42 protein-coding genes and 5 pseudogenes are annotated in these 55079 nt (G+C 66.8%); 25 read left to right on the top strand and 22 right to left on the bottom strand.

Annotated features, from left to right (window positions below; genetic code table 11):
- Positions 1-482: 482 nt before the first annotated feature.
- The 3 genes from IZR01_RS16120 to IZR01_RS16110 all read right to left on the bottom strand — a co-directional run bounded on the left by IZR01_RS16120 (position 483) and on the right by IZR01_RS16110 (position 5081).
- The gene (locus tag IZR01_RS16120; RefSeq protein WP_194924333.1) at positions 483-1040 is read right to left on the bottom strand and encodes an N-acetyltransferase; all 558 of its coding nucleotides are present in this window, start codon (positions 1038-1040) and stop codon (positions 483-485) included.
- A 225-nt stretch (positions 1041-1265) separates the two neighbouring features.
- The gene (otsB, locus tag IZR01_RS16115) at positions 1266-3809 is read right to left on the bottom strand and encodes a trehalose-phosphatase (RefSeq protein ID WP_194924332.1); all 2544 of its coding nucleotides are present in this window, start codon (positions 3807-3809) and stop codon (positions 1266-1268) included.
- Between the two features lie 282 nt (positions 3810-4091).
- Positions 4092-5081, bottom strand: a complete 990-nt coding sequence (locus IZR01_RS16110) for an amidohydrolase family protein (protein WP_194891145.1) — start codon at positions 5079-5081, stop codon at positions 4092-4094.
- A 74-nt stretch (positions 5082-5155) separates the two neighbouring features.
- On the opposite strand from IZR01_RS16110, the gene IZR01_RS16105 reads away from it, so the two are divergent.
- On the top strand, positions 5156-5623 hold the full coding sequence (locus IZR01_RS16105) for a MarR family winged helix-turn-helix transcriptional regulator (protein WP_194924331.1): 468 nt from the start codon (positions 5156-5158) through the stop codon (positions 5621-5623).
- A gap of 363 nt (positions 5624-5986) precedes the next feature.
- Here the strand turns inward: IZR01_RS16105 and IZR01_RS16100 are convergent, their stop codons facing one another.
- Both IZR01_RS16100 and IZR01_RS16095 read right to left on the bottom strand, forming a co-directional pair.
- Positions 5987-6277 (bottom strand): hypothetical protein, encoded by a 291-nt coding sequence (locus IZR01_RS16100; protein ID WP_194924330.1) that lies wholly within the window; start codon positions 6275-6277, stop codon positions 5987-5989.
- A gap of 604 nt (positions 6278-6881) precedes the next feature.
- Complete coding sequence (locus tag IZR01_RS16095; RefSeq protein WP_323747020.1) at positions 6882-9425, bottom strand: BsuBI/PstI family type II restriction endonuclease; 2544 nt, start codon at positions 9423-9425, stop codon at positions 6882-6884.
- 530 nt (positions 9426-9955) lie between these two features.
- On the opposite strand from IZR01_RS16095, the gene IZR01_RS16090 reads away from it, so the two are divergent.
- Positions 9956-11050 (top strand): BsuBI/PstI family type II restriction endonuclease, encoded by a 1095-nt coding sequence (locus tag IZR01_RS16090; protein ID WP_194924329.1) that lies wholly within the window; start codon positions 9956-9958, stop codon positions 11048-11050.
- A gap of 177 nt (positions 11051-11227) precedes the next feature.
- Here IZR01_RS16090 and IZR01_RS50595 read toward each other — a convergent pair.
- Positions 11228-11651: pseudogene (locus tag IZR01_RS50595) on the bottom strand (IS30 family transposase); the annotation flags it as partial.
- A gap of 401 nt (positions 11652-12052) precedes the next feature.
- Between IZR01_RS50595 and IZR01_RS16085 the strand changes: the two are divergent.
- The 6 genes from IZR01_RS16085 (at position 12053) to IZR01_RS16060 (ending at position 21973) form a co-directional block, all read left to right on the top strand.
- Positions 12053-12652, top strand: a complete 600-nt coding sequence (locus tag IZR01_RS16085; protein ID WP_194891147.1) for a hypothetical protein — start codon at positions 12053-12055, stop codon at positions 12650-12652.
- 108 nt (positions 12653-12760) lie between these two features.
- A complete protein-coding gene (locus IZR01_RS16080) occupies positions 12761-13831 on the top strand; it encodes a sensor domain-containing protein (RefSeq protein WP_194924328.1) in 1071 nt (356 codons plus the stop codon).
- Positions 13832-13834: 3 nt separating this feature from the next.
- Positions 13835-16273: a polymorphic toxin-type HINT domain-containing protein gene (locus IZR01_RS53280; protein ID WP_194924327.1), complete on the top strand. Its 2439-nt coding sequence runs from the start codon at positions 13835-13837 to the stop codon at positions 16271-16273.
- The gene (locus IZR01_RS16070) at positions 16266-16685 is read left to right on the top strand and encodes a hypothetical protein (protein ID WP_194891150.1); all 420 of its coding nucleotides are present in this window, start codon (positions 16266-16268) and stop codon (positions 16683-16685) included. Before IZR01_RS53280 ends, IZR01_RS16070 begins: the two co-directional genes overlap by 8 nt.
- A gap of 336 nt (positions 16686-17021) precedes the next feature.
- Entirely contained in the window at positions 17022-21578 is a 4557-nt protein-coding gene (locus IZR01_RS16065) for a DUF6531 domain-containing protein (RefSeq protein ID WP_194924326.1), read from the top strand.
- On the top strand, positions 21578-21973 hold the full coding sequence (locus IZR01_RS16060; RefSeq protein ID WP_194891229.1) for a hypothetical protein: 396 nt from the start codon (positions 21578-21580) through the stop codon (positions 21971-21973). The genes IZR01_RS16065 and IZR01_RS16060 overlap by 1 nt, the downstream gene beginning before the upstream one ends.
- A 127-nt stretch (positions 21974-22100) precedes the next feature.
- On the opposite strand, the pseudogene IZR01_RS54250 reads toward IZR01_RS16060, so the two are convergent.
- Both IZR01_RS54250 and IZR01_RS16050 read right to left on the bottom strand, forming a co-directional pair.
- Positions 22101-22200: pseudogene (locus IZR01_RS54250) on the bottom strand (IS5 family transposase); the annotation flags it as partial.
- 679 nt (positions 22201-22879) lie between these two features.
- Entirely contained in the window at positions 22880-23818 is a 939-nt protein-coding gene (locus IZR01_RS16050; protein WP_194924325.1) for an alpha/beta fold hydrolase, read from the bottom strand.
- A 144-nt stretch (positions 23819-23962) separates the two neighbouring features.
- Here IZR01_RS16050 and IZR01_RS16045 point away from each other — a divergent pair, with 144 nt between their 5' ends.
- The 6 genes and pseudogenes from IZR01_RS16045 to IZR01_RS16020 all read left to right on the top strand — a co-directional run bounded on the left by IZR01_RS16045 (position 23963) and on the right by IZR01_RS16020 (position 27549).
- Positions 23963-24547 (top strand): TetR/AcrR family transcriptional regulator, encoded by a 585-nt coding sequence (locus tag IZR01_RS16045; protein ID WP_194924324.1) that lies wholly within the window; start codon positions 23963-23965, stop codon positions 24545-24547.
- Between the two features lie 53 nt (positions 24548-24600).
- Positions 24601-24990: pseudogene (locus IZR01_RS16040) on the top strand (transposase); the annotation flags it as partial.
- A gap of 215 nt (positions 24991-25205) precedes the next feature.
- Positions 25206-25373, top strand: coding sequence for a hypothetical protein (locus IZR01_RS16035; protein ID WP_194924323.1), 168 nt, complete (start codon positions 25206-25208; stop codon positions 25371-25373).
- Positions 25351-25716 carry a hypothetical protein gene (locus IZR01_RS16030; RefSeq protein WP_194924322.1) on the top strand — a complete coding sequence of 122 codons (366 nt, stop codon included), beginning with the start codon at positions 25351-25353 and terminating at the stop codon, positions 25714-25716. Before IZR01_RS16035 ends, IZR01_RS16030 begins: the two co-directional genes overlap by 23 nt.
- 34 nt (positions 25717-25750) lie before the next feature.
- Positions 25751-26140 carry a helix-turn-helix domain-containing protein gene (locus IZR01_RS16025; RefSeq protein ID WP_194924321.1) on the top strand — a complete coding sequence of 130 codons (390 nt, stop codon included), beginning with the start codon at positions 25751-25753 and terminating at the stop codon, positions 26138-26140.
- 509 nt (positions 26141-26649) lie between these two features.
- Positions 26650-27549 carry an arylamine N-acetyltransferase family protein gene (locus tag IZR01_RS16020; protein ID WP_194924320.1) on the top strand — a complete coding sequence of 300 codons (900 nt, stop codon included), beginning with the start codon at positions 26650-26652 and terminating at the stop codon, positions 27547-27549.
- Positions 27550-27629: 80 nt separating this feature from the next.
- Here the strand turns inward: IZR01_RS16020 and IZR01_RS16015 are convergent, their stop codons facing one another.
- Entirely contained in the window at positions 27630-27914 is a 285-nt protein-coding gene (locus IZR01_RS16015) for a transposase (protein WP_194924319.1), read from the bottom strand.
- Between IZR01_RS16015 and IZR01_RS16010 the strand changes: the two genes are divergently transcribed.
- Positions 27913-28521: a hypothetical protein gene (locus IZR01_RS16010; RefSeq protein WP_194924318.1), complete on the top strand. Its 609-nt coding sequence runs from the start codon at positions 27913-27915 to the stop codon at positions 28519-28521. The two genes, IZR01_RS16015 and IZR01_RS16010, sit on opposite strands and share 2 nt — an antisense overlap.
- Positions 28522-28780: 259 nt before the next feature.
- On the opposite strand, the gene katG is transcribed toward IZR01_RS16010, so the two are convergent.
- The 3 genes and pseudogenes from katG to IZR01_RS16000 form a co-directional block, all read right to left on the bottom strand.
- Positions 28781-31036 (bottom strand): catalase/peroxidase HPI, encoded by a 2256-nt coding sequence (gene katG / locus IZR01_RS16005; protein ID WP_194924317.1) that lies wholly within the window; start codon positions 31034-31036, stop codon positions 28781-28783.
- Positions 31037-31060: 24 nt separating this feature from the next.
- Positions 31061-31343 (bottom strand): annotated as a pseudogene (locus IZR01_RS54245) (Fur family transcriptional regulator); the annotation flags it as partial.
- Positions 31327-31986: an MIP/aquaporin family protein gene (locus IZR01_RS16000; protein WP_194891159.1), complete on the bottom strand. Its 660-nt coding sequence runs from the start codon at positions 31984-31986 to the stop codon at positions 31327-31329. The pseudogene IZR01_RS54245 and the gene IZR01_RS16000, both read right to left, overlap by 17 nt.
- 196 nt (positions 31987-32182) lie before the next feature.
- Between IZR01_RS16000 and IZR01_RS15995 the strand changes: the two are divergent.
- The 6 genes and pseudogenes from IZR01_RS15995 to IZR01_RS15970 form a co-directional block, all read left to right on the top strand.
- Positions 32183-32287: pseudogene (locus tag IZR01_RS15995) on the top strand (recombinase family protein); the annotation flags it as partial.
- Positions 32288-32316: 29 nt separating this feature from the next.
- Entirely contained in the window at positions 32317-32490 is a 174-nt protein-coding gene (locus IZR01_RS15990; protein ID WP_228553696.1) for a hypothetical protein, read from the top strand.
- 448 nt (positions 32491-32938) lie between these two features.
- On the top strand, positions 32939-33475 hold the full coding sequence (locus tag IZR01_RS15985) for a SigE family RNA polymerase sigma factor (RefSeq protein ID WP_194891160.1): 537 nt from the start codon (positions 32939-32941) through the stop codon (positions 33473-33475).
- Positions 33472-34491: a hypothetical protein gene (locus IZR01_RS15980; protein ID WP_194924316.1), complete on the top strand. Its 1020-nt coding sequence runs from the start codon at positions 33472-33474 to the stop codon at positions 34489-34491. Before IZR01_RS15985 ends, IZR01_RS15980 begins: the two co-directional genes overlap by 4 nt.
- 137 nt (positions 34492-34628) lie before the next feature.
- On the top strand, positions 34629-36932 hold the full coding sequence (locus IZR01_RS15975) for a hypothetical protein (protein WP_194924315.1): 2304 nt from the start codon (positions 34629-34631) through the stop codon (positions 36930-36932).
- Complete coding sequence (locus IZR01_RS15970) at positions 36929-38260, top strand: S53 family peptidase (protein WP_228559591.1); 1332 nt, start codon at positions 36929-36931, stop codon at positions 38258-38260. The genes IZR01_RS15975 and IZR01_RS15970 overlap by 4 nt, the downstream gene beginning before the upstream one ends.
- On the opposite strand, the gene IZR01_RS54240 is transcribed toward IZR01_RS15970, so the two are convergent.
- Positions 38202-38591, bottom strand: a complete 390-nt coding sequence (locus IZR01_RS54240) for an SDR family NAD(P)-dependent oxidoreductase (protein WP_369125486.1) — start codon at positions 38589-38591, stop codon at positions 38202-38204. The genes IZR01_RS15970 and IZR01_RS54240 overlap by 59 nt on opposite strands.
- Positions 38592-38739: 148 nt before the next feature.
- Here IZR01_RS54240 and IZR01_RS15960 point away from each other — a divergent pair, with 148 nt between their 5' ends.
- Complete coding sequence (locus tag IZR01_RS15960; protein ID WP_194924313.1) at positions 38740-39180, top strand: hypothetical protein; 441 nt, start codon at positions 38740-38742, stop codon at positions 39178-39180.
- A 360-nt stretch (positions 39181-39540) separates the two neighbouring features.
- On the opposite strand, the gene IZR01_RS15955 is transcribed toward IZR01_RS15960, so the two are convergent.
- Positions 39541-39981, bottom strand: coding sequence for an SRPBCC domain-containing protein (locus tag IZR01_RS15955; RefSeq protein WP_194891166.1), 441 nt, complete (start codon positions 39979-39981; stop codon positions 39541-39543).
- Between the two features lie 217 nt (positions 39982-40198).
- Here IZR01_RS15955 and IZR01_RS53275 point away from each other — a divergent pair, with 217 nt between their 5' ends.
- From IZR01_RS53275 to IZR01_RS15945, 3 genes are all read left to right on the top strand, one after another.
- Positions 40199-41218, top strand: a complete 1020-nt coding sequence (locus IZR01_RS53275) for a helix-turn-helix domain-containing protein (RefSeq protein ID WP_194891167.1) — start codon at positions 40199-40201, stop codon at positions 41216-41218.
- A gap of 444 nt (positions 41219-41662) precedes the next feature.
- Positions 41663-41893: a hypothetical protein gene (locus IZR01_RS50580; protein ID WP_228553697.1), complete on the top strand. Its 231-nt coding sequence runs from the start codon at positions 41663-41665 to the stop codon at positions 41891-41893.
- On the top strand, positions 41884-42633 hold the full coding sequence (locus IZR01_RS15945; RefSeq protein WP_323746045.1) for an integrase core domain-containing protein: 750 nt from the start codon (positions 41884-41886) through the stop codon (positions 42631-42633). Before IZR01_RS50580 ends, IZR01_RS15945 begins: the two co-directional genes overlap by 10 nt.
- Positions 42634-42736: 103 nt before the next feature.
- Here the strand turns inward: IZR01_RS15945 and IZR01_RS15940 are convergent, their stop codons facing one another.
- From IZR01_RS15940 to IZR01_RS15905, 8 genes are all read right to left on the bottom strand, one after another.
- The gene (locus IZR01_RS15940; RefSeq protein WP_194891168.1) at positions 42737-43492 is read right to left on the bottom strand and encodes a M48 family metallopeptidase; all 756 of its coding nucleotides are present in this window, start codon (positions 43490-43492) and stop codon (positions 42737-42739) included.
- A complete protein-coding gene (locus IZR01_RS15935) occupies positions 43489-47040 on the bottom strand; it encodes a type I restriction endonuclease subunit R (RefSeq protein ID WP_194891169.1) in 3552 nt (1183 codons plus the stop codon). The genes IZR01_RS15940 and IZR01_RS15935 overlap by 4 nt, the downstream gene beginning before the upstream one ends.
- Positions 47041-47059: 19 nt before the next feature.
- A complete protein-coding gene (locus tag IZR01_RS15930) occupies positions 47060-48229 on the bottom strand; it encodes a restriction endonuclease subunit S domain-containing protein (protein ID WP_194891170.1) in 1170 nt (389 codons plus the stop codon).
- A gap of 46 nt (positions 48230-48275) precedes the next feature.
- On the bottom strand, positions 48276-50741 hold the full coding sequence (locus tag IZR01_RS15925) for a type I restriction-modification system subunit M (RefSeq protein WP_228553717.1): 2466 nt from the start codon (positions 50739-50741) through the stop codon (positions 48276-48278).
- Positions 50742-50802: 61 nt separating this feature from the next.
- Complete coding sequence (locus IZR01_RS15920; RefSeq protein WP_228553698.1) at positions 50803-51501, bottom strand: RloB family protein; 699 nt, start codon at positions 51499-51501, stop codon at positions 50803-50805.
- Entirely contained in the window at positions 51501-52757 is a 1257-nt protein-coding gene (locus IZR01_RS15915; RefSeq protein WP_194891173.1) for an AAA family ATPase, read from the bottom strand. The genes IZR01_RS15920 and IZR01_RS15915 overlap by 1 nt, the downstream gene beginning before the upstream one ends.
- A 197-nt stretch (positions 52758-52954) precedes the next feature.
- A complete protein-coding gene (locus IZR01_RS15910) occupies positions 52955-54163 on the bottom strand; it encodes a hypothetical protein (RefSeq protein ID WP_194891174.1) in 1209 nt (402 codons plus the stop codon).
- A gap of 273 nt (positions 54164-54436) precedes the next feature.
- The gene (locus tag IZR01_RS15905) at positions 54437-54790 is read right to left on the bottom strand and encodes a hypothetical protein (RefSeq protein WP_194891175.1); all 354 of its coding nucleotides are present in this window, start codon (positions 54788-54790) and stop codon (positions 54437-54439) included.
- Positions 54791-55079 lie beyond the last annotated feature (289 nt).

The following is a 55079-nucleotide window of genomic DNA, read 5'->3' as shown; positions in this document are numbered from 1 at the left end:
ATTTCGTTGTGAAAAAACCGCCAGATTTCCGCCGCCGGGTTTGCCGGTTCGGTGGCGGTCGCCCGGCAGGGCGGCGGAAATCAGTCCGTTTTTTCACAACATGAGTGGTCATCTCAGTCGTACTCGGCCTGGGCGAGAACGCCGCGGTCGGACCGGACTCGCCTGACCTGGTCCCCGCCCAGCCGCCCTCGGGGCTCCAGGCACGGCTTGAGAACGGTTTCAGGGATATCCGGCGGCCGGCGGTGGGACAGGGCGTGTGCTCGGGTCGTCCGTTTTGCGGAAGGTGAGCACACATGTTGTGAAGAAACCGGCGGTTCCGGCCCCATCCCGCCCCGCCGCACCGGATCAGCCCAACAGTTGGCCGGAACCGCCGATTTCTTCACAACGCCCTTCAACCACCCCACACACCGCAACCCCCACACACGACGCAACCCCAACCGGCGACCACACCACCAACCCGGCGAACCAACCCGGCCACCGCACTAGAGAGCCGAGAAGTCCAGATAGGGAACACCGCCCGGGCGGTCGATCGCCGCGAACAAGGCGAGCGCTTCTGGGTCCGTGCCGACAGTCCCTTCGCAGGCTTCTTGGTACAGCTCTATGTACTGACGAAGGAAGTCACCGCGCAACGTGTCAGTACCACGCCCGGCGAACGAGGGACCGGCGTGGAGGACCATGAGGAGCAGATTCCGCACACGCTGCTTACCCGGCCCCAGTGCGGCTTGGAAGTAGGGGATGTCCAGTGCGCGGGCGCTGCGGCGGGTATAGAAGCGCAGGCGCGCGACAGGATCACCGTGGTCCTCACTCGCGGTGAAATGGCGTGGATCCTCGACCTCGGCGAGGACCACGCAGGGATCGAAGGTATCCCGCCACCGCGCCAGAGCGCGGTCCAACAGCGGCCCGCCGACACCGCCGCTTCGCATCCCAGGCCGGGTCGCGATGTAGGACAACAGCACGACCCGAGGACCGGGATTCCACTCGCCCACCGCGACGGCCGCCACCGTGCCTGTCGGGTTCCAGATCTCCCCGATGGCTGGCACCTGCCGCGTTACTCCTGCTGGCGACTCCACCTAGCCGAAGTCATCGGCGGTCGAAGGACGGTTCCGCCGTCGATGAGTCCGGCGGAACCGCCCTTCACGAGTACCACCGAGCCGGCTGACCCGATCGCCGAATCAGCCGGTCAGCCTGAACATCCGCCGATTCCGGCACGGTACTGGCACCGGCACCGGCACCGGCACCGGCACCGGCACTGGCACCCGGCGAACTCAGACAGTGCCCTGATACTCGGCCAGCAGATTCGCGCACCGGATCAGCCCGATGTGCGAGTAGGCCTGCGGATAGTTGCCCAGCGAGCGCTCGGCGACCGGGTCGTACTGCTCCGGCAGCAGGCCGGTCGGGCCCGTCGCGTCGACGATCTGCGCGAACAGCTCCTCCGCCTCGTCCCGCCGCCCGGCCAGCAGATAGGCCTCGATCAGCCACGCCGCGCAGATGTGGAAGCCGCCCTCGCCGCCGGGCAGGCCGTCGTCGCGCCGGTACCGGTACACCGTCGACCCGCTGCGTAGCTCGGCCTCTATCGCCGTCACCGTCTGCTGGAAGCGCTCGTCGGCCGGGTCGATCAGGCCGGACAGACCCACGAACAGCGAGGCCGCGTCCAGGTCCGTGCCGTCGTAGGCGGTGGTGAACGCCTGGACCTCGTTGTTCCAGCCGTGGTCGAGGACGTCCGCGCGGATCTTGTCGCGCAGGACCTTCCACTCCGGCGGCACCTCGCGGCCGTGCCGCTCGCCGAGCGTGACGCCCCGGTCCATGCTCACCCAGCACATCACCCGCGAGTAGACCCGGTGGCGCGGCACGTGCCGCTCCTCCCAGATCCCGTGGTCGGCCTCGTCCCAGCGCTGCGAGACCGCCTCGACCATCGCCTGCACCATCTGCCAGTCCTCGTCGCGCAGCTCGCCGCGCACCTCGGCCAGCGTACTGACCAACTCCACCACCGGGCCGAAGACGTCCAGCTGGACCTGGTGGTTGGCCAGGTTGCCGACGCGGACCGGTCGGGAGCCGGCGTAGCCGGGCAGCGACTCGATCGTGGCCTCGGCGCCGATCACACTGCCCGACAAGGTGTACAGCGGGTGCAGCCACTCCGGCCCGGCGAGCGTGCCCAGCACGCCGTGCAGCCAGGTGAGGTAGCCCTCCGCCTCCTCGACCGAGCCCAGGTGCACCAGCTCCCGCACCGTCATCGCCGCGTCGCGGATCCAGCAGTAGCGGTAGTCCCAGTTGCGGACCCCGCCGATCTCCTCGGGCAGCGACGTCGTCGCCGCCGCCAGCACGCCGCCGGTGTCGGTGTTGACCAGCCCGCGCAGCGTCAGCGCCGACCGGAGCACCAGCTCGGGCAGCACGCCGGGCAGCTTCAGCGTCGCCGCCCACTCGCTCCAGTACCGGCCCGCGCGCGCCCGCCGCTCCACCTCGGGACTCTCGTGCTCGTCGAGTTCGGCCGTCCCGCAGCGCAGCTCGAACACGATCGGGTTCCCCGCCGACGGCCGGATCACCGCGGACGCCGTCTCGTGCAGCCCGTCGGAGGTGATGGTCCACTGGACGCCCGGCGAGCGCAGCACGAACGGCTCGGAGGTCCCGTGCACCTGCAGGCCGTCGGCCTCCACCGCCAAGCGCACCGGGACACCGCCGAACTCCGGACGCGGTGCGAAAGTCACCGTGGCCTCGGTGTCACCGGCCACCACCCGGACCAGGTCCGTGCGGTGCGGCGGGGTGTCGAGCTCGAGGTAGTCCGTGACCAGCAGCCGCGACCAACGGGTCTCCACCGTCATGGTCCTGGGCAGGTAGCGCTGGCCCAGCGGCAGGCCGTTGTGCCGGGGGCCGATGCTGAAGTGCCCGGCGCCGGCGCCGCCGAGCAGGTCGGCGAAGACCGCCGGCGCGTCCGCGCCGGGGTGGCACATCCAGGTCAGCTTGGCGTCCGGCGTCACCAGGGCGACCGAGCGCTCGTTGGCCAGCAGGGAGTGCCGCTCGATCGGGTGGGAGGACTGGCCGTAGAGCCAGTTCCGGCGCTCCTCCAGCAGGAACGCGAGCACCACCGGGACGTCCGCCGTCTCCGATACGCGGTAGGCCGCGAGCGTGTCGCCGGGGCCCACCTTCACGCCGACGTCCGGACCGCTCAGCCGGGCGAACGCCTTCTCATCGGTGACATCGTCGCCGAGGAAGATCGCCGCGGTGGCGGCGACCTGATGGCGCAGCACGTCCAGCGCGTGGCCCTTGTCGGTCTTGACCACCGAGAGCTCGATGACCTCCTTGCCGACGGTCGTCGAGACGCCCGGCCAGGTGGCCGGCCCGGCGTGCACGCTGGCGAGCACCTCGCGGCCGGCGTCGTACTCGGCCTGGCGGACGTGCACCGCGATGCTCGCCGGCTTGACCTCCAGGTTCACCCCCGGCACGTCGATGACCAGCCGCTCCAGCTCGGCACCGAGCCGCCGGTGCAGCGCCCGGGCCTCCGGCGCGAGCTCGTGGACGAAGCCGATGTCGAACTCGGACCCGTGGCTGCCGACGAGGTTCACCTCGGCGGGCAGCCGCGACAGCGTGGCGAGGTCGCGCAGCGCCCGGCCCGAGATGACCACCGTGGTCGTCTCGTGCAAGGCCGCGAGCGACCTGAGCGCACCCACCGACTCCGACAGCGGCCGCGCCTCGTCCGGGTTCAACGTGATCGGGGCCAGCGTGCCGTCATAGTCGCAGGCGACCAGGAGCCGCGGAGTCCGGGCGATCTGGACGATCGTCCGCCGCAGCTCCGCCGGCAGGGCCTCAGCAGTCAACACTCCTCCTCAAGGAGTTCAGTCATGGGTGTGTGCGGCGTTCGGGTCTCCCGGTGCCGCACGGCGCGCATGCGACGACGGCCCTGCGCGGTATCGAGCGTAACCGCTTCCACGACTCCGTCGTTCACACCGTCCAGATCGTGTTGGAGTCGTCACCGCATGCGAATTCTTCACCGCTGACCTCTTGGACGGCACGAAGGCGTACGCGCTGGCCGCCGGGTCGAAAGGTTCTTGATGTGCTCGCGAGCCCGACGGGGCACGCCCTAGACGGGCACGCCGCTCCTACTTACCGATCTTCTCCGGGATGCCGGGGAACAGCCTGCGGGCGTTGGCGCGGCCAATCTTGACCCGGTCGTTCTCGCTGATCGCGGCATGGTCGAACCACTCGGACGCCTCACGCATCGACTCATACGGGTAGTCGCTGGAGTACAGGACCCGGTCGGAGCCCATCTCGGCGAGCGTCGCGTTGAGGGTCTGGGTGTGGAAGTTTCCGCTGGTCGTGACGTAGAAGTTGGTGAGCAGGTAGTAGTCGAGCGGCTTCTGGAACTTGATCAGGTCGCCCATGTAGGACGCGCGGTGGGCGATGCGCCACATATTGAACGGCAGGGTCTCGCCGAGGTGTCCGAGGATGACGGTGAGCCCGGGGAAGCGGTCGAACAGTCCGCTGGTCATCAACCGCAGCGCGTGCGTCGAGGTCTCGACGGTGAAGGACCACACCGCACCGAACAGTTCGGGGTGCCCCTCGTAGATCCCCTGGTTGCCCGCCAGCGGATCGCGCGGGTGCAGGTAGGCCGGGACGCCGAGCGCTTCCAGGCGCTCCCAGAACGGCAGGTAGCGTTCGTGGTCGTAGTACCAGCCGGTCTCGGCGTCGCCGATGTTGGTGTAGCCGTTGAGCATCACACCGTGGAACCCGAGTTCTGCGACGCACCGCTCGAGCTCGGCCACCGCCGCCGCCGGGTCCTGCATGGGCAGGGAGGCGAAAGCGCCGTAGCGGGTGGGGTTCGCGGCGACGACCTCGGCGAGCTCGTCGTTGGCCTGCCGGGCGAGCGCGACAGCCCGCCGCGGGTCCGGCACCGCCTGGACGCCGGGCGCGGTCAGCGACAGCACCGAGTAGTCGATCCCGGCGGCGTCCATCTCCGCCAACCGGTCGGTGCTCAGATCGAGCAGGCGCCGGGCGATCTCCTTCATCGCGCCGGGGTTGACGTACTGCGGGAGGTCGGTGGCGAACGCCGGGAGGTTGAAGTGCTCTTCAAGCGCGATCTTGCCGTTCATGGGGCCGCTCCTGAATTGAAGGTACCTTAATTGAAGCCACCTTCAACATAGGAGGCGCCTCCTATACTGTCAAGGTGGACGAGAACAGCGGCAAGCCCGATACATCCTCAGCGGTCCGATTCGGCCTGCTCCTCAGGAGCGCGCAGCACCTGCTGGCGCAGCAGATCGACGAGGTCCTGCAGCCGCTCGACCTCAACCTGGGAATGTGGAGAGTACTTCTCGAAGTAGAGCGCGAACCGGGCGCCTCAGCCTCCGAACTAGCCAGGGCGTCCTTCCACACGCCGCAGACGCTCAGCGGACTGCTGCGCCGCCTTGAGGACCGAGGACTCGTCGAACGCAGCATGGGCCGCGGACGCATCGTGGAGAACCATCTGACCAAGGCCGGCCACGAGGCCTTGGCCAGCGCAACACAACGCGCAGACCAGGTCATCGCCGCCTCGCTGGCGGCCTTCAACCCAGCCGACCGCGCTGGCCTTCAACGATTACTAGCCGAGTACGCAGGAATGCTCACACGCAACCAGCCGCCTGCTCCGCCCGCCTGACGCACGACATTCAGCGGTCGATCACCACGACGGCCTCATGGGCGTCGACTGCCAGGGGCGACTGTCCATGCGGCGAACTCCGCTGTGGTAACGAACTCCCCTGGCCAAACTAGTTCATACGGTCGACCACCGAGAGCTCCACCGCGCCTGAGCGGTCTGAAACTGATTGTCCTGGTCGCATCGTTGCTCCCGGACCCCTTCGACGCTGGCGCCGTCGCCTGCTCTCCGCGAAGTGGCGTCAGCCCAAGCTGCCGAGACGTCCACCGATCCCAGACGATGTGGTGGTGCTGATCATCCGGCTCCACACTGAGAACCCCACCTGGGGTGTCGTTCGCGTCCAGGGCGAGTTGCGTCGACGCGCGGTCACCGTGTGGCCGCCTCCACTATCCGTAAGATCCTGCGTGCACGTCGGTCCCGTCGCCGTCTAGGCACGACGACACGGGGCGCACGTTCCTGCCCTCCCAGGCCGAAACGATCCTGGCGATCGATTTCTTGCACGTCGACACCGTCATGCTGAAACGGCCGTATGCGGCGGTCGTCATCGAGGTCGGCAGTCGAAGGGCCGATCTGTTGGCTGTCACTGATCACCCGACCGGTGCTCAGGCCATGCAACTTGCCCGAGAACTGACCTTCGATCTGGAGCAGGTCGGCCACCACTTCACTCGATCGATCTGCGACCGAGACGCGAAGATCAGCGCATCCTTCGGCGCCGTACTCGCTCCATCGTGTGGACTCGGAGATTCACGTGACCTTGTGACCTGGGTGCATGCAGCCTCTGGTCGTCGAGCTGAGATCCTGGCGGGAACTTCCTGCCGATGGTGTACCGCATAACGCGGCGCGTGCTGGGACCTGTGGCGGGTTCCGAGCCCACAGGAAGCGTCTGAGGAAGACCCCATCTGAGGCGACAAGTGAGACCGGTCCCGGAACAGGGCACGCAAAAGCCCCTCCACTTGCGACCGTGGATGGGCTTTGACCTGCGGTTCATGTGCCTAACACGAGTGCGCGCGAAGGGATTCGAGCCTCTGTAGGGCCATCAGGGACTTGATATCGAGGGTCGCGATGTTCCGTTTCGTACTAAAAATCGTAGCCCATATATGTGCTACGACCAGGCTCGTGTTGCCGCAACTAGGCCGTAATGGCCGGTGCCGCGACATCCGCTCACATCGCGCTTCCACACTGCGCCCGTCGGATGTGGGACCTCGCCGAAGCATCGATAGCACTTGACACAACCAGCTGTCGCTCTCCGACACACAGCAGTCTATGCGTCGACACCTTCGCCTTCAGCCTCAGGGCCGTAGGGCCCGAGGAAGCGGCTGCCGTTGAAATGGACCATGTGTGTCGGCGAGTCAGCGCACCAGACTTCGGTCTCCCAAGCGATGTCCTTGAGATACTGCCGCATGTCGGCTCGGGTCTCGAAACAGGACACGAAGACCAGGCCGGCGGTGCTGTCAGCGAACAGGGTCTTGAGCTCTTTGTGGCGTTTGGCATCCACAGGTCCGTGGCTGGTCACAGCTTCCATAAGCACCAGCCAGTTCTTCTCCTTGAGATGGACAACCAGGTCGGGCATCTTGCCGTGGCTGTCGAAGGTGACGCCGAGCGCGGCGAGGGCTTCGTTCTGCGAGTGCTTCCACTTGTCATCGGCATCACCGACGTACAGGACGACACCGCCGGGGGTGTAGCGGGGGCAGAACTCTTCGACCATCTTCTCGATGAGTTCGTTCTGTCCGCCGCCGCTGATATCCACTTCGCCTCCATCGGGGAGCGTTAGCTTGATGCGATGCATCTTGCGCTCCGCGAAGTAGACCTCCTTCAGCCCTGGTAGGTCGGCTAGATAGACCTTCAGCGAGGGTTCGAAGTCGGTGGTTCCGTACAAACGGATGAGCTCTGTCGCGCGGTCGGTAAGCTGGTAGCAGTTGTGCGGAGAATTGACCGGCCGTCCGGGATCGTCGGGATTGAGGACGACGAGGCCAGCATCAATGAACTGGTGTAGCGTCTGCCGCCTTATCGTCTCGCGAGTGTTCGGTTTGTAGTCCCGACCGTGGTGCTGCCGAAGATAGTCCATGATCTGGACCGTCCGCAGCATGGGGTTGGTCGCCTGTGACCAGTCGTCATCAGGTCCAAGACGCGCCAGTGTCAGCAGCACGAGGGCCGAGCGCTCGTTGGAGCGCTCGGCGTCGAGCTTCATATCCAGTAGCAGGCGCCGCGCCTGATTCAGGATCGTTCCGTCGTCCTCGATCACCTGGTTCTCCTCGTCCCGTTCCCCGACCAGTACGTGGTGTCGGACCAGCGCATCGATCTCTCCTTGCTCCGGCCACGCACTCAGCGTTACCGCTTCTCCGAGAGCGGTGAGGCTTGGCCGGTCGGGGTAGCGCATGTTCCGCAGGTCGGTCGCATTGACCTGTGTGTGGCCGCTGAACTGCCGGAAATGCGAGTCCAGCTGGTTGGAGTTGAGCCACACGGACATTCCGCGCGCCAGTACCGGATCTAATCCGATCCCGTCGGCATGGATGACGTTGACATGGTTCTCAAAACCGATGGCGTCGGACTCGACAACATCAGGATCATAGACCACTGATACGATACGGCGCTTTTCTTCCTTGGAACTGAGCCGTTTTACCACCACGTACGTTCCTGCGGGGAACAGCTGCTTCTCGGTTTCAGATGCGCGGACGATGGCGTTCGCCTTCTTCGCATGCCTCACAGGCCAGGCGATACTACCTCGGTTGAAATGGTGTGGATAGATCAGCGGGACTGCACCGGGCTCGGGATCCATACGGAGGAAACCGGTAGCCCGGAAGTCCACCACACGTCCCGTGGACACCTTCAGTCCCAGGTCCGCCAGAGTCGCCGGCAAAGCCGCGGCAGTGGCGCTGACCGCATCGTCGTCAGCGTCGGTCGGGATACGCAGAAACGCCTCAGGATCGCTGGGTACGACGAGGTCGGTGTAGGGGATCAGCCGCTCCAGGCGGGGGTCCAAGTAGCCCCGGGCTGTCACGACCATCACATTGTCCGGGTGTATGCCCTGCGTGGCACTGAAGATGATGGTCTCCTGGAGCACCGAGGAGTCGGAGAACAGCGTGTCTCGCTCGTGGAACACGCTGATCCGGTCCAATCCCACCTGAGCGAGCAAGTCGGCGCGGAAGGAACGGAAATACACGCCGTTGCAGAAGCTGCGCGGGGTGATTGCGACGAGCTGCCCGCCTGGAGCGAGAACTCTGGTGGCGATGGCGAGGAACGCAGCGTAGATGTTGGGGACCTCCACGCCCAGCATCGAGAGCGATCCCCGTACTGCACTGGTGCGCTGCACTTTCCCGTAAGGAGGGTTCTGCACCACGATGTCGTAGCGGCGGGGGTTTTCGGCGGCATCCAGGCTCACCTGGGTCTGACTCATCCCCCAATCAATGAAGTCGCCAGCCACTACCTCATACAGCAGCTCGGTGCCGAGCTCCGCAGCGGCGGCTCTGCACTCTGTGAGCGTCTCCTCCAGTGCGAGATTCAGCGAGGGATCAATCTCCAGGGCCGTGACACGGATCGGCAACCCCGGACGTTCACGAAGAGCTCGAGCGATGACCGCCGCAACCAGGACCCCGACTCCGGCGCCAGGGTCGAGGATCGATAGCTCGCCGTCCTGATCGAGTCTGGGATGTGCAGCGATCTGCTCGGCAACGGCACGGGGGGTGAAGAATTGTCCCCATTTCCGCTGAACAGCGCTCGGGCGGCGGCCAGCTACCTCTAGGCGTCGCTGCTCGATTCCACCTAAAAGGTTGTCCAGCAACTGGCCCGGATCGGTGCTGTTTGTCACCGCGACAGACTAGCCGACCAGCAAGATCGCAAACGCGGGGACGCCTGCGAGCTCATTAAACGATCTTCGCCTCCCGGCACCCTCATCGGCAAAAGACTCCGCTACTCACCCCGCCCTTCGCAGAATGGGCTGTACCGCAAGTGTCAGGGGCGGCGCGGGTTCAAGGTGAAGTGGGACGGGCAACGACAGTCCTGTGCTGGTGCCGCCGAGCCGGCTGTCCTTTGGTCCCCACCACGGCGGTCGCTCGCTACGTTCGGCGGTCGCCACATGGCTGATCCGTGGTTGGAATGCGTACAGGGACGGAGCTCTTAGCCCTCGAACACGCGTTGGGCATCGCGATCTCGCCGGGTCTAAGCTGCCAGTGGACGGGCAGCTGGACTGGGAACGGGTGGTGGTCGACTCCTCGCAGGTGCGAGCGATGCGGCAGGGTCCAATACCGGTCGATCATTGCCCAGCCGGGAAGAGATCGTTTCCCTGGTCGGCGAGCACATCGAGGCTGCGCGGATCAAAGCCGGCTCATAGTATGAGGTGTGACCTCCGCAGACTCGACGTCGCTTCCATCGCTCATGGCTTCCCGCAAGGCCTACCATGAACGACTCAAGCTCGTTCTACCTCAATTCGTCACAGGGACCACGTCCACTGCGAACCCGGTGGCGGCTGCGGTGGTGTTCGTTGCGCTCTACGTAGGCGCGGTCGATGCAGAGCACCCGATCCGTCCGAAGACGGTCTCGTGGATGAGCGACTCGGTCGCGAAGCGACGGACTGACCCGGACCGAAGAGCCTACTACAAGGCGTCGCGGAGCGGCAGCAAAGCTGTCAGCAAGCTCTGCGTCACCTGGGGTATTGCTCGTGGATCGACCTGGTACGCGGACGATAGCCGTGAGCCTATCCGAGACGAGACGCTCAAGGAGTTTGCTAACTGCGGCGCGGTCAAGCACACGACGGTGACGGGGTCTTCACCCCTTGGCCGATACTATCTGGACCCTGATTTTGCGGCCCTCTTCGAGCCGTCCTTGCTCGGAGAGGACTTGGCGGCGGCCATTGTTAGCTGGCAAGAGAAGCACCTCAAACCCCTCGCAAAGCTGCGGGCTGCCAAAATGCGCGACCCCGCCCTGAGTACAGATTCCGTCATCGTCAATCTGCCTGGCGGTGGTCAGCGAACCCTCCATCCAGGCCTGAGCAGCAGAATTTTGAAGGGCGTCATCGAAGACTTCGCCTCGACGCTCGCCCATCCGAACGTGATCTTCATTTCCCAATCAGGGGAAAAAGTCAACCTCATCGACGACAGTACTCTAAAATCCATCGGGCTGACCATTGACAAGCAGAAACTTCTCCCTGACTGTTTGATCGCAGATCTCGATAAGACGCAGCAGACTCTGTGGTTCATCGAAGTCGTCGCAACCGGCGGGCCCATCACCACGGAACGTCGAGACGCCTTCCTGGAGTGGGCTGGCCAGTCCAGCATTACTGTGGAGCAATGTCGATTCTTGACAGCTTTCGAATCACGCACTCGTCCGCCAGCGAAGTCGTCTCTTCCTCGTCTAGCCACCAGGACACATGCATGGTATGCCGACGAACCTATGACTCTGCTAACCTTGGGCGACATCGCTCCATATGAGGATTGACCAGCCGGTGCAGGAAATGGGAATATACTAGGCCTCGCTCGTAGAATCCTGCGTCTGTTGAGGGCGGTACGATGGCCGGCCGACTCCGTTTGGGGCTACGGATGCCGGCGGTCCGCCGATCGTTCGAAACTGACGTCGGGCGAATTCTGAGTGTCGCCGCCACATGTGGCCGGTTGGTCAAGCAGCAAGAAGTGTAGCCAGGCGCTCGGCTGGGTTTCCCAATCGAGTATTTTGTGTGGCCGATCGTTGAATTCGGTGGTAACGGCGGCTAAGTGTTCGGCGGTGTGGACGGCGAGGTTGGTGCCCTTGGGGGACTGAGGACTGGCGCAGCAGGCCGTTCGTGTTCTCGTTGCTGCCGCGCTGCCAAGGCGAGGCGGGGTCGCAGAGGTAGACCGGGATGTCGGTGGCGATGCTGAAGGCGTGATGAGATCTCATCTCAGAGCCCTGGTACCAGGTTAGGGATCGGATCAGGCGGGGATGGCATGGCCTGCATGGTGCTCTGGACTGCGGCGCGCGTCTTTTCAGCGGTGCGTCCGTCAGGTAGATGGACGAGCATCGTGTTGCGGGTGGTGCGCTCGACCAGCGTGCTAGTCGCGGAGTCGCTGTCCTTGAGGTCGATTTGCTGGGCGGAGCGGTGGATCCGCAGAGCCAGGTACGACCGCACCGACAACGTCCCGCTGTTCGGCCAGGCTCACGCCCGCAAGGTCCTCGCCGCCTACGAAGACCACTTCAACGGGCATCGGCCCCATCAGACCCGGGACCGGACCCCTCCGGACGCCGACATCGCGGAAGTCAGCCCGATCGAAGGCCGGATCCGCCGCGGACAAGTCCCGCCACCACCATCCACGAGTACCACCGAGCCGCCTGACCCGAACGGCGAATTAGCTGGCCAGGGCACTCGTCGCCAACTTTGGCACGGGATAGGTTCTGAGCGGGCACTGAGACGCGGACCATGACGCTGTCCCAGGACCGGTCCTCGAACCGTTCTGCTCTACTGCGGCCATGGCAAAACTCGCAAGGGCGTGGAAGCCCGCCACAGCGGCTCTCCTCGCCGCGGCCGCCCTCACCACCGCGGCCGGCTGCTCCAGTGGCTCGGAGATCAGCGTGCCGGCCGGGGACACCAAGCCTGGCACCACGCTGCCGTTCGGCACCATGGCCACGGTCCGCATCAGTCAGGACAAGGGCGCCGCCGCCGAGGGCATCACCGTCCTGGACGTCACCAAAGCGAACATGTCGGACTTCCAGCAGCTGCAACACCCGGAGCAGGTGGCCGGCAAGGCCGCCTACTACGTCCACTATCGGATCACCAAGACCGACGCCACCGCCACCACCGGCATCCAGGCTGAGGACCTGATTCTGGGCAGTGATCCGGACCACCTGCTCGGCGGGATGAACGTGCTCAACTTCAATCCCTTCGACGACACGCCGAACTTCCCCTGCGAGCCCGCGCTGACCGAGCACCTGAACAACCAGCCGGCCGGCTCGACACTGGACGGCTGCGCGATCTTCTTGCAGGACGCGGGCGACACTTCGGCGGTCAAGGCGATGTGGGTGGGCCAGTCCGTGAAGGACTACGAGACGAAGCCGATTGTCTGGCAATAGGCCGTGGACAAGGCTGCTCCCCTGGATGCTTACAGGTATCGCAGGGGTGTGGCGGTCAGTACCGTCGATCACTGCGATACCGCGTTGACAGACATGGGGAGCCGATACATGGCGGGCGAGCCCGAGGGTCGGAACGAAGAACACATACACACCGGTGACCAGGACAAACTGCTGGGGGACGACACTTCGGCGTTGACGACGCAGCAGCTGAACGTCGTCACGCCGGCGGGGTCGTCGCTGCGGCCGGCGTCCGCGGAGCAATCGCCCGCGAACCAGCCGATCCCGAACCAGCCGATCCCGAACCAGACCCAGGCGTATCCGGTTTCGCCACTGGCCCCGGCCCCGGCCCCGGCTCCGACCGCGTCGTCCACCGGGGGTGGATACCAGACTCTGCCTCCGCAACAGAGTTCGTTCTCGCCTTCTTACGGACCGGTACCTCAGCCGCCGCTGCAACCCACCAAGTCCTTCCAGGCGCCCAAACTGCCCACGTCCCCCCGCGACCGTCGCCGACTGCTGATCATCGGGTTGGTCGCGGTGGTGGTGCTCGGCGGCGGGCTCACCTTCGCGGTGTGGCCCAGCGGCGCGAAGAAGGCGCCGGTCGCCGTGAACCCGCAGCACGTCGTCGCCGGGACGGTGCAGGCCGGCATCCTGACCCCGGACGATGTCAGCAAGGCCGTCGGCACGACCGTCATATCCGGCTCGGCGGCGAGCCAGCCGCCGCCGGCGCTGACCGCGGCCCCGACCTCGTGCGCGGTGGCGATCGGCCCGGCCACGGCCGCGGGATACACCGAAGGCTGGACGGTCTTCTACTCCACCACCTACCAGGACTCGACCGGCGCCGGCGACTACACGGTGACGCAGACGATCGGCAAGTACGGCGACGCGAACCAGTCCGGTGCGGTGTTCCAGGGCTTGGCCAAGGGGGTTGCCGGCTGCCCGTCGGCGACCCGGACCGACCAGAAGAAGAACACTGTGAAGTGGAACTACACGGTCGACACCAACACCTCCGAGGACCTGGCCTGGACCGCGTCTCAGGACTCCGGCGGCGGGTGGGCGTGCTACCGCCAGGCCCGGCTCAAGGGCAAGGCCGTGCTACAGGTCGCGGTCTGTGAGGGCGGCGACGGCAAGGCCGCGGCGGCGCAGGTCGCCGACCAGTTCGCGGCGAAGGTGAGCGGGTAAGTCGTGGCTGGGCAGTCGCAGTCGCAGTCGCAGTCGCCTTTGCCTCGTCGAGGCCGCGGTTCGCGCCGCCTGGTCGCGGTACTCGCCGCCGCCGGCCTGATGACCGGCGTCACAGTCGTCTCCGGACCCGCCGCGCTGGCCGCCGCGGTGCCGCATACGAGCGCCGCGCCGACCAGCACCGCATTTACCTGGCGCCTGTCCCAGGACGCCGACCCGTCCGCGCCGCCGGACGTCCCGGACTCGATCGGCGGCGGCTCGGCCCAGATCCAGTCCGAGATCACGGACTACGACACCAAGGCGCAGGCTCTCCAGAGCCAGTCGGCGACGGTCTCGGCCGAGACCGACTCCCTCAAGCAGCGCGAGTCGGACCTGGAGAACCAGGCCAACCAGATCACCAGCAAGCAGTCCGGCCTGGAGAGCCAGGCCAGCTCGGTGGAAAGCCAGATCACCGAACTCAACAACGAGATCGCCGCCCACAACGCCGAACCGCACGTCTTCGAGCTGCCGGACCAGCAGGCGGCGTACGACGCGTACAACGAGGAGAAGGCGAGCCTCGACGGGCGCAAGGCGGCCTTGCAGAACCAGGCGAACTCGCTGCAGTCCAGCCAGACGAGCCTGCAGAACGCCGAGTCGTCGATCGAATCGCAGCAGAACCAGCTGCAGAGCGACATCCAGAAGCACAACGACGAAGTCACGTCGATGCAGAGCGAGGCCTCCGACCTCGACGCCCAGCGCCAGAAGATCCTCAGCGACGTCGCGGAGTACGAGCAGCAGCTCGCCTCGGAACCGGACGCGGCGCCCTACGAGGACGCGCCCGGCGGCGACGCGTCGGACCCCGCCGGCGACCCGTCCGACCCGGCGGCCGACCAGGCCGCACCGGACGCGAACCAGTCCCAGCCGGCGATCAGCGGCGGCGACTCGGCCGAACCGGACGCGCCATACGAAGCGGCTCCGGACGACAGCGGCGCGTCGGAACCGCAGGCGGACGGCCCGGTCACGCAGGCACCGGTGCGAGTGACGCTGTCACCGGACGCGGTGCGCGCCCTGCCGCCGGACGAGACCGCGCACCTCGACCCGACGACCACCTACGACGGCCTGATCCCCGAGGCCGACGGCGACTACGCGGTGACCGAGCCCGAGCCGCCGGCCGGCGAGGAACCGCCGCCCGGCCAGAAGGCCTTCGACGACGCGATCGACAAGGGCGGGAAAGCGACCGCGGAGGTCGGCGGTGAGAAGCTCACCGTCGACCACGTCGACCCGGTGACCGAGGCGCCGCCGCAGGACGTCGGCGGGGACACGCCGCGGCCGGCGCCGCAGAGCGGCACGCCCAACGCCGTGGCGGAGGGGCCCGCGGTCAGTCTGAGCCAGTTGCAGTCGAACCTGGACGACCAGGGGCTCAGTGACGAGGCGTCGCAGTTCGACCTGGAGTACTCGCCGAAGATCACGGACGCGAACGGAAACCCGACCTACGGCGACGTGCCGATGGACGCTGCGGGGAACCCGGAGTTGGGTGCGGACGGGAAGCCGATCCTTCGGTTCTCCGACCTCGGCCTGCAGAATCCAGAGCAGGCCACGGAGACGTTCGCCAAGGACGAAGTCGAGTACTTCGATTCACAACTCGACAACCCCTGCCACAGCTTCGTCGGCGGCACGCGGGTCCTGATGGCGAACGGCACCACGGAACCGATCGCCGAGGTCCGAGCCGGCGACTCGATCGAGAACGCGCGGCCCGGTGGCGGCAACGAGGTCCACACGGTGGACAAGGTGCACGTCACGACGACGGACGCGGATTTCGTGGACGTGGTCATGGCGACGCCGGGGGGCGTCGAGACCATCACCAGCACCCGTAACCACCCGTTCTACGACGTGACCACGGCAGGGTTCGTCAACGCGGGATCGTTGGCGCCCGGCGACCGGCTGCAGAGCGGCTCGGGCCAGGTCGTGGTGGTGCGAGGCCTTCGGCCACACATCGGGCCGATGGTGACCTACGACCTGACGATCGACGGAGTGCACACGTACTACGTGGTCGCGGGCCACACCCCGGTGCTGGTGCACAACTGCGGGGGCTGGATCGACGGCCACGAGCCCAACTGTATCTGCGACGGCATGGACGGCGACCCGGTCTATCCCGAGGCACCCGACCTGGACCAGCAGTGGGAGGAAGCGACCGGGGGAACGGCGACCCGTGACATCCACGGCATGCTGCGCGAGGCAGAGCGGGCAGCCGGCGACGAGATCTGGAACGACCCCAACAGCGAGCTGTTGGTCCAGAAGGGCGGGCTGATCGTGAAGGTCCTCGACGTCGGTAATGGAAACTACTCTGTTGCCGTGCGAGATATGTCGAACCCCAGTGGCAGCTACCTAACGGTCATGACCAATTTCACCCAGCAGGAGCTCGACGGCAGGCTCACGAGCGGCATCTGGGGCGCTCCCAATGGCTGAACCGGCGGAAGTCCCGACCAGAGAACGGGTGATGCGCGAGTGGCGCGGTGTCATCGACGGGTCGGTGTCCCGGGACAGCGCGCACCGCTGGGCGGCCACCTGGGTCGAGGATGCCGACTTCAATCCGACCGACCCAATGGTCCTGAACGGCCTCCAGTACGTCCACGGCTTCGATTTGGTGACGGACGCCGACGGGGGTTTCGGTCATTCGGCATCCGGGGTTGACGGGGGCTATATCAAGGATGGTGAGGAGATCGAAGAGGATTTACAGCATTGGCTGCGTGAGAACGCGCTTTACGATGAGGATCCGTCCGGATTCCTGAGCCGAAAGATCGCGCACGCATTGGAAAGCCTCGAGTGGAGAGGTGCTCCGGGCAGCCCGATCGACCCCGGCAAAGACGCGTCGTCGTGAGGCGCGCGAGTACGAGAAGACCGCCAGAGCAAGCGAAAGCCGTGTCCGAACGTTCGCCCTGGGCCGTGCATCCCACGCGTCCAATCCCGACTTGTCGGTGAACAACCTCGTGAGTGGCTCCGGCACTCGTGTGCTTGCGCTGGTCCAAACGTTGACTCGCAGAAGCGCCGCATAGCCGTAGCCGGGGATGAACGCACCGGACAGTCGAAGTTACAACCGTACGTAGTCGATCCAAGATGAGGGGCTACCAGTCCCGTGATCGACTTTGTAAACTCAGGGCCCTGTCGGTGAATCGCTGGGTGCTGACGTGCCTGGCGTCCTAAACGGGGGGTACTGATGGCGCGTCCGGTTGGCTGGGACATCCTGGGTTTGGACGGCGATCCGACGCCGGGTGTTGTGGAGTCGGTTCAGGCCTTGGCCAAGGAGTTCGGGGATTTCGCTCATGATGTGGAGTCGGCGTATCGGAGCCTGAACTCCTTCGGGGCGGACGCTGCGGCTTTGCAGTGGGTCGGCCAGACTGCCGATGCGTTTAAGGGCCAGTTCGGTCCGTTGCCCGGCCGGTTGCAGAAGCTGTACACGTCCTACAGCGAGGCATCCGACGCGTTGAGCGCTTACGCACCGATACTTCAGGCCGCGCAGTCGAAGGCGGACGCGGCCCTGCGTCAGGCTCAGGACGCCAACGCGGATCTGCAACGGGCCACTACCAGCGCCAACACCGCTGCGGCCGATCTGAAGACGGTGCAGCAGAACCATGCCGCCAGCCCCAATCCGCAGGCGGTCACCGACGCGCAAACCGCGCACGACAGCGCGCAGACGAACCTGACCAGCGCCAAGGCTCGCATGGCCGATCTGACCAAGCAGGCCGACGACGCCTACAACGACCGCATCACCGCCGCCAAGGAGTGCGCCAAGGCCATCGGCCACGCGCAATCTGATGGCATCCACAACAAGCACTGGTGGGAGCACGTCGGCGCGTTCTTGTCCGAGTGGGGCGGGAAGATCGCCGAGATCGCCAACGACATCGCTCCGATCCTGGATGTCCTTGCCCTGGCGACTTCGTGGATCCCCGGCGTGGACGTCATCACCGCCGGACTGGCCGAGGCCGACAACCTGATCGCGCTGGCCGGCACCGGGTTGGAAGTCGCCGGCGATGCTATGCAGGGCCACTGGGGCGACGCGCTGATGGGCGCCGGCATGCTAGGCGTCACGTTCCTCGGCGGCAAAGCGCTCGAGAAGTTCGGCGGCGCGGCGCTTGAGCGAATCGGGGCGCGAGGCAACAAGGAGGCCTTCACCGCTGGCGACCCGGTGGACGTGGTTTCGGGCCAGATGCTTACCGATGCCACCGATCTGTCGCTGCCCGGTGTTCTGCCCCTGGTTCTGCACCGTGCATACGCATCTGCCTTTTACGCTGGGCGTTTGTTCGGTCCTGGCTGGTCTTCCACGCTCGACCAGCGAATATCGGTCAATGCGGCTGGTATCCACTTCGCCGGGGACGACGGGCAAGTCCTCGACTACCCCGTTCCCGCCGCTGGCGACGCCGTCCCGCCCTCTCGCGGCGAGCCTTGGCCGCTCGAGTGGGATCGCGCGACTGATGAGATCCGGATCACGAATCCAAGCGCAGGCCTGATCAGGCACTTCGCCGTGGTTCATCACGCCGAGGAAGCCGGACAGATACGAGACCTGACCGCGATATCGGATCTCAGTGGGAACACCATAAGAATCCTTCGGGAACCGGATGGCACTCCCTCCGGCGTTGAAGCACCCGGATACCGTGTCGCTGTCGATACGGCTCCAACAGCTCACGGCACACGTGTCACAGGGCTTCGGCTGTTGGACGGAATCGGAGACGGGGAGACAGTACGTACCTTCGGGTACGACGAGAACGGTCGTCTGACGGAGATAGCTGACGCCTCGGGAATTCCGTTCCGTCACGAATACGACGAGGCAGACCGTATCGTCGCCTGGACCGACCGCAACGGCATCGCGTACCGGTACACCTACGACGACTCGGGCCGAGTGGTCCGCGGTAGGAGTCACGATGGCGTGCTGGCGGCGGCGTTCGAATATGACGACGAAGCACGCACCACGACGGTCACCGACGCTCTCGGCCACGTCTCGCGCTACCGCCATGACGAGTACGGCCACCTTGACCAGGTTGTCGATGCGCTGGGCGGCGCCCGTGAACTCTGGCACGACCCACGCGGCCGCCTGCTCCGCCAGGTCGACGAGTTGGGCAACGTCACGGAATTCGTTCGCGACGAACGCGGCAATGCCCTCAGCGTTACGCAGGCTGACGGTGCCGTGACTAGTGCCGCGTACAACGACCACGACCAGCCGATAGAGGTCGTCGCGCCGGACGGGGCGTGCTGGCGCTACACCTACGATGCGCGAGGCCTGCTGGTCTCGATCGCCGATCCCTGCGATGCGTCCAGCACGTTCGGCTATGACGAACTGGGCCGCCTGGTCGAGATGACGGATGCGGCAGGGGCCACCCAGCGCTACCGCGTCAACGAGGCCGGGCTGCCCTTGGAGGTCGTCGGTCCGACCGGCGCCGTTGCCCGCGTCAGCCGTGACGCGTTCGGCCGCGTCGTGGAGCACCTCGACCCGCTCGGGGACCGCACCGTCATCGAACGCGACCGGCTCGGACGGGCAGTGCGTGAGGTCGCGCCCGACGGCACCTTCGAGCAATGGGGGTACGACCCCGAAGGCAACCTGCTCGCCCACACCACACCCACGGGTGCGGTCACCCGGTACGAATACGGGCCCTTCGACAAGTTGACGGCGCGTACCGACCCGGACGGATCGCGCTACACCTTCGCCTACGACGCCGAACTGCATATGACCACGGCTACCGGCCCGACGGGACTGACCTGGCAGTACGAGTACGACGCCGTCGGACACCTCATCGGCGAGCGCGACTTCAACGATGTCGCGAGGACCTATCGCCTGGACGCCGCCGGCCAGCTGACGGAGCGCCTAGATGCCGCCGGCCGTGGCATCGCGTTCGAACGTGACCGGCGTGGGCGTGTTGTGGCCCGGCACACCGGCGACGATGTTGTCCGGTTCGCTTACGACGCCGCGGGCCGGATGCGGGAGGCTGTCGGCGCCGGCGCGCAACTCACGTACACCTATGACGCCGCTGGGCGTGTCATAGCCGAAACGGTCGACGGGCGCACTCTCACCAACACCTACGACGCTGCCGGGCGCCGGACTGACCGCACCACGCCCGCGGGCGTCACGACTCGATGGTCCTATGACCTGGCCGGTCGTCATGAGCGCATGGCCGGCACCGCGGGTGCCCTCGAGTTCCGGTACGACGCCGCGGGGCAGGAGACGCTTCGCCTGCTCGGACCCGGCGCGACCCTACGCCAGGCCTACGACACGGCCGGCCGGTTGCTGGCCCAGGACATCCGGTCCCATTCCGGCCAGGACGCCGCCGCGATCGCGACCGAGGTGGGAGCCTCGGTCATCCAGGCGCGTGCCATCGGCTACCGGGCTGACGGAATCCCCGTCGAAGTGCGCGACAGCCTACGAGGCTCCATCGTCTACCAGCTCGACGCCGCCGGGCGGGTCGACGGTGTCGACGCCGCCGACTGGCACGAAATGTATGCCTACGACGCGCTCGGCAACCTTGCCAACGCCCGAGTACCCGGCGGGGCCGACGAGCCCGATGAGGGAGCCGGGGCTGGATTCGAATATCAGGGGACCCAGATCCGAGCCGGTAGCCGTACCGCGTATGAGCATGACGCCGCCGGGCGGCTCATACGCAAAGTCCGGCGGACACTGTCGGGTGGCCGCAAGATCTGGACCTACACCTGGAACGACGACGACCAGTTGACAGGGTTTACCGGACCCGACGGGACTACCTGGACCTACGCCTACGACCCCCTGGGCCGTCGAATCGCCAAGAACCGGCTTACCGAAGACGGCACGACTGCCGAGACCACCGTCTTCATCTGGGACGGTCCCCGGGTCACCGAAGAGCGCCGAGATGGCACTGACGGCAGGTCCTGGAGCACCACTTGGGACTACGAGCCCGGTGGCTTCCAACCGCTCGCGCAGACTCGCAGGTCTTGGGCCGCTGACGCGCCCCAAGAAGAAATCGACCAAGAGTTCCACGCGATCGTCGCCGACGCCGTGGGCACTCCGTTTGAACTGGTCACCCCAGACGGACGACTGGCGTGGCACACAACGCGGTCGCTGTACGGACAGCAGATCACGGCGCCCGACAGCACGACCGACTGCCGACTCGGATTCCCCGGACAGTATCGGGACGACGAGAGCGGCCTCTACTACAACGTCTACCGCTACTACGACCCTGAAACCGCAAGCTACTGCTCGCCGGACCCTCTCGGGTTCGTTCCCGCGCCCAATAACACCGCCTACGTGCCGAACCCGTTGGTCGAAAGCGACCCATTGGGCCTGTTCGGCTGCCCGGTCGGCACCCAGAACGAGTTGGCGAGCATGCGCGGTCAGATGGGGATGAACAGCATCTCGAAGGAGGAGCAGCTCGCCGCCGTGTACGAAGATGCCGGCAAGAAGGTCCCGACGGGTATCAGAAACACCCTCGGCAAGATGGAGTTCGACGGAGGCCGTGACCCTGTCTACGGGATGAACGGGCAACTTCCCGACCGCAATGCCGCGTTCCCCGGCAAGGGGTACAACATGACGGCGAAGTCGTTCCAGGACGACGCCGAGGGGGACATGGTTCACCAAGCAGCCATAAAGGGCTACAGCGGGGGTAGCGCCGTGGTCCATACTGACCGCCCGACCTGCCGGTTCTGCAAGAACTCGATGGCCGGCTACGCCAAGAAGCTCAACCTGGACAGCATCACCGTCTATGATCCGAATGGTCTAGTCGGGGTGTGGAACCAGAGCGGGAGAGTCAGCTGATGCCTCAGTCAGACGACGGCCAGGTGCAGTACGAGGTCGAGTTGATCTCGCAGGGATATCGGCCACGCAAGGTGTCCCGCGACGAGTTGCCCAAGGTCTATGCCGAGTTGCCGCAGAGGGAGTCTCCCACCGTGTCGTGGGGCGACATCAGCGAAGGCGGCGTGGTGATCGTCCAGGTCGCCGACGATTACTCGGTGACCACCCTCGGCGTCGATGGGACGTTCTACTGGCTGTTGGAGATCGACGATGACGAAGAGGTCATGATCGACCTCGGCGGAACCGACTCCATGGTGCCCAAGGGCGCTCTCGCGCCTCGGGACCGCGGGCTGGAGGTTCTGCTCGCCGTCGACGACCTAGCCGCGCTGCGCACTGAATACATCTGGGCGGAACAGTAACTCGCGCGGACCACCATGATGGTCCTTATGTCACCCTCTTGTTGAGGGCTCCCGGAGGCACGCAGTATCAAACCCTCCAAGCCCGCCGATCCCAGGCAGGCCAAGTCGGGACGGCCGCCGATGCCGGCCTCGGTTCGGGCAACTCGCCAGGCTGTCAGGATCGGCTCGAACAGGGCCCAGCGGGCGTCGGACAGGTCGCTGGGTAGCGGGTGCGTTGTTCGCGTCATGGCCCCGGCTGATGTCGGATCCCGCGGTTCTGTATCGACAAGATCCGGCAAATCTGCGCATAGCGCCTGCTACGTCAGCAGCTCGCCATCTTGCAGCGCCAACTCGTCGCGACAGGAAGACGTCCGCGTCCTGACTGGGCCGATCGCGCGATCATCGCGCTGCTGGTCGGTCTGATACCCGAGGCACGTCGCGTTGGATTGCGTCTATTGGTCACCCCGGACACGGTCCTCGGCTGGCACCGCGACCTGCTGCGCCGCCGCTGGGCCGACAAGTCCTGCCCGAAGAACGGCCGTCCGGCCACCCACCGGAACATCAAATCCCTGGTTCTGTGCATGGCACGCCAGAACTCGGCACGGGGCTACTGGCGCGTCCACGGCGGGTTGAACGGATGCCCGTATGTCCCCGAGGGCTTCCGGAACCTACCTGAGGTATGCGCCGCGAGACGGCGCGCCCAGTGGGCCGGTGCGTGGACTACGCGAGGTAAAGCCGCGCGTCTCGGACGGCATGTCGAGGCGCGGCTGCCGGCCGGGGGAAGGTAGGCGCTAGGTCGTGTCCGGGGATCGTGGACGGCCCTTCCCGCCGATGAGTATCGGTCGGTGTGGCCCGCTCAGGCCCGTGACGTTGTGGTCTGAGTTTCGCGCGGCCTCGGGCAGCACGGTCGGGCAGGTCCGACGGGTATCAGTCGCCGTCGGCGATGAAGTCCGCTATCGCGACAGCGATGGCTTCGGGCTGCTCGTCGGGGATGAAGTGTCCAGCGTCGGGCACGACTATCCCGGTGATGTCGTCGGCCCAGGGGCTGATGGCGGCGGCCATGTCCGGAACGGAGCCGTGGCTGCTGGAGATTCCGAGGACCGGCACGGTCAGGCGCCGTGACTTGAGCGCTTCTCGGTTCTTACGCGCCGACTCTGCGGCGTCTCGGTAGTACGCGAGGGAAGCGCGCAGGCCACCATCGACGGCGACGGCCGCCGCGTAGTGGTCGAGCTCGGCGTCGTCGAACGTGTCGGGGGACAGGGCCTTCACCTTCAGGAACCAGCCGACGTACTCCCGTTCGTGGCCGGCAAGCAGGGTCTCGGGCAGGTCGGGCACGACGTGGAACGCGAAGTGCCAGGTCTTCCAGGCCCGATCCGGGTCGGTCGGAATCGCCTCCGGGAGAGTGATTCCGGGAATCCCCGCGTCGAGCAGAGCGACCCCGCGCAGGTGGCTCTCGAAAGTGAGGGCGAGGGAGAAAGCGACCCAGGCGCCGATGTCGTGGGCGACCAGGGAGTAGGTCGAGACTCCGAGTGCCTTCACGGCTGCGTGGACGTGTGCGGCGGCCGCGTGCGTGTCGTAGCCGCGCTCCGGGCGCTCGGAGTGACCCTGGCCCGGCAGGTCGATCGCGATGACGTGGAACCGGTGGGTGAGGCTGGGCATCACCTTTCGCCAGGCCCACCAGGTTTGCGGAAATCCGGCGAGCAGGACGACGGCCGGGCCGCTGGACCGTCCGCCTTCGACGGCATGGAGGCGGACGCCGTCCGCGTCGACCCAGCGGTGAGTGAATCCGGCCAGGTGCTGTAGGGGTAGGTCGCGGATGGGGTTGCTCTCGGAGACCTGCGTGGCGCTGGTTGCTGGGCCGGTCATGGGGATCCTCCATCGGTGTCAGGTGTGCGGTGCGGACGGTGCGGCTGACACGCTCGAAGGCTAACACATCTTGAACCAATCAGTTCAAGATGGAATGGTGTACATCACAGCCCGACCGTCGACGCATCGGAAAGGAAGTGCCGCGTGGCAGGCAAGAAGCAGTTCGACATGGACACGGCGCTCGACGCCGCGATGATCCAGTTCTGGCGCGACGGCTACACCGACACCTCACTGGACGATCTGTCTCGGGCAACCGGCCTGAACCGCAGCTCCATCTACTCCTCCTTCGGCGATAAGGACACGCTCTTCCTGCGCTGCCTGGATCTCTACGCCGCGCGCTACGGCGAGAAGTACGACGCCGCCTTATCGTGTGCAGCCTCGGAACCCGTTGCCGCTGTTCGTGCCTTCTTCGACGTCACCCTCGCGCGCATCGCCGATCCCGAACTACCAGACGGATGCCTGATCGCCCAGTCAGCCATGACGATTCCGGTGCTGAGTCCGAGCGTCGCAGGGCACGCCAGACAGAGGCTCGGCGCCCAGCTCCGGCGGCTGCGCGCCGCGCTGAAGGCAGGCCGCCTGACCGACCAGGACGCCGAGGCCTTCGCCGTACACGCGGCGGCTGTGAACCAGTCGCTCGCCGTCATGAGCAGGGCCGGGGCGACCCCGGAGCAGCTGCGGGCCATCGTGGGCGTGACCGTTGACGCACTGTCGCAGGCGTTGCGCGCGTAAGGAAACTGATATAGCTGGCGGACTCGCGGCCGGCCGTGTCTGGTGAATCAGAGCTGCGGCGGGCGATCACCGACATGCCGCTGCCGCTGCCGCGGGTTGCGGACGGTCGGCTGGTGCTGGCCGTGGACGTATCGCCGTGGCCGCGCCCGGACACGAACACCTCGCCGGACCGGTGCTTCTGCCACGCCTACGGTCGCGGCAAGGACGAACACCGCACTATCCCCGGCTGGCCGTACTCGTTCGTTGCCGCGCTGGAGACCGGCCCGAAATCGTGGACCGCGATCCCGGACGCGATCCGGCTGCCACCGGGCGCTGGCGTCGTGGCGATCACCGCCGCGCAGCTACGCGAGGTCGTCGAACGCCTGCCGGCTGCCAGGCATCGGACCGCAGGCGATCCGGAGATCCTGATCGTTGCCGATGCCGGATATGACGCGCCGCGTATGGGCGGGCCTCGCGGCCGGGTGGTCGGCCGAGGCCTGGGGCTGGTCCTCCGCTGGTCGGATCGCGCCCGCCGCTGCGCAACCGCCTGACCCTGTAGGCATCGAGATTTTCGTCCGTGCAGGTGGGGGAGTGTTTGGTCCGAACGCTGCTGCGCTGGCACCGCGAACTCCGATCTTCGCCGGTCCGGGCGGCATCGCATCGTGAGGCGGGGGATTCCATGCTGCGCATCGAGGTCGACGCCGCCGCGCTGGGCCGGGTGCGGTTCGCGCTCTCGCCGCTGGCCGTGGCGTGGGACGCGTTGATGCTGGCGGCCGAGGGCGACGCGCCGCGACGGCCCGCGGATCGGGGCGAAAGCCCGCAGCGTGCTGCGCGAGCGGCGGCTTGAGCTGCTCCAGGCGTGCTTCAACCAGCGCCGGCCCTACCTGCCGGACTTCCTGACGCCGGTTCCGGCCGGCTGCGACGAGGACCTGGACGCCGACCTGCACCAGGTCGCCACCACGTCGGCCGGGCGCGTGCGGGCCGAACTCGACGTGCTGGCGACCACGGCCGCCGGCGGCGCGCCTGGCCGCCGAGCTGGCCGACTTCTTCCGGGCCACCCTCGCCCCCGAGTGGCCGAAGCTCCGAGGACGCCTCGAATCAGACATCGCACGCCGCGCGCGCGACGCGTCCCGCCGAGGCGTCGGCTGCGTGCCCGCGGACCTGCATTGGTGCATGGTCTGGGACGGTGACGCGCTCATCCTCGTCCGGGGGCCACAGGGTTCGATGACCGCCCCGTCCGGCGTGGTCCTGACCCCGATCGCGTTCCACGTGGTCATGGCCGGCGGCGGCATTCCGCCCGGCCTCGAACCGCAATCGCCCCAGCCGCCGTACCTCCTGTACCCGGCCGTCAACGACGACGGAGGCGCCGCTCGCGCCGCCGCCTCCGCGGCCAACGCGCTGATCGGTGCCACCCGCACCGTGCTACTCAAGGACCTGAACCGCCCGCGCACAACGCGGGAACTGGCGCGCCGCCACTGCCTGGCCGAGAGCACCGTCGCCTACCACCTCGGCATCCTGCACCGCTCAGGGCTGGCCACGCGGGTCCGCGAGGGACGCAACGTGCTGTACCAGCAAAGCCGGCAGGGTGCGACGCTGCTGGTCAGCGCGGACTGACGAGTTCGCGGACGCGCGGGACTGTTCATGGTTGTCCTTGCCGAGAACCTCGTCCGCTCCGGTCAGGCGGGGTGTCCGGATGGCGGAGATCGCTGCCGCCGCCAGCAGAGCGGCCGTACCTCCGAGGCGTGCGACCAGAACCATTGAGCTCGGAACTGTCAGATGGTCGTCGTCGGTGACTGTGGATGCCGGGACGCGAGTCATCGGCCGCCTCCATCTTGGAGGTTCCGGGAACGACGAAGGCCGTGACGACTCGGCGTGCTGCCGGCCGTCACGGCCTTCGGGGTCGAAATGAACGCGCGAGCGAGGAGCTACTCGACCGGCGGGAAGGCGACGTCGAGCTTCGTCAGGACCAGCTCACCGGACTCCAGCGCGGAGTCGACGCCTGCGAGCAGCAGGGCTGCGGCGACGTCACCGCCGAGGAGCCCGAGCCATCTTGCTTTGGCCCTAATGCGACGCCGCGTTAATCGCTGAGCGGATTTCGCGGCGCTGCATTAGCGTTCGGAGCCATGACCTCGAAGACGAACGATCATCCCGCCTGGACCGCGCCCTACCTGGCCAGGCTCGGCGTCGACGACCCGCAGTCCCTCGGTGCCCCGTCGCTTGACACCCTGCGCAGGCTTCACCGCGCACACGTCGAGCTCATCGCCTTCGAGAACTTCGACATCCAGCTCGGACACCCGCAGGGCATCGACCCGGCCGAGTCCATAGCCCGCATCCTGGCCGGCCGGGGCGGCTACTGCTTCAACCTGAACAACGCCTTCTGCGAGCTGCTGGCCGTCCTCGGGTACGACGTCACCATGCACCGCGGCCAGATAAACGGCTCCGTCGCGACCGCCAAAGCGACCGCCGACGAATACGACACGCACATGGCCCTCACCGTCGTGATCGACGGCGAACGCTGGTCGGTCGACGTCGGCCTGGCCAACTCGCACCACGAGCCTATCCCGCTCCGGGAGGGCGTCCACGTCCAGGGCCCCTTCGCCTTCGAGCTGCGGCCGCTGCCGGAGATCGGCCCGGGCGCCTGGCGGTTCCACACCGATCCGGCGCAGACGACCTTCCACAGTATGGACTTCACGCTGGCACCGGCCACGTGGGAGGACTTCAGGAGCTGCCACACCGAGTTGTCGACGTCGCCGCAGTCTCCCTACGTCAGGTGGTTCGAGCTCTTCCGCCGCGACGCGGGCTGCGCCGAGTTCGTGCTGGATGACGAGTTCACGCGCGATGAGGGGGCCGGACGGCGCACGACACGCATCCTGGAGTCCGCTGAGGAGCTGTTCAAGATCGCAACGGACGTGTTCCATCTGGACCTCTCGGCCATCGACGACGCCGACCGCGCTGCTCTGTGGGATCGCGTCCAACGCGCGGGGGCGCAGTGGCGAGCGACGCAGCAGTCGGCCGAGAACTAGACCATGCGACATGAATGTTCATGAAACGCCGGCGCGGATGTCGGCCGGTGTGGATACATCCTTGCGTGCTCACGCGGCCTTCAGCGGGTGCCGTCGCAGGTCCAGCGGTAGGGCTTGGCGGTTTCGTTCTTGCCGAGGATGTAGCTTTCGATCTTGCTGATGAGGTCGTCGCGGCTGCTGAAGTCGCCGTAACGGATGACGCTTTTGGCCGGGGCGGAGAAGTACAGCTCGATCTGGTTGAGCCAGGATGCATGTGGCGGGGTCCAATGGACGTGCCGGCGCGGGTGCCCCGCCAGCCACGCCTTGGTCTTCTTGGCGGTGTGCGCCGAGCCGTTGTCCAGCACGACGCGAATCGGCCAGGACATGGTGAAGTGGCTGGAGCAGGGGCTCGCGCCGTACGGCATCACCAACGAGGACGTCCTGGCCAAGGCCGGAACGAATTCTCCGCTCGACGGTATCGGCGGCACCATCGCCTCGGCGGACCATGGGACCGGTACGTACGCCAGGCTGAAGATCGGCTACAGCGCCGGCGTCGGCAACGTCGAGGTGGATGTCACCCGCACCCCCTGGGCCGAGTCGGGCTTGACGGGCTCGGTGCCGCACGTCACCGTCACGGACCTGCCCGACGGCTCACACCTGGTGGTCCAGGACCCGGCCGATCCCGCCGAACCGGAGCTGAAGCTGCCCTACGTCGCCTGGTACCGCTCCGACGGCACCAGGGTCGACATCGTGGAGGCCAACGTGCCGCTGGAGAAGGGCGCCACCCCGGCCTGGCCGATGGCTGGCATCCACGACTCCCGCGCAGATCAACGATGGTTTCTCAGGGCCCGTGGTTGGTCCCGTGACGGTAACGGATGCCCCCGGCCGCCCTCAGAACGCGGTTGTGAACCGCCCGTCGGCGAGTTTGCGCAGCCGGCCGCGGTCGGCGACCTTCGTCAGCTTCGCGCGCAGCGGCTCCAGCTTGCCCCGTAACTCGACAGGCAGGCCGAGCAATCTTGCCAGAGCCAGATAGCCGGCACCCACAAGGTCACGTCCTGTGGAGTGGTGCCGCAGTCAGCAGGTCCGGCAGCTCACCGCTGACGAAACCTCTCGACGTCCCACCAGTCCGGCGAACGCTCAAATCACCGGGCTGGTTGTTGTCATGCTGCGGGGGCCACCATCGTGGGGATGCCGTCGAGGTTTCTGCTACGCCGTCCGGGCCGGCCCGCGCGGGCCGGCCCGGACTCCCAGATCAGGCGATATCGAACCGGTCGAGGTCCATCACCTTGGTCCACGCCGCGACGAAGTCGATCACGAACTTCTCCTTCGCGTCGTCGCTCGCGTAGACCTCCGCGAGCGCGCGCAGCTCGGAGTTCGACCCGAAGAGGAGGTCGACCCGGCTGCCGGTCCACTTGACCTCGCCCGTGGCGGCGTCGCGGCCCTGGAACGCGTTCGCGTCCTCGGACGTCGCCTTCCACGTCGTGCCCAGGTCGAGCAGGTTGACGAAGAAGTCGTTGGTCAGAGTCCCGGGGGTCGCGGTCAGGACGCCGAGCGGCGACTGCTGGTGGTTCGCACCCAGGACGCGGAGGCCCCCGACGAGGACCGTCATCTCCGGGGCGCTCAGGGTCAGCAGGTTCGCCCGGTCGATCAACAGGTACTCGTCCGGCAGCCGGTTGCCCTTCCCGCGGTAGTTGCGGAACCCGTCGGCGGTCGGCTCCAGCACGGCGAACGACTCCACGTCGGTCTGCTCCTGCGACGCGTCCGTGCGGCCCGGTGTGAAGGGGACCTCGACGTCGAAGCCCGCGTCCCGTGCCGCCTTCTCCACGCCCGCGCCACCGGCGAGCACGATCAGGTCGGCGAGCGAGACCTGCTTGCCGCCGGTGCTCGAATCAGCACTGTGGGCGGCGTTGAAGGACTCCCGGATCCCCTCCAGGGTGCGCAGCACCATCGCCACCTGGTCGGGGTCGTTGGCCTCCCAGCCGATCTGCGGCTCGAGGCGGACGCGGGCGCCGTTGGCGCCGCCGCGCTTGTCACTGCCGCGGAAGGACGAGGCCGATGCCCACGCGGTGGACACGAGCTGGGAGACCGACAGGTCCGAGGCGAGGATCCGGCCCTTGAGGGAGGCGATGTCCTCGGCGTCGACGAGCTCGTAGGTCACCGCGGGGACGGGGTCCTGCCAGATCAGCGTCTCGGTCGGGACCTCGGGGCCGAGGTAGCGCACGACCGGGCCCATGTCGCGGTGGGTCAGCTTGAACCAGGCTCGGGCGAAGGAGTCCGCGAACTCGTCGGGGTTCGTCAGGAAGCGCCGCGAGATGAGCTCGTAGACCGGGTCCGTGCGCAGCGCGAGGTCGGTCGTCAGCATCGTCGGGGCGTGGCTCTTGGACGGATCGTGGGCGTCGGGGACGGTGCCTGCCCCGGCGCCGCCCCTCGGCTTCCACTGGTTCGCGCCGGCGGGGCTCTCGGCCAGCTCCCACTCGGAGCCGAACAGGGTCTGGAAGAAGCTGTTGTCCCATGTCACGGGGGTGTTCGTCCACGCGCCCTCGAGACCGCTGGTGATCGTGTCGCCGCCCTTGCCGGTGCCGTGGGTGTTCGGCCAGCCCAGGCCCTGCGCTTCGAGCGGGGCGGCCTCGGGGTCGTCGCCGACGCTCTCGGCCGGCCCGGCGCCGTGGGTCTTGCCGAAGGTGTGGCCGCCGGCGATCAGGGCGACGGTCTCCTCGTCGTTCATCGCCATCCGGCGGAACGTCTCGCGGATGTCCCTGGCCGCCGCGACCGGGTCCGGGACGCCGTTGGGGCCTTCGGGGTTGACGTAGATGAGGCCCATCTGGACGGCGCCGAGGGGGTTCTCGAGCTCCCGGTCGCCGGTGTAGCGCTGGTCGTCGAGCCAGGTGGTCTCCGGGCCCCAGTAGACATCCTCGTCGGGCTCCCAGACGTCCGCGCGGCCGCCGGCGAAGCCGAAGGTCGTGAAGCCCATCGACTCCAGGGCGACGTTGCCGGCCAGGACCATGAGGTCGGCCCAGGAGAGCGACTGGCCGTACTTCTTCTTGACCGGCCACAGCAGACGGCGGGCCTTGTCTAGGTTCACGTTGTCCGGCCAGCTGTTCAGCGGGGCGAAGCGCTGCTGGCCGGCTCCGGCGCCGCCGCGGCCGTCGCTGATCCGGTAGGTGCCGGCGCTGTGCCACGTCATCCGGACCATGAGCGGGCCGTAGTTGCCGTAGTCGGCCGGCCACCAGTCCTGCGAGTCCGTCAGCACCTCGGCTATGTCCCGCTTCACGGCCGGGAGGTCGAGGGCCTTGAACGCCTCGGCGTAGCCGAACCCCTCGCCGAGCGGGTTGGAGACGGCCGGGTTCTTCGCGAGGATCTTCAGGTTGAGCCGCTCCGGCCACCACTGGCGGTTCCCGCCGCCCTGCGTCGGGTACGGCGCGCGCTCGTGCGCGACCGGGCACCTCCCTCCGCTTTCTCCACTGTCTATCTTCGCGTCTGTGACGATTGCGTCATTGTTCTCAGTCATGAGAGGCCTTCCGGACTCGACGGATCAGGGTGCTGAAGAACTGCGAGCGATGGAGTAGTCCGGGCACAGGCCCCAGAAGATGACCTCCACCTCGTCGATCGAGAAGCCATAGTCGTCGGACGCGTCGGGGCAGGGCGCTCGCCGACCGCGCTGCCGACGTCAGCGACGACACCGCACGACCGGCACGCGACGTGGTGGTGATCTTCCCCACGCGCCCCTCGAACCGGGCCGGACTGTCGGCCGATTCGATGCGGCGCACGGGCCCCACCGCGGTGAGCGCGTGGAGGGCCTCATACACGGCTCGAAGGCAGTGCCGCGTCAGCCGCGGCGGGAGAGGCGACGTACCGGTAAGCCAACCCCGCGACGCCGCCGCCGACCAGCGTCGCGATCAGCCACAGCCAGATCTTCGCCCACGCGAACAGGCCCATCGTGGCCGCGCCGAGCGCTACCGACGGGTTGAACGCGCCGCCGGATATCCCGCCGACCGCGAACGCGCCGGCCGCCACGGTGAAGCCGATGGCCAGCCCGTAGAAGGAGTTGTCGGCGTGGTCGTCGCTGGTCGCGACGTTGAGGACCACGTAGGCCAGGGCGAAGGTGAACAGGGCCTCGGCGACCATGGCCGCCCACAGCCCCCGGCCCGTCGGTGACAGGGCTTTGACGGGCCCGGGATTCACCAGCCACTTCGCGACGAGCGCGGCCAGGAACCCGGCCGCGACCTGCGCGGCCCAGTAGGCGACGGCGTCGGTCCGGCCGATCCGGCCGCGAACCAGGACCGCGAACGTGACCGCCGGGTTGTAGTGCCCGCCGGAGATGTGGCCGCCGGCATAGACCATCGTCATCAGGACCGCGCCGATCGCCAGCGGGGCGAGCGCGACCCGGCCCAGCACGGCGGCGCCGACGGTGAGGACGAGGAAGAACGTACCGATGAACTCGACGACATACTTGCGCACGAAAGTCCCCCAGATAAGGAAACGGAGATAGCGCGGAATGTGGAGCATTACGCGCATATTCCTGCTGCCCGTCATCACCGTCCACCCGGCCGCACCAAGACGTAATGGGTCTGTAAGGGGAACCGCCGGAAGACCCGCGCCAGCTCCGGGAACAGCCGGTCATCCCTTAGTCGCCGCAGCATCGGCCCCGCGGCTCGTGAAGGAAAGCCTCGCGCTCACCTGCGAGGGCTCCCCGATGGCGACGCTCCTGCTGTCGGTCATGGGCGCGTTCGCAGGATTCGAGCACGAACTCATCCTGGAATCGTCAACGAAGAGCACCTGCGCCGGACCTTGACCACCTACCTGGTCCACCGGAACCAGGCCAGGCCGCACCCCGGGCTCGGCCAGTTGACGCCGGTGCAGGCCGAGGCCGGGCCGCCAGCGCCGGTCAACCTCGCGGACTACCGGATCCGCCGCAAGGCCATCCTCGGCGGACTCACCCACGAATACCAGATCGCCGCTTGACCGCACCTCGCCCTCCGCACCACAGAACCACAGGTCAACCCCAGATTCGTATTTCCGAGCCCCACAGCATCATGAGCCATGGCCGGCCGACACCTGTTCGGTCTCACCCCTGAAGGCGCGTACTGATTCCGGTCGTCGAGCGCCCACTGATCTAGACGGTCTCCAGAATGCGAACCAGCGCCTCGGGTGCGATGCGCATCACGGAAACCGCTCCGGGCCGAATCGACAGGTCACGGCATGGACGAACTCCGAGCCTGGATCCGGGCCGGTGGCGAAGCCAGCCTGCGGCCCTGGCTGCTGGGCATCGCCCCATGTCATACACCGACGACTTAGTGGTTCAGTCAGGACCGACGAAACCGCCCGAAGAAATGCTGAGCTACCGACAACCCAATGGGGGGCCGGATGCATTAGGTGGGAGTCCGGACACACCGACCAAGAGGGGAAGCCTATGGCGAAGCCCGACCGCGACGCCGAGTTCACCGAATATGTCAGCGCGCGCCAAGCCTGGCTGCGGCGGGTCGCCTTCCTGCTGTGTGGAGACTGGCACCGCGCTGACGACCTGATGCAGAGCGCGGTCACCAAGCTCTACACGCAGTGGCACCGGGCCCGCCGGTTCGACAACGTCGACGGTTACGCCCGTCGGATACTGGTCAACACCTTCCTGGCCGAACAGCGGTCCGGGTGGGCGAAGTGGACGATGCTGTACCGATTCGGGGGCGGGAGCGCCGCCGATCCGGAGCCGGATCCGGCCGCGACCGTCGACCTGGAACTGGGGCTGGTGGTGAAGACGGCGCTGGCCCGGTTGTCGCTGCGGCAGCGCGTGACCGTGGTGCTGCGCTTCTACTGCGACCTGTCCGTCGAGCAGACCGCCGAGGCGATGGGCTGCTCGGCTGGCACCGTGAAGAGTCAGTCTGCGCGCGCCCTGGCCAACCTGCGCAACCTTCTCGAGCCGAATCTGATCCCTGATATGGAGGTAACCCGATGACCCACGACTTGAAGACCGTGCTGGAAGACCACGTGGCGGCCGAGTACGCCGATGCCCCCGTGAGCACCTTCGACCTCGGCCGGGCCCGCGAGGACGGCCGGCGCCGCGTGCTGGCCTCACGGCTGGCGCCGATCGGCGGCGGCGTCGCGGTGGTGGCGGCCTGTGCGCTGGTGGTGAACGGGCTCGGCGGCACGTCGCCGGCCGGGGCGGGCACCACGGCCACGAGCGCGGCGGCCGGGCACGGCTTCACCGGCACCGATCCGCTCACCAAGGGGGCCCGGTTCGGCTGGCTGCCGGCCGGCTTCCAGGCAACGGCCCACTACAGCGGGGACTACGGCAACGGCGTCACCGCGCAGACCAGCCAGTCGTATTCGAACACCTCGACCGCTGCGCCAGCGCTGGTGCTGAGTTCCTCGGCGACGGAACCGTATGAGCCGAGCGGCGTGACGAGGAAGCCGGTGACCGTGGCCGGAAGCCAGCGGGCTTATCTGGTGACGAACCCGTACGTCGGCGCGGCCGGCCTGACTGTGGACTGGCAGACCGCGTCCGGTTCCTGGCTCCGGCTCGGCGGCATTCTCGCCGGCGACCAGGAGGCGACGCTGCTGAAGGTCGCCGACTCGGCGGCCGCCGACGGCACCGCGGTGCCGCTGCCGATCCACGTCGAGGGCCTGCCCAAGGGCTTCACCCTTGAGGCGGCCGAACTGGACGACCCGGCGGCGATCGGGGTGGACGGGTTCAACGTGGTGCTGGCTTACCACAAGCCCGGCGATTCCAGCCCCTCCTTCAGCATCACGGCCTCGGGGGGCAAGTCGGTGACCGCGACGAACCCGCACATCGTCAGCGCCGAGCCGAAGGGCGGCACCTGCGAGGACTCTGACGGCCTGCACATCTGTGTCCAGGACGACCAGCACGGCTCGGATCCCCTGGCCTCGATCGGCGGGGCGAAGGGACTGCTGGACCGGATCACCTCGCTCGGGACAGACCCGGCGAACTGGACGACCAACGTCGTGAACTGAGCTCCTCCGTTATCAGGGTTCGCCCTCTGAAAAAGCCCACGTAGAAAGCATGCATCACGTCTCGCCCCGGCGCGCGCTGTCGCGCAGCGCCGGGGCGAGACGTGCGTCAATCCCGCTACACCACGGAGGAATCCAAGGTGACATCTCGCAGATCCCGAACCACCTCGACGATAGCCGCACTGTTCACGGCCGTCGCGCTGGGTGTGCCGGCGGCCGCGCAGGCCACCACCCCAGCCGGCGTCAGTACCACCATCCCCGCCAGCTCCAGTACCGCCGCCGCCACCGCGGCGGTGCCCGCCGTGACGCCGATCCCCGCTCCCGCCGCCTCGGTCGTGCTGCCGACCGGTGACCGGGTCACCGTCGGTACCGGCGTGAACGCCCCGCTCACCGTCGACCAGACGCCCGGCGGCTCGGACGCGTTCGCGACCGCCACTGTCGGCGGCGACCGCTACGTCATCCCTTCCGAGGCTGCTCCCTACGTGGGGCGCGCGCTGGACCTGTCGCTGTTCGACGTGACCAAGCTGGCCGCCGCCCCGGACCCGAGTGCCCACATCCCGGTACAGCTCACCTTCGCCGCGGGCGTCACCCCGACCGCGCCGGCCGGCGTCACCTTCACCGCGGTCAGCGGCCAGTCCGCGACCGGGTATCTGACCCCTGATTCAGGCCGGGCCTTCGCGCAAGCGCTGCGGGACGCGATCAAGGCGGACCTCGCCGCGGGCCACCAGGCCGGGACGGCGCCGGTCTTCGGCGGCCTGACATCGATGGCGGCCCTTGGTGCCACGACGCCGGTCCAGCCCTACTACCCCCTGCACATCCTGCAGTTGAACACCCTGGACAGCACCGGCGCGCCCTCGAACGCGCTGGTGATCCTGTTCAACACCGACAACTTCCGCACGTTCAACGCGGCGGTGTTCTCCCGGCAGGGCGTCATACGGGTCGCGGTCCCAGCCGGGAACTACTCCGCGATGAGCCTCGACTTCGTCGTCGACCCTGAGACCAAAACCACGAAGTTCATCCTTGTCACGCAAGATGGCATCACCGTGCCGGCGACCGGAGATGTCCCGCCGGCCACCGTCGACGATCGTACGGCGACCAGCCAGGTCACCTTCACCACGCAGAAGCCGTCGACCATGGCCGGCGGGTCATTCCGCATCCGCCGGCATGACTCGAACGGCGTCGCCACCGGGGCCGGATTCATTTATCTCGGCGGCGACCCCGCCGGGCCACCGACCACCTACGTCAGCCCTGAGGCCAAGCCCACGACCGGCACGCTGGACTATGACGTGAACTGGATCGGTGCCGGCCCCGCGACGGCGTCCAGTCCCTACCGGTACAACCTCGGGGTGATCGCGGATCACATCTCTGCGAACCAGGCCTACGCCCCGGCTGACAGCTCGCTGGCCACCCTGCGGCACAGCTTCGATCTCGACCCCGCGTACGGGACCAACACCCCGGCCCTGGACAGCACGTTCCTGACCCCCAGTGGTGCGCAGGACATGGCGCCGCTGCCGGTGCCGGGCGACTCGCTCACCGAATACGTCACCGGCGGGCTGCGCTGGTTCAGCAATATGAGCCTGCCCGCCGTCGCCGGCCAGGCTTCCGCGGCGCCGACGATCCTCGAGGACGACCCGGTCCTGTACAACGCCGGCCAGACCGCCTCGCGCACCTGGACCCACGCGCCGCAGGCCCCGAGCTTCGGCCGGCACCCCGCTGTGACGCAGAACCTGTACGGCTGCCAGGCATGTGTCGGCGCGGGGAACATGAACGTGACCCTCGGCATGCTCGGTGACAGCAACAAGGACACCACCGGCCTGGACTATGGCGCTTCCGGCACGGCGCAGCTGTACTGGAACGGCCAGCTGGTCTCCTCCGACACCGACCAGCTCGGATACCTGCTGAAGAACATCGCCGCGGGCCCGGCGACCGTGCGGACGGTGTTCGACTACGACCGCAGCGCCACCGGCATCACGCAGTCCACGAAGATTCACACCGACGTCACCATCCCCTACTCCGGCCAGGACGAGCCGGGGATGAAGCTGCCGTCCGGCACCTCCTGCCTCCCGGCGTCAACGGCGGGCACGCCGAGCGCGCCCTGCCAGATCCTGCCGGCGCTGACCCTGAACTACCAGCTCAAGGCCCTGACAAACACGAACACGTCGCACTCGCCGACACAGAACCTGGTGCTGCACGTCGGCCACCTGTCCTACGGCGGCGTCGGTTCACAGGCGCGCATCGCCTCCGCGCAGGTGTCAGTGTCCTTTGACAACGGCGCCACCTGGCAGGACGTCCAGACCCACGGCGACAACGGCACCTACGCCGCGCACTGGGCGAACCCGGCCCCCGGCAGTCCGGTCCAGCTGAAGGTCACCGCCACCGACTGCCTCGGCGGCTCGATCACCCAGACCATCACCAACCCCTACACCGTCGGGGTGACGTCATGAGGAGTCTGATGAACCTGACCAACCCCGCAGGACGGATACCGGGCGCCCGGCGCAGCCTGCGTCTGACGACCGTGTTCGCCGCCGCCTCGTTGCTGACGGCCGCTATGACCGTCACAGCGGCGACTGGTGCTGACGCCGGCACCGGCACGGGCACCGGCACCAGCGCGTCCCCGAACCACGGCCACCGGTCGGGCAACGTCACGAACGTCTGCGGGCATGCCTCGCCCGGCCAGGCCCGCTGCTTCGCCGAGGCGCGCACCGACGTGCACGGTGGCACCGGCGTGCGGGGTCCGGCGGCCAAGCGTTTCGGCGCCGCCGCGACCGCGCTCCCGGCCGGCCTCGGCCCGGCGGACCTGCACTCCGCTTACAACCTGCCGACCACCGGCGGGGCGAATCAGACGGTGGCGATCGTGGACGCCGGCGACGACCCGAACGCCGAGGCCGACCTGGCCGTCTACCGCACCACCTACGGCCTGCCGGACTGCACCACGGCCAACGGCTGCTTCAAGAAGGTCAACGAGCACGGGGCGGCCACCCCGCTGCCGGCCGACCAGGGCTGGGCCGTGGAGATCGCACTCGACCTGGACATGGTGTCGGCGGCCTGCCCGCAGTGCCACGTCCTGCTCGTCGAGGGCGACACCCCCTCGACCGACGACCTGGGCGCCTCGGTGAACGAGGCCGTCGCACTCGGCGCCACAGAGGTGTCCAACAGCTACGGCGCGACCGAGACCAACGGCATCGCCGACTACGCCGCGGACTACACCCACCCCGGCGTCGCGATCGTCGCCTCCAGCGGCGACGGCGGCTACGGCATCGCCTCCGCCCCGGCGGTATTCACCAGCGTGGTCTCGGTCGGCGGCACCTCGCTGACCAAGGCCGCCAACACCCGCGGCTGGTCGGAGACGGCGTGGCGGAACGCCGGCGCCGGCTGCTCGGCCTGGATCGACAAGCCGGCCTGGCAGACCGACCCCAACTGCCCCGGCCGGATGGTCGCCGACGTGGCAGCCGACGCCGACCCCGACACCGGCCCGGCCGTGTACCTCACGGACTCCTACGGCCTGCCGCCTGGCGTCCAGACCGGCTGGACCATCATCGGCGGCACCAGCGCCTCCTCGCCCTTCATCGCCGGCGTGATCGGGCTGGCCGGCAACCCACAGAAGTTCCCGAACGCCTCCGCCTTCTACACCGACCACAGCACCCTGAACGACGTGGTCGGCGGCAACGACATCGTCAGCCTCGACTGCGGCGGCGACTACCAGTGCGACGCCGTCACCGGCTACGACGGCCCCACCGGCTGGGGCACGCCGAACGGGTTGTCCGCGTTCTGACGTAGAGCGAGGTAGAGCACTGAGTTTCCGGTGGTCCGCTCCCCGGGAGCGGACCACCTTTGACGTGGCCCGTCACCGCGATCGTCATTCGCCCTTCGCGCGCAGTTCCCACGGCTGCATCCCGAGGACATGCGCGATGTTCCCCCGCATCACGACGGCGGACGGCAGCGGCCAACTCCGCACGGAACACCGCGCTGAGCATGTTCACCGCTGACTTCGTGGCCACGTAAGCGCCGTCGCCGGCGAGGACCATCCGGGCGCTGCCCGAGCTGATGTTCACGATCCGGCCGAAACGCTGCTCGCGCATGGCCGGCAGCACGGCCTGGGTCACGGCCACGAGGCTGACCACATTGGCGTCGAGGATCTCGCGGAATTTTCTGCCGGATCGACGTCGGCCAGCGGCGTGTGCAGGCTGACGCCGACGTTGTTGACCAGCCCGTCGATCCGCTAATCCGGTCCAGGGTGGCCTTGACCAGGCCTTGCAGCTGCGCCGGGTCGGTCACGTCGGTCGGCACGGCCAGAGCGCCGTCGAGTTCCGCGCTGAGCGCGGCCAGCCGGTCCGCCCGGCGGGCGGCCAGCACCGGCCGCGCGCCACCATCGAGCAGATAGCCGCCCGCGCCGGCGTCTCCCGCCCGGCCGTCTTCGGCGTCGGCAACAAAGCCCAGTTGTTCGCGCCCGCCCGTCAGCGGGCGACCGCCGGGGGTCGGCTCACCGCCAACGACGAAGGGTTCCAGCGACTGCTGGCGATTCCCGACGCACACCGGCTGCTGGTGGAGTTCGCCGCCTTCACCGCGGCCATCTCGCAACGGCTCGGACCACTGCGACTCATCCTCGAACAGGTCGCCGGACCGACCCCGAACTGGCGCGACTACTGGAATCAAGCCAGCAGGAACTGCTGGCTTGCGCCCGAGGCATCGTAGACGCGGTCGCCTCGACCGGATCACCGCGGCCGGACATCACGCGTGAGGCGGCCGCCGACATGTTGTGGCTCCAGATCCAGCCCACGAACTACCGGCGCCTGGTAGAAGAGCGCGGCTGGAACCACAACGAGTTCGAGCGCTGGCACGCCTCGACTATGATCGCCGCTTTGGTGGAGCCGTGTACGGTTCGATAGCCCGATCTCCCGGCTCGAAGAAGGACTGCCCTGAGCCGGGAACAGGTCGAAGTTGCGCATCAGCGGCGAGAAGATTGCCGCCCAGCTGTCGGCCGACGCTGCCGGTGTGCCGCGGGTCGGTAACCATCACAGCCCCGGACACGTGCGACGCCCGTCGCGCCGGCTCTCAAGTCAGTTGTTCGGCACGACGGGCCAGACCGGCTGTCATCGAGCCGAAGCCGCGCCTGAAGGCCGAGCCGAGCATTCCGCCGACGACCGGATGCAGCCAGCCGTCGAGCTCGAAATACGAACCATAACGGCAGCGCCCGGCATCGAGTGGGGTCACCGTGTGCGAGCGCACGCTGCGCAGGGCGCCCAGGGGCGCCGGATTCATCGTGTGGCTGAACTCCACGCCCGGCGTGTGCGAGCGGATCACCTCGCGCTGCCTTGTCTCGCGCCTTCCCATCAGGCGCTCCCGCATGGCGATCGGTGACCCCGGTTCGAGAGTGGTGCTGCATTCGAGGCAGAACGAATTCCATTCGCCGTACCGCTCGAAGTCGGTGAGCACCTGCCACACCACCTCGGCGGGCGCGTCGATATCCACACTGTCGTCAATCACGAAAGCCATGCCGGTTCCTCAACGTGTCTACTGCTGCGAGCAATGGAGCCGAATCCTCCCTCGTGGTCAGCCGGAGTCCTTGAGCCGGCCCCGGATGCCGCGAAGAGGCGTGTGCGTCATCGAATACTAGGAACGCCGTACACTCGCGGGCGAGCACATCGGTGCCAGATCCACAGCACATCCGTGCCACGCGGTGCGGGCACCAGGATTCGAATGCGGGCAGCAGGTGAGCGCAGGGTACGACGATCCGTCCGGCGGGCCGCGCCGCAGGTACCTCCTCGACGTCACGATCCCGGGCCCGATGCTGGCCGAGGCCGACGCGTCCGGGGCCGGCGGTTCTCCGGGCGCCGATGGGATCCCGCTGCCGCCGTGCAGGCCGGTCGGGACCGACGATTACCGTGCCCGTATCGCTCACTCCAAGGTCGACGACGCGATCATCGAGGAACTGTTCAGCGACGCGCTGGCGGGCGGGACAGGCGGCGCCTACGACCACCACACGGACCGGATCGTGCTGCACGTGGTGCTGCGTGGTCAGTGGCTGTTCGAGCGTCCGGACCAGCAGAGCGCGGCGGCCGGGGTGGCCGTGCCCGCCGGCCGGTTCGCCATGCGGAACAACGACCGCTCATGGCGTTTCGAGATCGGGCCGCGCACCACCGCGAAGGTCTTCGTCCTGCCGGCCGCGGACCTGCGGCCGCACATCGGTTCGCGCGTGGTGACGGGAGCGGCCGACGCGGCCGAGGTACGCCTGCTCATGGCCCACGCGCGCATGATCGAGGCGACGCTGGACGACCTGAGCCCGGCAGGGCTCCAGACCGCCCGCGCCGCCCTGGTCGAGCTGGCCAAGGGCGTCCTGGCCCGCGGCGTCGACGGAGACGAGCCGCTGCTGGCCCCCGCCTTGGCCCAGGCCGCCAAAGACCTCGTCGACGATCTCCTCACCCGCCCCGACCTCGCACCCGCGGTCCTGGCCCGGAACCTCAACGTCTCGGTCCGTACCCTGCACCGTGCCTTCGCCGACACCGACGAGTCGGTCACCGCGTACATCCGCCGCAGACGCCTGGAACGCGCCCGCCTCGACCTGGCCACCGGCGGCTCGCCCAGCGTCTCCGAGATCGCCGCCCGTTGGCAGTTCACCGACGCCAGCCACCTCGCCCGCGTCTTCAAGGCTCGATACGGGCAGACTCCAACCCAGTTCGCCCGCTCAACCCGGCTCTCCCACGCCGAAGCAGACGAGCACAAAGACTATTGAGCTCTCGAAGTGTGAGCTCTCGGAGTGCCCAAGAACCGCTCATCGTCCGCGTTTGACCCGCCGGGGCATGATCCTGCTGCGCCGTCGCTGTGGCCCGAGTTCGCGCGGGTGCAGTACGGCCGCTCGGATCCGGCCAACCGACTGGCTGTTCGCGTGCCTGATAATCCCGGATGCAGCGATCATGGTCAGCCGGGCGGCGCGCAGCGTCACGGTGAAAGAGACGCGGTCCGGGTCGATCCCGGCGTCCTGGGCAGGGCCAGTGGCGACGATTCGCGCGTGTAGTGGTCGTAAACTCGGCTACTGGGGTCGACCTGCCGGTTCGCCTTAGTCAGGATCGGTGTTCGTGGTTGTTTCACTGCTGTATCGATTGCTGGTGACGGTGGTGTCCTGGCTGGCGCTGGCGACTCGCTCTTCGGCGTCGAAGGACGTGGAGATACACTCGTATTGCGGCAGGAGGTGGCGGCCCTGCGCCGGGTGAACCCGTGTCCGGAACTCGGCTGGCCGGACCGGGCCGTGCTCGCGGCGCTGGCCCGGATCCTTCCGAAGCGATTGCGGGCGCACCGCATCGTCACGCCTGGCACGTTGCTTCGCTGGCACAAGCGCCTCGTGACCAAGAAGTGGACCCAGCCCAACGCCCGGGCCGCCCACCGATCGGCCAGGAGCTGGTGGACCTGATCGTGCGGCTGGCTGCCGAGAACCGCCGGTGGGGCGTGGTCCGGATCCAAGGCGAGCTGCGCCGGCTCGGGCACCGGGTCGCCGCCTCCACGATCCGCAAGATCCTGCGCGCGCACCGCATCCCACCGCACAATGCCCGTGACGACTCCTGGCGCACGTTCCTGCGCGCCCACACCAACACCCTGCTCGCCACAGACTTTCTCCACGTCGACTGCGCCGTCACGCTCACTCGGCTCTACGTCGCGTTCATCGAACACGGCACCCGCCGGATCCATCTGCTCGGCGCCACCCATTATCCCACCGCGGCCTGGGCCACCCAGCTCGCCCGCGAACTCGCCGCCGACCTGGAGCAGACCGGCGCCCGGTTCACCCACCTGATCCGCGACCGGGACGCGAAGTACACCGCCGCCTTCGACGCCGTGTTCGCCTCGATCGCCGTCGACATCGTGAAGACCGCGCCGCAGACACCGCGGATGAACGCGTTCGCCGAACACTTCGTGCCGACCGTACGGGCCGAGTGCACCGACCGGATGCTCATCGCCGGCGACCGCCACCTGCGCGTCGTGCTGGATCAGTTCGTCGCTCACTACAACACCGGCCGCTCCCACCAAGGCCACGGCATGGTGCTGCGCGCCCCGGACGACGATCCGAACGTGATCCCGTTCCCCGCACCCATCGACCGGATCCGACGCCGAACCGTCCTCAGCGGACTGATCCACGAGTATGAACAAGCCGCATGAAAGACCAGATCAAAGCCTGCGGCCGAGTTATTGAACCCCACAGGCATCCCGACCCGGCCCACGGGGCCTAGTCGGCGCCTCCTCGCCGCGGCGCTCAGGTCGATCAATGGATCTCCCCGAGCCATGCCTGACGCGCGAATAGATCCAGCTCACGACGGTGCGAGTCGCACTCAGGCAGTACGTCGCGAAGCGTCGACCAGAACGCTTTCCCGTGATGCGACACCAGCGCATGGGTGAGTTCGTGAGTGAGCACGTATGCGACCAGTGGGTCGGGAAGTTGAAATGCGGCCCAGTGGAGCGTGACCGCCCCCGTCGTTCTGCTAAATGATCCCCACCGTCCCCCGAGGTCTCTGACGGAGATTGGAGGCTCCTCGATTCCCAGCCTTCCAGCCCAGGGACGGAAGCCTTCGAGCAGCCACTCACGACCGACCGCACGATACATGGCCTTGAGAGCATCTCTGGCTTTCGCTTGGTCTGCCGCCAGTTCACGGGGCATTTCGATTGTCGTGCCGGTCAAGGTCACGGATGAGCGATGACGGGTGTCGTCGACGAGTTGGAGCATGCGGTTCCGGCCAAGGACGAGAAAGCCCTCTCCGTCAAGGAGTTGCTTGGCCGGCTTCAACAGTGCCAGCCGAGCACGATCGCTCTGCTTCCGCGCGATCCAGTCGCCGTGGCTGTCCAGGAACCGGCGAGCTTCCTCGTGGTCATGGACGGCTGGGAGATGGAGTACAGGCGTGCCGTCGTGCTCGACGCTCAGCGCCATTCTGCGCCGGGCCCCGATGCGAACTTGCACGTGCTGGCCTTGGACGCGGAACGTGAGGGTATCGCATTCCGCAGAGCAGACGATGGCGCTGGTCATGTAGCCGATTGTCCACCCATGCGTGCGCTGCGGGCCCGGAACTGGTCTGCGTTCTCACGGCCGAACTTCGACAGGCGTTCGATCGCCTGCTTGTAGTCCGCCAGCTTGAAGCCGGGTCCGTGTAGCTGGCGCCATGGCATGAGCAGCCCGCTGTACAACTCGTGTGCGCTGTCGTCGATGTCAGCGTGCGACCCGCGGTAGGCGACCGAACCGATCTCGGTAGCGAGAACATCACAGGCCAAGATCGCCATCTCGCGGAGCGCCTCGAACCACTCTCCGTCAGGATGGGCGGCGGCGGGCATCGCGTCCTTCGAGAGATTCTGCTCCATGATCCGATAGGCGGCCTGCTCCAGCGCAGTCATGCCGGGCAGGTCTGGGTCTTGGCCCTGCATCGCCTCCTCGATGAGCGGCTTGATCGCCGCGATCTGCTCGTCCCAACGGCCGTCAAGCTCACGCAAGATTGCCTCCAGGCGGTCCGAGATCCGCTGGAACCGGAACTCGTCAGCGGACCGGACACGGTCCTCCAGGTGGAAGCGGAGGGCGCTGGCCATCTCGGAGGCCACGCTCTGCGGATCGCCAGCGGCCGCAGCCCGCTCTGAGAACCCGAGGGTGGAGATCGACACTGGCGGAATCACCTGGTTGATCTCTGGCAGCTCCAAGTGGTCAGCGATGAGAGCTCTGACGCGACGTCCGTAGCGGCGCAGGTCGAAGTCACCGCGCAGCCCGTCACGGTAGCGGCGCCGAAGGCGCTTCTGGAGCAGGGCGAACTGCTTCGCGTCGTCGACGTAGGCCAACGCCTCGGGGCGTGGCAGCAGGTTCTCCAGGCGAGTGGCGAACTCGTGCACAAGGTCGTCGAAGTCGAGGCGGTCACGAGGCTGGGACAGTCTCAAGACCGCCACGAGCAGACCGCCGGGGCTGTCGAGGGACGTTATACCCCGCGTCTCCAGGAACAGCTGGAGAGCGCGGTGCCATGCCGCGAGTTCGTCCGCCTCCGAGATGAAGTCATGGATCAGATTCTCCCTCAGATCCTGCGCGTCCTCGTCTTCATAGGATTCCATTGCCGACCGCAACTCGTCGAAAAGCCCGACGTAGTCGACGACGTAACCGGCGGTCTTGCCAGCCGCGGGCCGGTTGACTCGGGCAATCGCCTGGAGTAGTTCCGCCTCGCGCATGGTGCGGTCGATATAGAGAACCTGCTCGATCGGTGCGTCGAATCCGGTAAGCAGCATCGACTTGACGATCAGGAATGCGATCGGCGGCTGCTGGGTTGGCTGCGTAGGTCGGGCGGTCTGGCTCCATGGACCGGTGCCGCTCGCCGGAACGCTGTCGCTTGTGCTCGTCGTCCTTGAACTACCCGACCAAGGGGTGCCGACCGGGTACTGCGGAAGGGGCTCAAGAAACCGATCTACGTGCTCCTGCTGCCGCTTGGGGTCGATCCAGTCGCGCCACGATGTCTCCTTGCGGCTGTCTCCTGAGATCACGGGGACGAAGTCCATAGTCTGAAGGATCGGCAGGAACCGGTGAGCTGTTCTGTGGAAGCGATCTTCCGGATCAAGATCGGCGTCGGGAACGCCGTCGACCGTTGCCGGATCGAAGTCGGACAGCTCAGCGATCAGCTGGTCGCGGGCCTCGTTGAGTGCCCGCCGATAGCTCACTGCGGCTGCGCGGCTGGCCACAGCGACCTGGGCCTTGAACGCGCCCTGTAGCGCGGTCGCCACATAGTGCCGGAGCATGTCCCTCGCCTTGGCACGGATCAGCGGTGATGACTCAGTGACGTCCGTCGTCGTCGGCCACATCGACATCCGACTGCCGCGGTCGCTGTCAGTCGGTTGTTCGTGCACCATCGCGACATGCTTGGCGTCCAACTCGGCCCGGTCGACGATGTTGGCCGGACCCGTTCGCCCCTCATACAGGATTCGAACGGTGGCGCCGTCCCGCTCGGATTCCTCGATCCGATAACGGTCGAGATAGGGGCCGAAGATGTCTACCGTCGTCTTGGTCCGCGAACGGACGATGGGAGTGCCGGTGAAGCCGATCCGTGCCGCGTTCGGCACTGCCGCGGTGAGGAAAGCGTGCAGCGCCGCGGTGTGCGACCGGTGAGCCTCGTCGACGATGACCAGGATGTCGGCTGAGTCGCTGTGAACGAGGCCGTTGTCTGTTGCCTGAAGGGCTGGAGTTTCCTCCTCGAGAGGATCGGGCTCGGGATCCTCGCTCAGGAGATCCTCGTCCTCATTGGCCGGCGCTGCATCGCCGCTGAACCGGAAACCGGACCCCTTCTTGCCGTACTTCTGGATCATCGCGAACACGACGCGTGATTGCTGCTGAGCGACGAGCGCCTGCACTTGAGCTCCGGTGTCAGCGGTGACAACATCATCGCCGCTGAACCGCAGCGTGCGTGAGAGCTGACGCTGAAGGTCCTTGCGATCGGTGACGACGAGCACGGTGAACCGTTGCAGGTCGCTGTCCGACCGCATGACCCGAACCAGGAAGGTCATGGTCAGGCTCTTACCGGAGCCTTGGGTATGGAAGACCACGCCGCCTCGGCCGTCAGCGTCGTCTTTTGTTGCCGGAGGGGATCCTGTTCGCAACCGCTCGACGGTACTGACAACGGCTCGATACTGCTGGTGCCGGCACACGATCTTGATGATCTTGCCGCCGTCGACCGCTGTGTTGACGGGCATGAACAACACGAAGTGCCGGACGATGTCCAGCAGCCGGGCTGGCCGCAGGACGACGCCGACCAGCTTCTCCTGTTCCGTCAGTTCATCGAGCGCCCGATCACCGTCCTGCAGTCCCGCAGCGCGGAGCTCGCTACGGAGCGTTTCCTCGGACTCAGGGAGGATGGACCTCCACGGCGCGAAGTGACCTTCGTCGCTGGTGATCGTGCCGAGCTTGGCCTGCTCCCCGCAGGTCGCGACCAGCAGTTGAACCGTGTGGAACAGCTGACCTACGCCTACCAGCCGATCCTTGGTGTCCGGATCGAACCCTTCCGGCGGAGGAAGCGGGACGCCGGCGTAGGCGCGAAGGTCGCGAATCGCCGTGTTGACGGCGTCGAAGGTGTCCGGGCTCTTGCACTCTACGACGACGAGAGGGATGCCGTTGACGAACAGCACCAGGTCCAGCACCGCGAACTCGCCCGTCGATCGCCGGATACGCACCTGGTCGGAGACGATGAACTCGTTGAGGGCGAGACGGTCGGCGTTGAAATCGATGAACGAGACCGTCGCCCGGACCCCGCCGTGAATGGTGGCGTCACCGGGCACGGTGATCCCGCCGAGTAGCCGCGCCGTCGCGGTCTGGTTCGCTTCGAGCAGCGCGCCCGCCTGTATCTCCCCAAGGTCGCGAATCGCCATCTCGATCCGCTCGTCGTCAAGCCACGCGACCCCATTGTGGGTGTTGATCCGGCGCAGTGCCGCATCAACTCGACGCTTCAGCAGAACATCGGCGAGTGAGTCCCGATCCAGCTCGGGGCCGGGTATGTGCTGCCAGCCCATTGCCTTGAGCTGTTCGATGAACGGCACTTCTACCTCGTCGCGCTCGACCCGCACGGCACCTCCCCCTCGAGACTCAGGCTCCGATTATGGCTGGTTCCTTGATCGAGTGCATGCTCAGGGGGTGAGGCAAGAGCACATCGAGGAGCGCCTTCCTGAGCTCGGCGAGCCGATGGATTTCCGCTCGCAACGCAGCAACCTTCATGCTTGGCGCCCCCAACAGGTCGACAACGTGTTGCTGAACCTCCGGCGTTGGAACGGGGATCATGAGATTTGACACAATCGAGGACGTGATCTTCAAGATCCCTGAAGTCCCTCGCGCCTCAGTCAGAATCTGAGCCCGGACGGTGGGTGCGCGTAGAACTTCCTCGGCGTAGGCCGGATTCAAATTGCTACGTAGGCGAAGGCGCATCATGAGGTCAGGGTAAATACAAGGGCCCCCGACGTCACGATAGCGCCCTACGAGACCAACGAGAGCGCGTGAGCCATTGGCGCGACTAATAAGAAGGTCGTTCTCACGCAGTAACTCGGGCCGCTGCGCGATACTCGTCGGAGCATTCTTAACGTGTGCGGGAGAAAAACCCGACGGTGTCAGGCACCCGAGGCCTAAGACGTAATTGCCCGTGCGACTCGGCACCTCCCGCGGCGAGTACCCGCTCTGGGGCGCAACAAGCAAGTTGTCAGCTAGGCGGGAGTCGTGCGGAAGGCGTGCAACCTGGGAGTTGACGATTGCCTGCCTAAGCTGCTCAGTTTTGTGAAGTTCGGCCGCAGCGAGAGCCGCTGAGCTGTCTAAGACTTCGAGCCTCGCAACGACGTCTCGTTGCTTGGGAAGCGGAATCCATGGGAACTGCATGCTAGCGAAGCGATCTGCGCCGAGATGAGCGATGCTCGTGCCTCGTGCTACGCGCGCGAACTCACCCGTTCGCCGCCATTGCTTGAAGATCTCCTGGGCGTACGCACCATCGAGCTCGGGCCCAGGGCGGAACCGGATGAGCGTGTTCTGAAAGTAATGCTCCATCCCAGGGTCTTCGTACAGCGCGCTGCTCCCCAGGAGCGCGATGCTGCCCTGACCCTCGTTCAGGAGGATGTCGCCGGGCTTGAGCCCTAAGACCTCCCTCTCCGCTGGCGAGAAGTGCATCGACTTGACGTCGCTGTAGTCAATTCTGTCCTCGAAGACGTTGGCCACGCGGAGGTACGGGCTTTGGTCGGCACGACTTGTAGCAAGCGGCGACAGCTGCTTGCCCATCCGGACGTCTCCAAGGTCCCCTACCCTGATCCAAGTTGGCTTGGGCCTACCAGACAAAGCCAAGCTCCTTCAGCATCGCTTCCAGGTTGCTGTTGGCTTCCTCTCGGCGTTGCTGGATGACGCGCAGTGGGACCGCGTACTTCGACTCCCAATTCACGTACGCGTCAATCAGCTCTTGACGTGCGGTGTCGACGTGCTTGTCGGCCGCCGCTGCGAGGGCTCCGCGAAGAATGCCGAGGACGAGGATCCGCTCATCGTCTGCGTCGAGTGCCTCCCGGGCCTGAGTCAGCCGTGGCCAGAAGTCGTCCTCTAGGACCCGAATCCGTCGGTTCGCCGCGGTACGCGCCTTCTTAAGTGCGTCAAGCTCCTTCTGGCTCAAGGCCACGCCGTCTCTGTCACCTTCGTCTTCCCCCTCGCTGTCCTCAAGGCCGCCGTTGGCGGCCTTCCACTGTGCATCGAGGTCAGCCTTGTGCTCCAGCGCTTCGGCAAACTCGGCGCGGAACTTCGGGATGAGCGCGGTGACCAGCGGAAGGTCGTAGGCTAGCCGCCGCTCGGCAGCGGACTTCTTCTCAGGCTTGCCCGTCTTCGGATCCGGTTCGGGCGAGATCACGGTATCGACCGCGTCCCTCCAACTGTCGACGACGCGCGTGAATCCGCCAAACGGCAAGGCGGCGAGGTCGTGCCGCGCGTCCTGCCACCAGCCGGCGAGGGTGCCAGCGAGCGTGTAGGTGTCGAGCAGTCCGTTGCCTTCGAGGCTAGAGGCGAAGGACCCTAGCAAATGCGCCCGGAGGTCGAGGAGTTTTACTCGTGCTGCCGCGAGTGCGTCCGGCGTTAGATCGTCGGGTGATGTGTTGTCCGCCAACTCGGCAATGCGGTCTTCCTCCGCGCGCCACCACTGAGTGAACGCGTCGCGGAAGATCTGCTCGCGTGCGGCGGCAAGCCGGGCTACAACCCCGGTGTCGACCCGGTCGTCGCCGTCTCGAAAGTCCAGGTAGTGGGCGTCGCGTTCCGCGAACAGATCGGTCGCGACGAGCCCATAGCGATCCAGTAAGGCGGATCGGGCGGCGACCTCCGAGCGGGGAACACCGCCGATCAGATGCGCCGAGATGTCGTGGGGCTCAGGGGGCGGGGTGTTGTCCGCGTACAGACGGACGTTGAGGTCGTCATTATTACGTGCGAGCGTTTCGCGATCGACGACCTTCGCGTAGCCGGGAACGTTCTCGAAGGCATGGTAGGTCGAGACGATCTTGTTGATGTGTTCGGGTAGCAGGGCGTTTTTGACGCCGTCTGTTTGGTAGTCGGCGTCGGCGTTGATGAACAGCACTTTGCCGCGGCGCTTCTCGTCGTCGGCTCGCGCATCCTCGGCGCGAAGCACTATGACGCAGGCCGGGATCCCGGTGCCGTAGAAGACGTTCGAAGGCAGGCCGATCACGGCTTCGAGGCGGTCGGCGTCCAGCAACTTCGTGCGGATCTTGACTTCCTCGCGTCCACGGAACAACACGCCGAGCGGCATGACTGTGACCACCATGCCGCCACGGTCGAGTACGGCCAGCATGTGCTGGAGGAACATCAAGTCCGCCTTGTCCTTCTCTGGAGCGGTCCCGAACTCCTTCTGCTCCCAGAACTGGAGGTCGTCCATGACGTAGTCCTGCGAGAACGGCGGGTTGGACAGGACGATGTCGAACTTCGCCAGCCGACCGCCGGCCAGGTGCTTGGGATCGGCCAGCGTGTCACCGATCCGCAGGTCGAATCGGTCTACCCCATGCAGGACGAGGTTCATTGTCGCCATGGCCCAGGAGCCGGGGTTGGCGTCCTGCCCGGCAAGCAGCAGGCCTTCGGGATTCCCGCCGTGCTCCTCCACGTACTCCTTGGCGTGGATGAGCATGCCGCCCGAGCCGACACAAGGGTCGAAGATGCGGTGGCCCTCGCGGGGCCGTGCGATCTCGACCATCATGCGGGTCACCGAGCGCGGCGTGTAGAACTCGCCGCCCTTGCCGCCGCCCTCGTCGGCGAACTTCTTGATGAGGTACTCGTATGCCGCGCCGAGCAGGTCGGGGGACTCGAAGTCCTCGTTGCGTAGGCGGATCCGGTCGAACAGGAGGACGAGCCGGTGGAGCTTGTCGTCGTTGGCGCCCCGGTGGAAGTCGACGTAGTTGAAAGCGCCGGTCAGGCGGGGATTGTTTGTCGCAAGCGCTCGCACCGCCTTGTTGAGCTCGTCGGCCAGTTTCACCCGCTTAGCCCGGAGTCCTGCCCATCGCGCCTCGGGCGGGACGAACGCGACATACTTGGGGAAACCGAGCCGTTCGGTCAGCAGACCCTCGATCTCTTGCTCGTTCAGCCCCTCGGCCAGATATTGGACCTTGCGTGCCTCGACCGCCACGTCGAACTGGTCGTTGGCGCGCTTGAGGAACAGCAGCCCGAAGATCACGTCTTTGTAGACAGCAGCGTCCACGTTGCCGCGCAAGATGTCGGCTGCGGCCCACAGGTGACGTTCCAGTTGGGGCAACGTCATCTTCGCCACAGGGGTGCGCTCCTACCTCGATCGATACGGCCGTTCAACCTGCACAGTCTATTCAGTACGCGGTGATCCCGAGTTGCTCCACCAGATCCCACACGTTCGTGTAGGGATCACGCCGGCCGTGCGGAACGTGGTCGCCGTGCTGCGCAGCCAAGCGTTGAGCTCGCTCCTTCGCCACCTTGAACCTGCCGATGACCTGCTCGGGATGCAGGTACTTCGGGTCGCTGAAGGGATGTCCCTCAGCCTGGGCGCGCCTCCTGACCCGGTCGGTCGCATCGCCGCATACCCCGCCGAACGTGGAGCTGTACTCCTGGTAGTGCAGGAGCCGCCACAGCTCGAAGCAGGGGTGCGAAAACGCCACCTTGATGTCGGCCCGCAGCGCACGCCGAACGTTGGCGTCGGTGTCGTGCCTGCCGTCGTCGTCGAACACACACCAGACGATGGAGCGCATGTCCTTGTTGATACCGGCGCGTTCTTCGTCCTTGTTCAGGCGTGCCTTCAGAGCGATCGCGGCGTCAACGAGATCTCGCGGATGCCGGTTGCTGTTGCGAGCCGGCCCACGACCGCTTTCTTTGCGGTGGTCGTCGTGGATCTGTATGACGTATTGGGAGTCCTTGAACCCTTCGACGGTCTTCAGGAAGTCGAGGTACATCGGTTCGGTCAACGTGCCCTCGGTGAAGAACCACACGTCACGCTTGCGCCGGGGCTTTCCTGCCTGACGCCCAGGCGTCTCCTTCCCCCTTTGACGCCCCATCAGGCACGCTTCCGCAGGCCTTCGGCCTTACTTGCTCGAAGGCGCCGACCCACCTGACCCTGACTGATGCGCGGAACACCGCCGAATCGTCCGAGCAGGTAGGACCGCTCAAGGTCTTCGTTCGGGCCCGGGTCGGCGTCGCTGAGCGGATACAACTCTGTAGCCCCCTCCCGGTCCTTCACCGTGAGCCACACCTGATCCGGTCCCAGCAGCCGATGAGTGTCCCGATCGCCCAGCAAGGTGGCGTCATGCGAGGTGAACAGCAGCTGGGCGCCTGTGGTGTTGACCTCGGGGTCCGTGAACAGTCGAACGATCTCCGCAGCGAACCCGGGGTGCAGAGACGAATCCAATTCGTCGACCATCACAACGGCGCCGCTGTCCAGGGCCAGCAGGATCGGCCCTAACAGCGCGAACCACGATCGTGTCCCGAAGGATTCCTGTGACCAGTCGAACGGAATGTTTCCGTCCGCGCCGCGATGGAGGAGCCGGATGGTCGTACGACCGCCTTCATCAACCTCCGTCAGTACGTCGCTGATCCCGAGATCCGCCACCGCCAGGAGCTCCCGGATACGCTCACCGCGAGCCCCCTTCAACTCGCGCTCAGTGAAGGCTTCCCGATCGGCGCGGTCCACTTCCGGATCGATCATCCACAGGTTGTCGCGGAACCACGCGTAGAACGGGCTGAGCTGGGGGTGGTTGTCGGTGTATGCCACGGTGAGGAACAGCGCATCGCGGCGAGTTCGACGAGCCAGCGCATCCGTCACTGAACGTGGCCCTAGCCGGTTACCCTTGAAGTCGAACTTTCGTTCACGAGTGGCGTCCCGGTCGAACCAAACCTGCTTGCGCCCGGCGGGGTAGGCGTGGAGCCACTCGCCGGCGACATGGTCGTCAGCCAACTCGTAGCCGTAGGTGTAGCGGACGGCGTCCACGACGAAATCCACTTCGGCGAACGAGGTCTCTGCCTTGTGCTTCGCTTCCAGTTTGAATGGATCGCGGGGCACTCCCGCGTAGGTCGGCCACAGCGCATACGAATCCAGAACGGCCCTACGCATGTCAGAGAGTGCGGCCAGCAAGTTCGACTTCCCGGAAGCATTTGCGCCGAATACGCCGATTACCGGATGAACCATGAGGGCCGTTCCGGATGAGAGCTCAACGACCTGCGCGACGGAAGGAGCAGCTTGCGGATCCGCGACGAACGACAACTCCTGCTCATCACGAAACGATCGCGTATTTGCGACTCTGAACCTCAACAGCATGCCGACCTCCTCTCCGACGACAGGCTATCCATCCCCACCCTCGATCGGAACGAGGCGTCGCCCTGCTCTCTGCGTCCACGTCGTCATCAGGCTGAGCCGTACTCATTCTCACGGTGGGCGCGCACCTAACACTGGGAAACCTGGGGCTGGCTGTGCCGGTCATTGAATATCGGCGATTGTCAGCGCCGAGATGTGACTCAGCCGCGCTGCCGTCTCGTTGTACTGGTGGAGCCCAGGTCGTGGGTCTTGGCTAGCCAGGGGGATGTCTCGGATCGGGGGCGCAGGGTGATGCCGGCGTTGGATAGAGCTTTGCGGACTGTTCCGATGCCGACTCCGCACAGCATCGTGATGTGGAGCGTGGCCAGGCCGATCACCTGGTACAGCTCGCGCATCAGCTCGGCCGACAGGGGCAGCGGGGCCAAGGACTGGGTCGGCCCCGCCGGGGTCCACTGTCCGTCGGCGGGGATCAGCACGCCGTGGCGGTTCAGGCATCCGATGATCGCCGGGTCGGCGTAGAGGTCGTCGATCAGCGACCGGCGCGGGGCGTCCTCGGTGGTGTGCGGGAAGCCTCGGCGCCTGGTGGGGACGCCCGCCTCGTGCAGCGCCTTGCGGACCGTGGCGATCTCCACGCCCAAAGCCTCGGCGACCGCGAGCATGCTGGCCCCGTTCTTGTACAGCTCCGTCGCCCGCTGGCGCAGCTCGGCGTGGCTGTACGGGGTCTTGGCGGTGAACGCTCCCAGGCGTTTGACCAGTCCCGCCTTCTCCAGACGCTCACCGAGATAGCGCCTGGACACCCCGAGCTTTGCGGCGGCGTCCTTTAGGGTGAGCCCGTCCCCGACGTATACCTGCCGCAGTATTGCGTCGGTGATCGTGGCGTCGTGTTCGCGGTCCGATCGGACGGCAGAGGTCGGGCGCCGGGGGATCCCGGCGTGGGTCAGGGCCGCGTCCAGCGCGGTGACGGGGCATCCCAGCCGCCGGGCGATCTCCCGGACCGGCAGTCCCGCGTCGTACAGCCGGCGCAGTTTGGCCGTGTCCAGGCCGTCCGGCGGCGTGATTGCCCCGGCCGCGGCGAGCCACCGGTCGACCGTGCCTGTTGAAACCTGCCACCTTTTGGAAAGCGCGCGTACCGACACCTTCTCCTCCAGGTAGAGGCGCCGCAGTTCGGCTTCGGACACCGGGCGCCGGCGCCGGTTGCTGCGAATCGACACCCCGGCATTGTTGAGCACCTCGATGACAGGCTCGTAGCTGGTGTGGAGCCCGGTGCAGATCTGTTTCAGCGTCCGCTGCTGTTCCACGTACATGTCCAGCACCGTCGCCGGATCCGGGCCGGACTTCCGCTGCCGTACCGGAATCGGATGGAAACCGCCCTCGGCACCGGGCCGACCGGTTCCGGTCTCATTCGCCATGGCAACGCTCCCGTGGACAGCACTGTCAGCCCCCATAAAGGACGCATCGTACGAAAAGGCGTCGACACAGAGTGGGAGGCTCGACTGCCCTTCCGAAGCGCCGCTTCCACCTGCTGGTTTACTGTCCATGGTCTGTGATGCCCGGGTGTGGCGGCGAATCCTGTGACGCCCCAGTCCAGGCGGGCCTGCGCGTCGCGCCACGGAATGGCGGATGCGGTCGGTGTGGTGCGCGGCAGCCCGCCGCAGGGGCCCGGGCGGGGTGCTGCGTCGCACTCAGGCGTGTTCGGTGTGGCGGGAGGACCCACATTCGCCCTGTCCGTCCAGCGGGAGTTCGCACTCCTCTCCGCTGACGAGTAGGCGGGCGCACCGGGTGATGCGGACGTCGCCGAGCGGTTGGAGCGCATCGCCGAGGATGCGCGCGGCCTCCACGACCCGGTCCCGGGCGTCGGTGCCGTGTGGGGTGTCGCGTTCGGAGGCGGCGTAGGCATGCCGGGCGGTGGCGAATGCGCTGTAGGCCTGTTCGACGTCTGGGTCCAGGACGCAGAATGGTTCTGTGGCCTCGTCGAGTAGGGACAGGGTTCCGGGCCACAAGTCGGATTCCGGGGTGTCAGTCAGGAAGTCGACCAATTGGGCGGCAGTGCGGTGCTTGAGCCGGGTCGGCGCTACGGAAATGAGCGAATGCCAACATGACGTCGCTGGTCAGGGTACTGGTGTGATCGGGTTTGCGGGGTGCTCATCCTGTTCGTAGGCGGGTGTCTGCGGTCTAGATCGTCTGCCGCGGTCAGCGGTTGACTTCGAGGTTGGTCAGGACGAGCAGGGCGCGCAGCAGGTTCGTGGCCCGTGCCTGGTTGAGCCGGAGTCGGGTGAGGATGCGCCAGTTCTTGAGCGCGGCGAAGCCGTGCTCGACGGGGGCGCG

This window comes from Catenulispora pinisilvae (assembly GCF_015356865.1).
In the GTDB taxonomy this organism is placed as follows: Bacteria; Actinomycetota; Actinomycetes; order Streptomycetales; family Catenulisporaceae; genus Catenulispora; species Catenulispora pinisilvae.
Note: the sequence above shows the minus strand (reverse complement) of the source record. Positions and strands in the feature narration are given on the sequence as shown.

Bases quoted from the DNA above. Each gene is read 5' to 3' on its own strand.
- IZR01_RS16110 (WP_194891145.1), bottom strand. From the start codon at position 5,081: ATGAACGGCAAGATCGCGCTTGAAGAGCACTTCAACCTCCCGGCGTTC.
- IZR01_RS16085 (WP_194891147.1), top strand. From the start codon at position 12,053: ATGGCAAAACTCGCAAGGGCGTGGAAGCCCGCCACAGCGGCTCTCCTC.
- IZR01_RS16080 (WP_194924328.1), top strand. From the start codon at position 12,761: ATGGCGGGCGAGCCCGAGGGTCGGAACGAAGAACACATACACACCGGT.
- IZR01_RS16070 (WP_194891150.1), top strand. From the start codon at position 16,266: ATGGCTGAACCGGCGGAAGTCCCGACCAGAGAACGGGTGATGCGCGAG.
- IZR01_RS16065 (WP_194924326.1), top strand. From the start codon at position 17,022: ATGGCGCGTCCGGTTGGCTGGGACATCCTGGGTTTGGACGGCGATCCG.
- IZR01_RS16060 (WP_194891229.1), top strand. From the start codon at position 21,578: ATGCCTCAGTCAGACGACGGCCAGGTGCAGTACGAGGTCGAGTTGATC.
- IZR01_RS16050 (WP_194924325.1), bottom strand. From the start codon at position 23,818: ATGACCGGCCCAGCAACCAGCGCCACGCAGGTCTCCGAGAGCAACCCC.
- IZR01_RS16035 (WP_194924323.1), top strand. From the start codon at position 25,206: ATGCTGCGCATCGAGGTCGACGCCGCCGCGCTGGGCCGGGTGCGGTTC.
- IZR01_RS16025 (WP_194924321.1), top strand. From the start codon at position 25,751: ATGACCGCCCCGTCCGGCGTGGTCCTGACCCCGATCGCGTTCCACGTG.
- IZR01_RS16020 (WP_194924320.1), top strand. From the start codon at position 26,650: ATGACCTCGAAGACGAACGATCATCCCGCCTGGACCGCGCCCTACCTG.
- IZR01_RS16010 (WP_194924318.1), top strand. From the start codon at position 27,913: ATGGTGAAGTGGCTGGAGCAGGGGCTCGCGCCGTACGGCATCACCAAC.
- IZR01_RS16015 (WP_194924319.1), bottom strand. From the start codon at position 27,914: ATGTCCTGGCCGATTCGCGTCGTGCTGGACAACGGCTCGGCGCACACC.
- katG (WP_194924317.1), bottom strand. From the start codon at position 31,036: ATGACTGAGAACAATGACGCAATCGTCACAGACGCGAAGATAGACAGT.
- IZR01_RS15985 (WP_194891160.1), top strand. From the start codon at position 32,939: ATGGCGAAGCCCGACCGCGACGCCGAGTTCACCGAATATGTCAGCGCG.
- IZR01_RS15980 (WP_194924316.1), top strand. From the start codon at position 33,472: ATGACCCACGACTTGAAGACCGTGCTGGAAGACCACGTGGCGGCCGAG.
- IZR01_RS15970 (WP_228559591.1), top strand. From the start codon at position 36,929: ATGAGGAGTCTGATGAACCTGACCAACCCCGCAGGACGGATACCGGGC.
- IZR01_RS15955 (WP_194891166.1), bottom strand. From the start codon at position 39,981: ATGGCTTTCGTGATTGACGACAGTGTGGATATCGACGCGCCCGCCGAG.
- IZR01_RS15940 (WP_194891168.1), bottom strand. From the start codon at position 43,492: ATGACCAGCGCCATCGTCTGCTCTGCGGAATGCGATACCCTCACGTTC.
- IZR01_RS15930 (WP_194891170.1), bottom strand. From the start codon at position 48,229: ATGGGCAAGCAGCTGTCGCCGCTTGCTACAAGTCGTGCCGACCAAAGC.
- IZR01_RS15925 (WP_228553717.1), bottom strand. From the start codon at position 50,741: ATGACGTTGCCCCAACTGGAACGTCACCTGTGGGCCGCAGCCGACATC.
- IZR01_RS15920 (WP_228553698.1), bottom strand. From the start codon at position 51,501: ATGGGGCGTCAAAGGGGGAAGGAGACGCCTGGGCGTCAGGCAGGAAAG.
- IZR01_RS15915 (WP_194891173.1), bottom strand. From the start codon at position 52,757: ATGCTGTTGAGGTTCAGAGTCGCAAATACGCGATCGTTTCGTGATGAG.
- IZR01_RS15910 (WP_194891174.1), bottom strand. From the start codon at position 54,163: ATGGCGAATGAGACCGGAACCGGTCGGCCCGGTGCCGAGGGCGGTTTC.